Genomic DNA, 57,671 nt, shown 5'->3' with positions numbered 1-57,671 from the left:
AGGTAATGTAAGGTTTGGCATAGCTGTTAAAATTTGTTTAGCCAATTGCCAAGGCAAATGCTGATAATGATTACTCAGTTGGTAGCAGAAGTTCATTCTAAAATATTGACATAATTCATTAATATACAAATCTGTCCCGGCTGCTTTTTTTAATACTATGGCCGCATATTCACCGCTTGCTTTGTCTTGTTTGAATCCTAACTTTGCTGTTTGATAGCCATTTCTTTGCCAAAACTTGAGTAATCTAGATGTTGCTCCAAAGCTACTACCAAAATAGTCAACCGATTGGCCAAGTTGTTGGTGAGCATGGTCAAGTAGTGCTGTACCTAATCCTTGAGTATGTAACTGAGGTGCTATGGCAATACGCACTATGCGAGCGATTTTTGTGGCTAAGAAATGGCGGTTACCTTGAATCGAAAATAGTTGTTGTGGTAGTAAATGTCCTTGAGGGCGGCGAGTACCTGTGGCTATCTCACTGTGTAAGTCCTCGCTGATTTGTCCTTCTATATTCACCAAACATAGGCCTAAAACCTGCTCAGTGTTGCGCACAATAAAAATCACTTGTGATGGGCTATCTAATAGTTGCCGCAAGTCATTCACGGTTGTTTGATAGTGAGCGAGTACTAAAAGAGAAAATGCTTGATGCAGCAGCTGTTCATTTTGTACTAGATCATGGCTTTTAAGTTGCTCAAAGGTGATATTGCTACTGCCACGTGCTATAGGGTATTGGCAATCTAAAGCAAATAAATGATTTATTTGCTTTTCAAGAGGGTCATTTTGTTGATAGCGAATAGGTTGTTGTAAGTGCTCGCAGATAAAGTCAGGTTGATTATCAGATAAGTACTGTTTAAAGCGAAGTGTATAACCTCGTCCATTACCCTCGTATCCGATTATGGTACTGGAAAATACGCAGCGTTTGGTTTTTTCAGCAATTGCAATTAATACTGGTACTGGAATGGCGGCTGCCTCATCGATAAGCAATACCTGATTTTCTATCTGTAATTTTAACAGTTGGTCAGGCGGCATAAAGTGCAGGTTTGCCAACTGCTTTTCATGACCTTTGTACTCTAAGCCAAGTTGTTGCGCTAAATGTTTAAAGCTATTTTTAACAGCACGGTATTGTAGCGCGCAAATAATGAAACTGTGCCCACTGAGGTGTGCTGCAAGCAATCCAAGAGAGGCGGATTTTCCTCTCCCTCGATCTGCACTTAATAAAGTTGGTTGTGGCTTTTTACACGTTAAGTTATTGGCAATTTTTTCGGTGATACTTTTTTGTTCATTATAATTTGCTTGAGACTGCTGTTTTATGCCATGAAGTGACAAAAATAAGCCATCACATTGCGATAGGTATGACACATTGAGTTGTCTTAGTAGTTTTTGCCAGCGTTGTAAAAAAGGGCTTTGACTGACACTAAAGCCATGAGAGCACCAAGTAGCCGCACTCGGGTCGAGCCAATTTGATAGTTGACTAAGCTCTGGCAAAATAAGTATCAGTAGCCCACCGGCTTTAACAGTACCGCTCAGAGCGGCCAGTTTATTAGGTTCAATGCCACTGTAGCCATCATAAATTGCCAGATCAAACTCTTGGCCAAGAATTTGGTGTAAATGCTCAGGCCAGCATGCATGCTCAAGTGCTGGATGTTTCGATAGCAACAAGCTGTCACTATCTGGTAAGTCAAATAATTCATTGAGCTGCTTGATGGCCCATTCATGCTCGCCGCACAATAATAATAGTTGGCGGTGCCGATTGCGGGCCAATTCAGTGAGTAATGGTGCTAATTTAGAGGCTTTGTAAACGGGCATATGCTGTTACCAACCACTTGCTGCCTACATCATCAAAGTTCACTTGGATCCGAGATTGTGCGCCACTGCCTTCATAGTTTAATACAGTACCTGCACCAAACTTGGCGTGCAAAACGCGTTCTCCAAGGTTGTAGCCACTGTCTTCAAAGGCTGCATGGGTTACCGAAGCACTAAATCGGCCACTGTTAACAGGTCGAGACACTTGGGTTTTGATGCGAATTTCTTCAATGCACTCTTCTGGTAATTCACGTAAAAATCGAGAAGGACTGTGGTGTTTTTCTTGCCCGTATAAGCGGCGACTTTCAGCGTGACTAATGTACAATTTATCCATAGCGCGTGTCATGCCGACGTAACATAAGCGACGCTCTTCTTCTAAGCGACCTGATTCTTCATGGCTTTGTTGCGAAGGGAACATGCCTTCTTCTACGCCAACCATGAAGACTAGCGGAAACTCCAAGCCTTTAGCTGAATGCAGCGTCATCATTTGTACAGCATCTTCATGCTCGTCAGCTTGCCCTTCACCAGATTCCAAAGAGGTGTAAGCTAAAAAGCCTTGTAAAGGAGAACTAAAATCTTCATCGATCGGAAGCTCATATTGACCACAGGCGCTGATTAACTCTTCTAAGTTTTCTACACGAGCACGGCCTTTTTCACCTTTTTCGGCTTGATACATGGCCATAAGCCCAGAGCCTTCGATGGTAGTTTTAGCTTGCTCTGAAAGCTCTAGTTCAGTAATTTTATCATCCAGCTGTTCAACCAATTCTATAAATCGTGCAATGGCGGTAGCGGCTCTCCCAGCAAGGTGTTTTTGCTCTAATACCGCTTTAGCCGCATACCACAATGGCATCGACTCATTTCGCGCACAATCACGAATGTGGCTGAGCGTTTTATCACCAATACCTCTGGCTGGGGTGTTGATCACGCGCTCAAATGCGGCATCATCTTGGCGATTGCTTATCAAGCGTAAATAAGCGAGGGCGTCTTTAATTTCTTGGCGTTCAAAGAAGCGCATCCCGCCATAGATGCGGTATTTTAAACCTTCTTGCAATAACGCTTCTTCTAAAACACGAGACTGTGCATTATTGCGATATAAAATGGCGCTATCTTGCAAAGCATTACCAGCATTAAGCCATGAGCGAATTTTACTCATGACAAAGCGTGATTCATCTAGCTCATTAAAGGCGGCATAAATCGAAATCGGCTCTCCTTGGTCGCCGTCCGTCCAAAGGCTTTTTCCCATGCGTTCAGCATTATTTTGAATAAGTGCATTGGATGCTTTTAAAATAATGGCTGTGGAGCGATAGTTTTGTTCTAGGCGAATAGTTTGTGCCGAAAAATCGTCTAAAAAGCATTTGATGTTTTCTACTTTTGCACCACGCCAACCATAAATACTTTGATCATCGTCGCCAACAATCATCATGTTATTTTCAGTGCCAGCTAATAGCTTTAGCCATTGGTATTGAATGCTATTGGTATCTTGAAACTCGTCGACCAACATATGTCTAAAGCGTTGTTGGTAGTGCCTGAGCAGAGTGGGTTGTTGGCATAGCAATTCATAACAACGTAATAGTATTTCAGCAAAGTCTACTAACCCTGCGCGATCACAGGCGTCTTGATAAGCGGTATAAACACGCAATAACAACTGTTCGTTTACATCGTATGCTTGAATATCTTTTGGTCTTTGTCCTTCATCCTTGCGGGCACTGATATACCAGGCAATTTGTTTGGCTGGCCATTTTTTTTCATCAATGTTCATTGCTTTTAATAAGCGGCGGATCATACGAACTTGGTCGTCACTGTCTAAAATTTGAAACGCTTCAGGTAGCTTAGCTTCACGGTGATGAGCGCGTAAAATGCGATGAGATAAACCATGGAATGTACCAATCCACATACCACCAACGGGTGAGCGCAGTGTTTCTTCTACCCGTGTACGCATTTCTTTAGCTGCTTTATTGGTAAAGGTAACAGCAAAAATACTATAAGCTGAGGCGTGTTCAACCTGCATTAACCAAGCTATGCGGTGTACAAGTACACGAGTTTTACCTGAACCGGCACCGGCAAGGACCAACATATTACTCAGTGGCGCTGCCACTGCTTCACGTTGTTTTTCGTTCAAGCCATCGATTAATTCAGAAACGTCCATTGCCGCGCCTATATATGTTAATTGAGCGCAAAGTATACCTGTGTTAGGGGGGGGTTGCCCAGTTCAGCACATGAAAAACTATTGTGGTAATCACTATCTTTTTGAATTTTAAATAAAAAACTTACCTTTGATGCTGTATGAATAACCAGTTATTCTTTATCTAATACAGATTTGAGTCTATTTTGCATTTCTTGTACTAACAGATCCGGTTGGAATTTTGATAAAAAGGCATCACAGCCCACTTTTTTTACCATGGCTTGGTTAAAGCTACCACTGAGGGATGTATTTAAAATAACGTATAAGTTTTTTAAACGACTATCGTTACGAATTTCGTAGGTGAGCCGGTAACCATCCATTGCGGGCATTTCGGCATCTGTGATCACAGCCAGTAGCTCTTTATTAACATCAATACCTTCATCGGCCCAGTGTTTTAATACGTTCAAGGCTTCTTGACCATCGGTGGCAGGAATAATTTCAATGCCTAACTGTGCCAGCGTGTCTGACACTTGACGGCGTGCAGTTGGCGAGTCATCGGCATGGAGAATTTTACGACCTTGGAACTCATTAATAATCTCCTTATCTAAAATTCCTTCAGGTATGATGACATCATAAGACACTATTTCGGCTAATACTTTTTCAACATCAATGATCTCCACAATGTGTTCAACCCCATCACGTTTAATTTTTGTTAGGGCTGTTAGATAGTGGTTTTTCCCCACCGAACTGGGCGTGGGCATAATGTCTTGCCATGTGGTGTTTACGATTTGATCTACTTTACCAACAAGAAATGCTTGTATTGTACGGTTATATTCGGTGATCACTAAGTTGCTATCAGTATCTTGACCACAATCAGGCATACAAATCGCTTTACGAAGGTCAATGACAGGGATGGACTCTCCACGAATGGTTGTTACACCACATACTTTAGGGTGAGCATTGGGCATTATATTAAGATGCGGCAGTTTAACGACTTCTTTTACTTTAAAGACGTTGAGTGCAAAGAAATGGCGACTATGCAGATGAAACAGCAAAAGCTCTAGACGGTTTTCACCTACCAGTTGCGTTCTTTGATCTACAGATGCTAATAAGCCAGCCATACCACATCCAATTTTTTCTTTAATATAGATAAGACTATATCAAAGAAATTAACCATGCGCATAGTCAAGTACAATAGAATTCGTAGCTTGGATCTTAAGAAAGCTTGCAGGTGATCTATCAAAATGAGAACTTATGTGTTCAAATTTTAGCGAGAATACTTCTTTAGATGTCAATAGAAGTTGGCGCTATCATATGGGATAAGTTATTGACATATCACAGTGCAAAATCGTACTTAGGTAATAATTATAGGGATCTTAGGCAGTTGCCATACTTAGAGAGTACTCATTCTTTTCTGGATGGACTTTAGTTTGCCTATTTCCTTTGTAAATTAAACATTTATAATTCTTATTTAGAGGAACTCTAGGGCGTGTTTATTTTTGCTGTGTGTTTTGCCATAGTGAGTTTACGGTTTAGGTAAGATAGTGCTGTAATCAGGAATACGGAGACTTTAGTGCATATATTCAAGCGGTTGGTAGTCATTTTTCGCGCACATGTAGATCAAGCTAGCTGGCAGCTTTTAAGTACAGTGACTGTGTGCCATTTAATACTGGTTTGGGTGTTACTTTTTTGCGCTGGGGAATTAGCGCTTATAGAACCAAACACATTTATCTATTACTATATAGTCACCACATCAACGGTAGGGTATGGTGATTTTAGTGCAACCACAGATTTTGGCCGCTGGGTTGTCGCGCTAGTACAAATTCCATTTGGGCTTGCGTTGTTTGGTGTACTATTAGGTAAAGCAGGCCAATTTATGACATTTTGGATAAGAAGATCAATGACTGGCGATAAAGATTTTTACCACCTTCGTAACCATATAATTATTTTTGGTTGGCACCCCACAAGAACAAAGAAGATGATTGACTACATTTTAGCCGATGCTAAAAGGCAAGATAGACGCATTGTGTTGGCTGTGGTTGATGAAATTGAACATCCATTATTGAGCTACTCACAAGTTGATTTTGCGAAGTTAGCAAGCTTTACGGATGATGATGAATTAGCACGCATCAGTACAAGCTATGCAGATAAAATCATTATTGATGGGCAAGATGATAACCAAACATTCACGGCCGCTTTAAAGCTCAGCCCTATGGTAAAGAAAAATGCACATATCAGTGCTCAATTTGTAGATGAGAGCAAAGTCAATTTGCTGCGAGCACATTGTCAAAACGTTGAATGCTCTTCGAGTAAATCAGCGGAGATTCTGGTCAGAGCGATGCAAGACCCCGGTTCAAGCCGAGTACAAGAAGAGCTGTTATCGACTTTATATGGTGACACGCAATTTAGTTTGCAGCTTCCGGCGAACCTTAAAACATGTCAATTTGGTGCCTTGTTTCATTACTTTAAAGAAAAGCATGATGCTATCTTACTGGGTATCGCCCATGATTTAAGCGCACAAAATATGGACTTGAACCCGCCATTAGATTATCCAGTTAATGCAGGAGATATTTTACATTATATTGCTGCTGAGCGTGTGTTGCCTGACGAAGTAGCTTGGCAAAAGTTAATATGAGCGAGCTGATCTTATTATGTTTTGCTGTCTGTGCGTATTTGATACCGGTAGGGGTTATTGTTGGTAGTAAGCGTACGAAAGGGCATGAGAAAAACGGCTGGTTAATCGCCTCTTTGGTGTTTTCATGGCTCACATTGTTATTGTACTTTTCTATTGTACCAAAAGAAGGAATACAGTCAGAAAAGTCTAAAAAGGGTAAGGCACACACAGATCGTTAACTTGGGTTGAGTAATCGCCATTCATTTTCGGTGACGGGCATAATAGATAATCTACTCGCTTTTTTTAAAGCCAGCTCTGTAATACGAGGGTCTGCTTTAATGTTGGCTAATGAAATGGGCCGCAAGTGCTGTACATACTCTAATGTGACGCCATACCACCTTGGATTCTGAATACTTGCTTTGCTGTCGAAATAATCACTTTTATTATTGAATTGATAGGGATCCGGTTGTGCGGCCGTAATTACTTTGCCGATACCAACAATAGCAGGTACTTTACAGCTTGAATGGTATATAAATACGAGATCATTGAGCTTAACGTTGTCACGTAAAAAATTACGCGCTTGATAGTTTCTTATACCTTCCCAGAATGTTCCCTGTTTTCCAGCCACTTTTAAATCATCGATAGAAAATGTATCGGGCTCTGTTTTGAATAACCAATATGCCATATGCTGTCCGTTCTGTTCATTTTGTGTTGATAATATAAAAATAATCATTTAGCTCAGCAACCTAGATTATTTTCTCAGTCGGTTAAGTTAGGGTGACTCACTTTACTGACTATTATACTATGATTATTGAATTAAACTGATGAAATAAGGGGTCCCGATGAGTCAGGTTCTTACCGATCTATTATCGCTTTTAAAACTTGAAGAAATAGAGCAGGGTATTTACAGAGGGCAAAGCCAAGATTTAGGATTTCCACAAGTCTTTGGTGGGCAGGTAATGGGACAGGCACTTTCTGCTGCAAAATATACCTTACCAGAAGGTCGCTATGTGAACTCACTACACTCATATTTTTTACGTCCAGGTGATGCTAAAAAGCCGATTGTCTATGATGTGGAAGTGATCCGAGATGGCCGCAGTTTTAGTACTCGTCGTGTACGCGCTATTCAGTATGGTAAACCCATTTTTTATATGACAGCCTCGTTTCAAGGAGATGAACCAGGGTTGTCACATCAAAGTACCATGCCGAATGTTCCAGGGCCGGAGGAATTAAAGTCTTCGATTGATTTTTATCGAGAAAACAAGGCTTTGATCCCCGAAACATTACGTAATAAATTTACCTGCGATATGCCGCTTGAGACACGCCCCGTCGAATTTCAAAACCCATTCCAGCCCGATATCACAGAGCCTCAACGCCATGTGTGGTTTAAAACCAACGGCCCTTTACCAGATGATCGGCGTATTCATAACTACTTGCTGGCTTATGCATCTGACTTTGAGTTTTTACCCACTGCATTACAACCACATGGCTTATCATTTATGCATCCGAGCATGCAGGTGGCGACTATAGATCATGCCATGTGGTTTCATCGACCGTTTAGAATGGATGAGTGGATTTTATATAGTGTAGATAGCCCAAGTGCTTCAAATGGTAGAGGTTTGGTGCGAGGACAGTTTTTCAATCGCGATGGCGAATTGGTCGCTTCAACGATTCAAGAAGGGGTAATGCGTCAGCGCAGTTAATCAAGTTAGTTAACCTCAGATTTGGATAAGGGTTTTGGAATAGAAAATATTTTGTAAACAAACTTACGTACAATCCAATGATGATATTTTGTTCAATATCAAGGCGCTTTCATTTGTAATAGCGGGCTATTACAAATGAAAGCAACGCCGAGAGTGAGAAAAGTAGCTTTATTGGGCAAATTCGCTTATCCAGAGCTGAGGTTAGTTAGCCGCCCAATTCAATGAGGCGGCCACTATTGTAAGGCTCTCTAAAACTACATCGTATCCTGTATCGATTGAGAAATACTTGCAGGTAATAATTCATTGAGATGATATTGTAGGCCTTCTAGCTTCTTTTGTGCTTGAATGCACTGCTGCTCATCTATTTCAATAAAGCCCTGTTCTTTTAAGCTGCTGATAAAGGCCACCAATACTTTTTTATCAAAAAATTCAGGGCTTTTGATACCATGTAATGTACCGAGTCGGTTTGCTATCACATCTGTTTCAGACTCTAGTGCTTTTCTGGTAATACCTTGCTTTCTAAAAATTAAACTTGAAGTGATCGCATAACGCTCTAGGGTTAACTGGCTAACTTTACCTAGCATCTCTAGTTGTGCTAATGCGTTATTGTCTTTGATCACATGGGCTATTTGGCCATCGAATTCAATGAGCCCTTGCTGAGCAAAGCACGTCAGAATTTGTGATATGTAATTGTTGTGCATTGGCGTAAGGAACCACTCCTTTGCAAAAAGTGGGTAGAGTATTTCAAAGAGTTTATAACACTCCTCTACTGATACGCTAAAACGATTAAATAGTTGTTGTGCAATAACGCTCGGTACAGCAAATAGATGCACGATGTTATTGCGATAGTAATTAAAGAGTGTGCGCTCTTTGTCTTTTATGGCGATGATTTCACCTAACTCATCTGCCAGTACATCTAGCTTATTGAGCTTTAATGCATGGCTGAGCAATTGTTCAGCTGTCTCTTCTGGCACAGTGATTTGTTCATTATATTTGGCGTCGCGTTGTAGTGTTAAATAAAAAGATAATTGTTCTAATAACTTACGTTTACTGAGTGCAAATTGACTATTGCTCAACAAAATAGTAGCAAGTAAGTTAATTGCATTAAGTGCGGCAGTGCTATTGATGTTAGTCATTACCTTATCAGCTAGTTTTGCAACTTGGGTATTAAGCCATTGAGGTTTTTGAATATCGGTGGGGTGAATGGCGTCTCGCCAATTGCTTTGATGCTCGTTTAGATATTGATTTACATGGATAGGTTCACCAAAATTTAAGTAACCTCGACCATAGTTTTTCAAGTTTTTTATCGCTTTGAACACAGCAAAGATGGATTCGTTCTTTTTATGATTGCCTGCAAGCTCTTTTAAGTAAGTATTGATCTCCATAACATGTTCATAACCAATATATACAGGCACTATTGAAATGGGGCGGTCAATACCACGCAACATTGATTGTAGTGTCATTGCTAACATACCCGTTTTAGGGGGAAGCAATCTACCTGTTCTGCTGCGTCCACCTTCGGTATAAAATTTAACGGAATAGCCTTTGATAAATAATTGACTTAAATATTCTTTAAAAACAGCGGAGTAAAGCTTGTTACCAGCAAATGAACGACGAATGAAAAATGCACCTGAGCGACGAAAAATACCGCCTGCAGGGAAAAAGTTAAGGTTAACGCCCGCTGCGATATGTGGAGGAACGAGCCCTTGGTGATAAATTACATACGTAAGTAGTAAGTAATCCATATGACTTCGGTGGCAAGGTACGTAAATTATCTCGTGTCCTTTATCAGCTAGTTGGTGCACGCGCTGAGCGTATTTTACTTCGATACCATTATAGAGTTTCGTCCATAACCAAGTGAGCACGCGATCTGCAACACGGACCATCGCATCAGAGTAGTTTGCAGCTATTTCGTCAAGTAAATCTTGTGCGTTGAGCCGTGCTTCTTCATAAGTTAAACCTTTACTTTTTGCTTCATCTGCAATGGCTTTTTTAATTGCAGGCGCGGCGAGTAAGGAGCTAAATAATTGCTCTCGAGAAGGTAGTTTTGGACCAGTAGCTGCCAGTTTTTGACGGCGAAAATGTACTCGCGCAACTCTTACTAGCTTATGTGGTAACTCAGTGACATCCGATTTGTCATTGATCAACTGATTAAGTTCAATAGGTTGACTAAAGCGCACTAAGTTATCTCGGCCAGATAGCAGCACTACAAAAAACTTACGTAACCAGCTTGGAGTGAGAGAGTGGGAGAATAATGTGCCAATACCGGGTTTTTCTTTTCCGGGGTTTCGGCCCCATAATATAGTAACTGGGATGATCTGAGCTTGCGTATTAGGTTCACTATTTAGGGCTGTAAAAATAGCTTTGCCTGTTGTGAGCGCATTACTTGGCTTGGCGACTTTTGCAAATAAAGGTGTTGGATTTTGTAAACCGATAAAACGATCAATATCATTCCCAGCTAAATTTTGTGGTTTAGTTGCTCTGGGCAAACCAAGCTTTTTACATATCGCATCTAATGCAGCAAGGTCTGCTCGTGAGTTTAGTCGTGCGACATAAAAAGTGGGTAACTCTGGATTAAGATTAAACTGCGCGATTGGGTTGTCTGGCAGTAATTTTGTTTTTACTAATAATAGATTTGCCCATTGGGCGAGTAGATTTAAGACTCGAGAAATTATTCTCATGACAACACCACATTTAAAATTTTGCAATAGCATACCAAGCTTTAATTGGACTGACCATTTATAGGCGCTTTAGCTAAGTATCATGGGTTAAAAAGCAATCAAGGTGTAATTATACAGCGCATTAAAATAACTTAGCATTAGTTGTTGCATTTATCACCAATATCATTATAATGTGCGGACTTTCTTGTTACATAGTAGTAAGAAAGATAAATATAGGGTTTGGATTTCAAGCCCACAAACAGGAATTCCGATTTGGAATTCAATGGTAGAAATAAGAAAGCAACCAGCGATTTAATATTTTATTTCGTTCTGGCGGTTTTTTTATGCTCTTTTTAAATGCTCTTTTAATTGAGGTTTAAGAATGTCAAATCAACGCATTCGTATTCGCCTAAAAGCTTTTGACCACCGTTTGATTGACCAATCAACGGCGGAAATCGTGGAAACTGCGAAACGCACTGGCGCACAAGTACGTGGTCCAATTCCACTACCTACACGCTTTGAACGTTTTACTGTACTTACATCACCGCACGTAAATAAAGACGCGCGTGATCAGTACGAAATCCGCACCCACAAACGTCTGATCGACATCGTAGAACCAACAGATAAGACTGTAGACGCTCTAATGCGCCTAGACCTTGCTGCTGGTGTTGATGTTCAAATCAGCCTGGGTTAATCGGAAGATTAGAGAGGTTTTAGGAAAATGGCATTAGGTCTAGTCGGTCGTAAAGTGGGTATGACACGTATCTTCACTGAAGATGGTGTATCTATCCCTGTGACAGTTATCGAAGCGACGCCAAACCGTGTTACTCAGATTAAATCTGACGCAACAGACGGTTATGAAGCGCTTCAAGTTACTGCAGGCGAGAAAAAAGCAAGCCGTGTAAACAAAGCAGCAGCGGGTCACTTCGCTAAAGCTGGTGTTGAAGCGGGTCGTGGCCTGTGGGAATTCCGCCTAAATGGTGGTGAAGGCGATTTTGAAGTAGGTACTGAGCTTACAGTTGAATTATTCAACGACGTAAACAAAGTAGACGTTACAGGTACTTCAAAAGGTAAAGGTTTCCAAGGTGGTGTTAAGCGCTGGAACTTCAGCATGCAAGACGCAACACACGGTAACTCTTTGTCTCACCGTGCTCCTGGTTCAATCGGTCAAAACCAATCACCTGGTAAGGTGTTTAAAGGTAAGAAAATGGCTGGTCAAATGGGTAATGTGCAAACAACTACTCAGAACCTAGAATTAGTACGTGTTGACGCTGAGCGTAACCTGCTTTTAGTTAAGGGTGCAGTACCTGGAGCTATCGGCGGTGACGTGGTCGTTAAACCAGCTGTTAAAGCATAAGTCCTGGAGATTTAGTGATGGAATTAGCAATTAAAGGCGCTGGCGCGCTTGAAGTTTCCGAAGCTACTTTTGGACGTGAGTTTAACGAAGCATTAGTACATCAAGTAGTTGTTGCTTATGCAGCAGGTGCTCGTCAAGGTACTCGTGCTCAGAAGACACGTTCTGAAGTAAGAGGCGGTGGTAAAAAACCATTCGCTCAAAAAGGTACTGGCCGTGCTCGTGCTGGTACAATCCGCAGCCCAATATGGCGCAGCGGTGGTGTGACTTTTGCAGCTAAGCCGCAAGATCACAGCCAAAAAGTTAACCGTAAGATGTATCGCGGTGCGATTAAGAGCATCTTGTCTGAGCTTGTTCGTCAAGAGCGTTTAGTAGTTGTTGAAAACTTCGGTTTAGAAGCACCTAAAACTAAAGAGCTTGTTGGTAAACTTAAAGAGCTTGAGCTTAAAGACGTGTTAATCGTGACTGAAGAAGTAGATGAGAATCTATTCCTTTCTGCACGTAACCTTTATAAGGTTGACACTCGTGATGTAGCTGGCATTGACCCAGTAAGCCTAATCGCTTTCGATAAGGTACTTATTACTGCAGGTGCTGTTAAGCAACTTGAGGAGGCGCTAGCATGATCCGTGAAGAACGTCTTTTAAAAGTAATTCTTGCTCCACACATCTCTGAAAAAAGTACTATTGCTGCTGAAGATAACAACACGATTGTTTTCAAAGTAGCAAAAGATGCAACTAAAGCTGAAGTTAAAGCGGCAGTTGAGAAGCTTTTTGAAGTAGAAGTAACTGGTGTTCGCACTCTAAATGTTAAGGGTAAAACAAAACGTACTGGCATGCGTTTCGGTCGTCGTTCAGACTGGAAAAAAGCCTACGTTACTCTTAAAGAAGGTAGCGAGCTAGACTTTGTCGGCGGCGCCGAGTAATAAGGGGAGTTAGAATTATGGCACTTCAAAAGTGTAAACCAACTTCTGCGGGTCGTCGTCACGTCGTTAAAGTGGTTAACCCTGATCTACATAAGGGTAAGCCATACGCTCCGCTTTTAGAGAAAAACTCTAAGTCAGGTGGTCGTAACAACAACGGTCGTATCACGGTTCGTCATATCGGTGGTGGTCATAAGCAACACTACCGTTTAATTGACTTTAAACGTACTAAAGATGGCATTCCAGCCACTGTTGAGCGTTTAGAGTACGATCCAAACCGTAGCGCAAACATCGCTCTTGTATTATATGCAGACGGTGAGCGTCGTTACATCATTGCACCTAAAGGCCTTAAAGCCGGTGATCAAATCCAGTCTGGTGTTGATGCACCAATTAAAGCTGGTAACACATTGCCGATGCGTAACATGCCTGTAGGTTCGACTGTACACAACGTTGAATTAAAACCAGGTAAAGGTGCTCAAATCGCACGTTCTGCTGGTGCATACGTTCAAATCCTAGCACGTGAAGGTCAATATGTGACTCTACGTCTTCGTTCAGGCGAAGTTCGTAAAGTTGAATCTGACTGTCGCGCTACCTTAGGTGAAGTAGGCAATGCTGAGCATATGCTTCGTTCACTAGGTAAAGCTGGTGCTACTCGCTGGCGTGGTATTCGTCCGACTGTTCGTGGTGTTGCCATGAACCCGGTTGATCACCCACACGGTGGTGGTGAAGGTCGTACTTCTGGTGGTCGTCACCCTGTGTCTCCATGGGGCAAGCCTACCAAAGGTGCTAAAACGCGCAAGAACAAGCGTACAGATAAATTAATTGTACGTCGTCGTACTAAGTAATAGTTGAGGAATTGCCATGCCACGTTCTCTCAAGAAGGGTCCATTCATAGACCTACACTTGCTGAAGAAGGTAGAGAAGGCGTTGGAAAGCGGTGACAAGAAGCCTATAAAGACTTGGAGCCGTCGTTCAATGATCATCCCTAATATGATCGGATTGACCATCGCAGTCCATAATGGTCGTCAGCACGTCCCTGTATTTGTTTCGGACGAAATGATCGGTCACAAACTAGGTGAATTTGCACCTACACGTACTTACCGCGGCCACGCTGCGGATAAGAAAGCTAAAAAGCGTTAATCGGAGGGTATGATGGAAGCATTAGCTAAACACAAATTCGCCTCTGGTTCGGCGCAAAAAGCACGTCTAGTAGCTGATCAGATCCGCGGACTACCGGTAGATCGCGCACTAGAAATCCTGGCGTACAGCCCAAAGAAAGCGGCTGTATTAGTTAAAAAAGTACTTGAGTCTGCTATTGCTAACGCAGAGCATAACGAAGGTGCTGACATTGATGAGCTACGTGTAGCTACGGTTTTTGTGGACGATGGTCCTACAATGAAACGTATCATGCCACGTGCTAAAGGACGCGCAGACCGCATCCTTAAGCGTACAAGCCACATCACTGTTGTGGTTTCAGATAGCTAGGAGATATAAGTAATGGGACAAAAAGTTCATCCTACTGGTATTCGCCTAGGTATCTCTAAACCTTGGGTTTCTACCTGGTACGCGAGTACAAAAGATTTCTCTGCACAGCTTTTTGGCGATCACAAAGTGCGTCAATTCCTTACTAAGGAATTGAAAGCAGCTTCTGTGTCTAAAATCGTTATCGAGCGTCCAGCTAAATCAATCCGTGTAACAATTCACACAGCTCGTCCTGGTGTTGTTATCGGTAAAAAAGGCGAAGACGTAGAAAAGCTTCGTCAAGCTGTAACAAAGATTGCGGGTGTACCTGCTCAGATCAACATTTCTGAAGTACGTAAACCAGAGCTTGATGCACAATTAGTTGCAGACGGCATCGCATCTCAGCTTGAGCGTCGTGTTATGTTCCGTCGCGCTATGAAGCGTTCGGTACAAAATGCAATGCGCATTGGTGCTAAAGGTATCAAAGTTGAAGTAAGCGGTCGTCTTGGCGGCGCTGAAATCGCACGTTCTGAATGGTATCGTGAAGGTCGTGTACCTCTACATACTTTACGTGCAGATATCGATTATGCAACTTCTGAAGCGTTAACCACTTACGGTATCATTGGTGTTAAAGTTTGGATCTTCAAAGGCGAAGTAATTGGTGGTTTACCACTAGTTCAAGAGCAAGAGAAGCCATCTAAGCGTGCGCCGAAGAAAGCCAAAAAAAGTGCTAAGTAAGAGGTAGCGATAATGTTACAGCCAAAACGTACAAAATTCCGTAAAGTGCATAAAGGCCGCAACCGTGGTCTTGCTAACAACGGTAACAAAGTAAGCTTCGGTTCTTTCGGCTTGAAAGCTACAGGTCGTGGCCGTATGACTGCTCGTCAAATCGAAGCAGCTCGTCGTGCTATGACACGTCACGTAAAGCGTCAAGGTAAAATCTGGATCCGTGTATTCCCAGATAAGCCAATCACTGAAAAGCCGCTTGAAGTTCGTATGGGTAAAGGTAAAGGCTCTGTTGAGTACTGGGTTGCTGAAATCCAGCCAGGCAAAGTACTTTATGAGATGGAAGGTGTTTCTGAAGAGCTTGCTCGTGAAGCATTCAACCTTGCTGCTCGTAAATTACCTTTCAAAACAACATTTGTAACTCGGACGGTAATGTGATGAAAGCTAGCGAACTGAAAGACAAAAGCGTAGAAGAGCTAAATGCTGAACTTCTTGAGCTACTACGTGAGCAGTTCAACCTGCGCATGCAAGTAAGCACAGGTCAGCTAGCTCAAACTCACGAGCTGAAAAAAGTACGTCGCAGTATTGCGCGTGTTAAAACGGTTATCAACCAGAAGGCAGGTGCATAATGAGCGATAAGATCCGTACTCTTCAAGGTCGTGTACTAAGCGACAAGATGGACAAATCTATCGTTGTTGCTATCGAACGTCAGGTTAAACACCCGATCTACGGTAAATTCATCAAGCGTACAACTAAGTTGCACGCTCATGATGAAAGCAACACAGCTAAAGCAGGCGATACAGTTACTATTAGTGAATGTGCGCCAATTTCTAAGAATAAATCTTGGACTTTAGTTGATGTGATTTCACGTCCTAAGCAAGCTTAATTTTAGTTTTATACTAATTTAAACTTTGTTTTAAAAAAGCCCTGACCTTTGGTTGGGGCTTTTTGTGTTTGGGACGTTTATCTTATCAGTATAAACACATATGCACTTGCACCATGGTTACAGCAGATGATTTTATAAACCATTGATTTGTCATCAGGTGCTGTATCTACCTAGTAATACTATTACATTAATTGTATCAATCAAATTGACCAATTTTATCTAGTCTCTCAAACATAAGTTCTTTACCTTCTAACTTTCAGTGATGAATGTATTCCAGGTTATTCTATATGAGTAATTTTTAACGCAGTTAATGGGTCATTTAGCTCGCTAGAATGATCAATGTGTTAATAAATTAGTATAAACATCCTGTTGGATAAAAAAACAACAGCAAGCCGTTTTAGATTTTACGAGAAATCGAAGTAACGGATTGAGTTATAATAGGAACTCAGCTATGGTTGAACCATCAAAAAATAAATTTATAGTGAGTTAATCCTCAGGTTCATTAGCTATTTTCATTAAAGCAGCAGCAATCTAGTACTTATTTCAAAACAGTCACAGAAGGAATATAACCATGAAGGATATGGTAGTAAAATCGACAGTCGCAACAATTCAAAGCGGTGCGGCTAAAGCCGATGGTAAATTTTGGATAACTGAAAATGATATTAACTTTGAACCTTTCAATAAAGGTTTTGGACTAGGACCTTATAAATTTGATAGGAGTGCGCTGTCTAAGGTTGATAAATGTGTTGGCAAAGGGGCGGGGCTTCTTCCTATAACAACCGATGCAATTGAAATTTCATTAAATGATGGTAACACTTATCAATTTATTATCTCTAATTCTGATGAATGGGTAACTTTACTGAGTTAATAATTAGCTAATCGGATAGCTGGAGGTCGTTAACCTCCAGCCCCACGCCACCGAACATGCGCTTTTTAATAGCTGGAAGTGCAATGGGCTTTGAGTTTTTACCAACTAGAGTCTAGCAATCGCAGAGAGTCCATATACGGTATTATTTAAACTTATAGTGCCTATAAAATCAAATACGCTTATCAGGCACCAAAAGCCATTTTTATGCTTTAGGTTGATACAGCTGCCTTTTTTTGTCAAAGCGAAGAGCTAAAAGTATTCTTAGAAGAGTCAATAATATTGTAGGCTCTAGTAGTCAGTACTAAAGCCTTATTAATAGAAGAGTTACTCTTCGTCAATAATGGGCACTTCTAAGCCCATACCTTCCATAATTTTACGTACTTCTTCAGGCACTTTTTCTGGGTTATCTTTGCGTAAGTCTTCATCACTCGGCAGTGGTTGGCCAGTAAATGCATGCAAAAAAGCCTCACATAATAGCTCACTATTGGTTGCGTGTCGTAAGTTATTAACTTGGCGGCGCGTACGTTCATCAGTGAGTACTTTTAGCACGTTTAGCGGGATAGAAACGGTAATTTTTTTTACTTGTTCAGATTTTTTACCATGTTCAGCATAAGGGTGAATATACTCACCATTCCATTTAGCCATAATGTTTTTGTTGCCTCAGTGTTGGGAATGCTAATAAGACTGAATTCGTAAACTTAACATGTGAACTCCATGATATAAACTAACCTTGATAAGTGTACCGATGATAGTTTATTCAAAAATGCAGTTTTATTAGCAATACAATTAAATTAAGTGGCGAAATTTTATCGGTTTAAAAAAGATAGTCAAATACTAGTTGATTAGCCATATAGAAGTATAAATGCTTTGACTTCTACTTTTTAATCATCTAACCTTTTAGACGTCTAAACATCCAATTATCTAGGTGATGATATGAGCCAAAGTAAAAAGTCGACCATAGCAGTACGTTACGGTATTGAAGCCGATAAGCATCATGGTGCAGTTGTACCGCCTCTTTATTTATCAACAACGTATTCGTTTGCTGATTTTGATACTAAGCGTGCATATGATTATGGTCGCAGTGGCAATCCAAACCGCGATACGTTAGCTCAAACTCTTGCACAACTAGAAGGAGGTGCTAGGGGTATTATCACTGCAACAGGTATGTCAGCAGTGCATTTGGTAACACAATTACTAAATTATGACGACACTTTAGTCATACCGCATGATTGTTATGGTGGAAGCTATCGTTTATTCACGTCTTTGCAAAAGCGAGGGCTATTAAAGTTAGTTGTGTTGGATCTCACACAAAAACAAAGTTATGAGAAAATTCTAACAATAAAGCCTAAGTTAGTTTGGATAGAAACCCCAAGTAACCCTATTTTAAGATTGACTGATATCGCTGCTGTTGCAAATGCAGCAAAAGAAGTCGGGGCCTTGGTTGCCGCTGACAATACATTTTTATCACCTGCGCTGCAAAACCCCATTAAGTTTGGTGTAGATATTGTTGTGCATTCTACTACCAAATATATTAATGGTCATTCTGATGTTGTCGGTGGAGCTGTGATAGCTAATACAGCCGAGCTTGGTGAAGAGTTAGCATGGTGGGCAAATAATATAGGTATTACAGGCGCGCCATTTGATAGCTACTTAACCCTGCGAGGCTTACGAACATTAAATGTGCGTTTGAAGCAGCATCAAGAGAATGCGCTAATAGTTGCTCAATATCTTGAACAGTCGCCTTATGTGAGCCAAGTTTATTATCCCGGTTTAGAGTCTCATCCACAGCATGCGCTTGCTAAGCAACAGCAAGAAGGTTTTGGCGGTATGGTAAGCTTTGATATCAAAGGTGGCTTAAAAGACTCAGCAGCGTTTCTGACGAACCTTAAGCAGTTTTCATTGGCTGAATCGTTAGGCGGGGTGGAGAGTTTAATTTGCCATCCAGCAACAATGACCCATGCTGGGATGGAACCCCAAGCCCGCCTTGATGCGGGCGTAGGCGATACTTTGATACGCATTTCTGTTGGTATTGAAGATGTGCAAGACTTATTAGATGATTTGGAGCAATCATTTAAAAAAGTGCAACAGGGTAATGCAAATGCCTCAGATGATGCAAAATCTTTTAAATTAACGCCGGCTCATACGGCTTTGTGGTAAAACAATGGCAAAAGTAGTACATAAATTTGGTGGTTCAAGTTTAAGCAGTGCTGAGCGTTATCAAGCAGTGGCACAAATTGTATTGAGTCATTGTCGAGCAGGTGATTGTGTAGTGGTATCGGCTGCGGGTAAAACGACGAATACTTTGGTAAAGTTATGGCAAAGCTATCAGCAAGATGACAACCAAGGCTTTAGTGATATTCTTTTACAATTAGAAAATCATCAAGCTGAGCTTATTAAAGCGTTGTTTCAAGCGCAGCCGCAGCGTGAATTATTATCGCAATTAGATACTGAGCTACAAGTAATTACATTACATGCAAAGCAAAAAACCTTACATGAAGCGACTTTGCTCGCACATGGAGAATTGTGGTCAGCACGCATTTTAGGTTGTTACCTGACTCAATTAGGGTTGGCTGCAAGGCATGTAGATGCAAGGTGTTTGTTTACTTTGCATCAAGGCCAACTTTTACACCAACAAAATAAACGCTCGTGTGCCGAGCAATTATCTGAGCGTGTTTTATATGTGGTTACTGGTTTTATTGCTAGTGATGTAGCAAACAGTACCGTTACATTGGGGCGCAATGGCAGTGATTATAGTGCTACTTTGTTGGCAAATTATATAGATGCCAGCGCTGTGTCTATTTGGACTGATACTCAAGGTGTTTTTAGTACCGACCCTCGTAAAGTCGCAAGTGCTATCAAATACCCAAAAATATGTAGAGCACAAGCTCATTTACTTGCACGTTTAGGTAACCCAGTTCTTCATGCAAAAACGTTATCACCACTTAAAAATACTAACATTAAGCTCCAAGTTCGTAGTAGTTTTGACGTGGAAGCAAATCCGACTGAAATAGTTAAAGAAGGGTATAGTAAAGCAAAGCGTTTCATTACCACGTTTGATGATTTAGATTTAATTCGTGTTGACGCATTGGTGCAAGGCGAAGTTAGTGAGTTAAATCAATTAATTCAGCACAGTATTCATCATTTTGTTGCACAAGGTGAGGCTTACCTTTTGATCCCCGCACAAAGTACGCATCGCGTGCTAAAAGTTTTATCTGGACGCGCAAATATCGTTGAAAGCGCTCTTCAAGGATTTGCCATTGTTGCTTCATCTGCAGACATTGCTCAGCTGCAAACACAGGCCGCACAGCTGCTCAATGAGCAAAATGTGGTGGTACGCTTTAATCATCAAGATAAAGAATATGCGCTGTTTTTAACTGATCAGGCGATTGATAGCGATGTATTGGCTATTTTGCATGATCAGTTAGTCAGTAAAGATCGAGAACTGGCGGTAGTCATTGCTGGTTTAGGCAATGTTGGTGAAGTGTTTGTACAGCAGTGTCAGCATCAGGTAGCACGCTTGCAGCAACAATTTGATGTTAAAGTAGTTGCTTTAGTACGGTCTAAAAAAATGTTGTTTTCTGCTAACGGTATTGCTTTAAATACATGGCAGCAACAGTGGGAAAATGAGTCGAATACGTACAGTAATGAAGAGTTAATAGAGCGGATCGGTGAACTTGATTATGAGCATAAAGTCGTAATAGACATTACTGCAAGCGAAGCATTCAGTGATTTATATCCTCAGCTTATAAACCAAGATTGCCACTTGATAAGTGCAAATAAGTACGCAGGTACGGCGCAAAGTGCATGGTATCAACAGCTGTGCGAGCAATTATCCGAGCGAAACTTATATTGGCGCTATAACACCAGTGTTGGCGCAGGTTTACCAATCAATTTTGCATTGGCTGATTTACAATATAGTGGTGATAGAATTACGCATATTGATGGGGTGTTTTCTGGTACGCTATCATGGCTGTGTAGTAGCTTTGATGGAAGTCAAACGTTCTCAAGTTTGGTGTTAGAAGCTCAGAAAATGGGTTATACGGAACCAGATCCCAGAGAAGACTTGTCTGGACGAGATATGCAGCGTAAATTGTTGATTTTAGCCCGTGACATCGGACTGACATTAGACTTGGCAGATATTGAACTAGAGCCTTTAATGCCACAAGAGCTAGCACAGGGGAGTTGGGGTGAGTTCCTTACTCGTCGTGAAGAACTTGATGTATTTTATGAGCAGCAGTACCAAAGTGCATTGGCACAAGAAAAGGTGCTACGTTATACAGGCTCATTACATGTTTTAGAGTCAGGTAAGGTAAAAGCCAAAGTAGGTATTGCCTTTGTTGATAAATCATCCGCGATAGCAAATTTAACCCCTGGCGATAACATTTTTGTGATTAAAAGTGTGTGGTATGAGCTTAACCCATTAGTGTTGCAAGGCCCTGGTGCAGGTAAAGAAGTTACGGCTGCAGGGATACATTCTGACTTATATTGGTTAGTGCAAACGCTTAAATAACAGAGCTTATAGTAAGCCGTTTTTCAATAGTTTGAGGACGATATTATATATCGTCCTTTTTGTATTTAAGCATTAAAAAAGCTCTTCTTGTTGTGGTTCATCATCAAATGGTGTGCTGTTATTCTCATCAAGCGCATATTTAGTTGGGGCAGTGCCTGAGATAAAGTACTCGAAGCGGCTTGTGTGATCGTTTTTATCGCTTAGCAATCCTGTTTTTAGGTCTATACGGGTAGATATTAGCCCAGGAGGTGGTTCAATTGGTGCAATAGGCTTACCTTTAAGCGCAGCTCTCATAAATTCTACCCACGCAGGTTGTGCGGTTGTTGCACCTGACTCAGCGCCAACAATTTGATTTTTACCTAAATTGGTGTTGTATGCTGCCCTGCCAAGAGGTTTGCCGGCATCATCAAAGCCTACCCAAATAGTCGTTAATACATTGCGATTAAAGCCGCTGAACCAAGTATCGACAGAGTCATTGGTTGTGCCCGTTTTTCCTACTAAATCTCGACGCTTCAGTGTTTGTGCTCGCCAGCCTGTACCAGTCCAGCCAGTTTTATGTCGCCAACTACCGCCGCCCCAGATAGCACTGTGCATCGCACTGGCGACTAAAAAGGCGTTTTGTTCAGAGATCACACGAGGAGCACAGCGTTCAGAGTGAGTTTCTAGTTGTTGCTCATCACAAGCAATTAAAGGCTCTGCTTGACCTAATGTGTTACCAAAGGCGTCTTGTAATTCATGAATAAAATACGGTTCAATGAGGTGGCCACCATTGGCAAAAGTGCTCATACCGCGTGCCATTTCTAAAGGGGTGATAGCGGCGCTACCAAGAGCTAGGGATTCACTGCGGTTGATATCCGCATCAGCAAAACCAAATTTTAATAAATGATCAGCACTGCGCTGTAGACCAACACCTTTAAGTAGTCTGACAGATACGACATTTTTCGATTGTGCTAATGCGCGACGAATACGAATGGGGCCGTTGTAGACTTCTGGACTATTTTTAGGACGCCATGCAACACCAACGCTTTTATCCCACTGGTTTATGGGCGCATCATTAATGATTGTTGCAAGTGTATAATCATTTTCAAAGGCGGCTGAGTATATAAAGGGTTTAATATTTGAGCCTACTTGACGTTTTGCTTGCGTAGCTCGGTTGTACTGGCTTTGAGCAAAGCTATAGCCACCAACAAGGGCTTTGATGCGACCGTTTTGTGGGTCCATAGAGACTAAAGCACTAGCAGGTCGTGGGTACTGGCTTAGTTGCCAATATTGAGGTTGTTGGCGCACCCAAATCTGCATGCCTGGAGAGAGTATTTCTGACGCTGTTTTAGGGGGCATAGCTTGGCGAGTATCAGAAATATAGGCACGGGCCCATTTTAATCCATCCCACGCCAAGGTGATATAGTCACCAGATTTTAAAAGCGCAGTGGCACTTTGCTCTGCCACATCAATGACAACGGCGGCTTTGAGTGAACCAAGTTCTTTTACGTTACTTAGCTTTTCTAATATTTCCTGGCTGTCTAAAGTCGGTTGTTCACTATTCCATAGAGTGCGTTCTGGGCCTCGAAAGCCATGGCGCATATCATAGCTATGTAAATTGTTAATAAGTGCTGCTTGTGCTGCTGCCTGAGTGCTAGATTCTACCGTGGTAAACACTTTAAAGCCGCTATTGTAGGCTTTGTCTTCACCGTATGTTTCAACCATGTAGCTACGCACCATTTCAGCGATATAAGGGGCGTAGAGCTCTATCTCAGCACCATGAAACTGTGCGGTTATGGGGGCACTTCGTGCTTGTTCATATTGTTTTTGTGAAATATATTTTTCTTTGAGCATACGCCCCAGTACGACATTTCTGCGTAATTTTGCACGGGTTGGGTTTCGAATCGGATTCAGTGCAGATGGCGCCTTGGGCAAACCTGCAATCATCGCCATTTGAGCTAGCGTGAGTTCGTTTAGGTTTTTACCATAGTAAACTTGTGCAGCAGCACCTATGCCAAATGCTCTATTACCTAGCTCAATTTTATTCAAGTACAGAGCTAGGATTTCATCTTTACTTAATAGTCGTTCAATATGCAGTGCAATGAAAATCTCTTTTACTTTGCGAATATATGCTTTTTCTCTGGTTAAAAAGAAGTTACGCGCCAACTGCATGGTAATGGTACTGGCCCCTTGTTTCTTTTGCCCAGTACTAATTAACACAATAGCTGAGCGAACAATACCTATCGGGTCAACGCCAAAGTGTTCATAAAAACGATTGTCTTCTGTTGCGAGAAATGCTTTTAATAATGGTTCGGGAACATGCTCAATTTTGACAGGAATACGGCGTTTTTCGCCAAATTGATTAATTAATTTCCCATCCTGGGTAAAAACTTGCATGGGGGTCTGTAATTGTACATCTTGCAATACTTCTACGCTCGGTATGTCTGATTTGACATAATAATAAAGGCTGAGTAACGTAAGTAGGCCTAAAATGCTCAAAACGACGAAAAATTGTATTGCTCTTCTTAATAAAGTCACGGAATATTCCCTAGTTAGACTCCCAATTATAGGTAGACACTGCTAGTATATCTTGAATAAAAAACGATTAATATTTTTTGTGGTTATAATTATAACTCGTTAAAAGTTAAAACAAAGGATAAAGACCAAGCGCATGCTCAGCAACCTCTTTCAAAAGCAAGCTCCGATGATGATTGGCATCGATGTTGGTTCACATTGTGTCAAGGCTGTATTACTGTCGCAATCTTCCGCCGGTTACCGAGTTGAAGCTTTGGCTATTGAGCCAGTACCGAAAGGGGCAATTACTGAGCGTGCAATTCAAGATATTGAAGCCATCGGTCGAGTAATAAGTAAAATAAAAAAGCGCATTCCTAGGCTCACTCAATTTGGTGCTGTTGCAGTATCAGGCCAAACCGTGATCACGAAAGTGATTTTTATGGATGTATCATTAACCGATGCTGAATTAGAGTCGCAAATTGCGATTGAAGCCGATAGTTTGATTCCTTACTCTTTGGATGAAGTCAGTATTGACTTTGAAAAAATATCTGTGAATGAAGCGGACCCATCTAAAGTGAATGTGCTGTTATCTGCTGCACGTACTGAAAGCGTTGAAGCACGTGTCGGTGCGCTAGAAGAAGCAGGTTATCAAGCTAAAGTGGTTGACGTAGAAAACTACGCATTAAGTCGTTCATTAAACATAATGTATGGCCAACTTCCAGCAGACGCTTTTGATAAAATGGTTGCTGTTATTGATATTGGGGCCGTGATTAGTTTGGTAAGTGTTGTGCTTTCAGGTAAAACAATTTATACGCGTGACCAAGTATTTGGTGGTGAACAATATACAAATAGTATTGTTGCTTATTACAACAAGTCATTTGATGAAGCCGAAATAGCTAAAACAACGGGTGACTTGCCGCCAAACTATATATTCGAGGTATTAGCGCCATTTCAAACTGCATTGTTACAGCAGATAAGGCGTGCTGTACAAATGTTCATTACAAGCAGTGGCAGGGAGCAAGTCGATTATATCGTACTTACTGGAGGAACTGCGTTAGTTGAAGGATTAGATAGACTGCTTATAGAAGAGCTTGGTATTCATACTATTGTTGCTGACCCATTTGCCGATATGGAAATAGGTCCTAAAGTCGACCGTAATGTGTTAGAGCGCCATAAACCACAATTTGCAATTGCAGCAGGTTTGGCATTAAGGAGTTTTTCATCATGCCACATATAAACCTGCTGCCATGGAGAGAGCAAAGGCGACAAGCTTCTCAGAGGAAGTTTCTTTCTATTGTGGTAGCCAATATTATTGTGGTGCTATTTATTTTGTACTTAATAGGTTCTTTTTATGATGGTTTAATGGCAGGTCAACAGATAAAAAATAACTATCTAAATCAGGAGGTTGGTCAATTAGATAGCCGTATCGTTGAGATTAATAACTTGAGCCAGCAAAAAGAAAGCTTACAAAGACGTATAAACTTAATTGAAGAACTGCAAAGTAACCGAAATTTAGGTACGCAAATTATTGATGAAGTTGTGAGAATTGTGCCTGCAGGGGTGTATCTTACAAGCTTGGAGCGAAAAGAAGATCTAATTAAAGTTATAGGGCGCAGCGAATCTAATAACCGTTTGTCGCAAATGTTACGTTCAGTTGAAAGTTCATATTTACTTGAGCGGCCCACAATACAGGGCATTGTAACAGGCGAGCAAAGTTCACGTTTATTAAGTGATTTTACTATGCACTTTTATGTAAAGCCATATCGTGAAATTAAGGTAGCTGAACGTGATAATTAAATCGGCATTAATGAGATAAAAACGTGAATTTTGACTTAAAAGCTTTACAGAATATTGATTGGAATGAGATTGAACTCGATAATATTGGTGAGTGGCCGGTTGCGGTCAAAGCTTTATGTTGTGTGTTGGTTGTGATTATTACATTTGTTGTAGGTTACAGCTTACTTGTATCAAATTCGATAGAGCGTTATGAGCATGTGGTTCAGCAAGAGGTACAGTTGCGCAATAGTTATAGAATCAAATATGCACGAGCAAATAATTTAGACTTATATCGTCAGCAAATGAAGGATATGGAAGCGCAATTTGCTCAGCTTTTACGTCAGTTACCTTCTTCGAACGAAACACCTGGTTTATTGGACGATTTGACATATGTTGGCACATCGAGTGGTTTAACTTTTTTGAAAATAGGCTGGTTGCCTGAAAATAAAAAAGAGTTTTATACAGAGTTACCAATCAAACTTGAGGTTATAGGCACCTACCACGAATTTGGAGAGTTTGTTAGTAAAGTTGCTCAATTGCCTCGTATCGTAAGTTTGCATGATTTTCGTATAGAAAATGCAGGCAGTAGTACCTTGGTATTTAGCGTGGTGGCTAAGACCTATCGCTATGGGCAGGGTGAAGAGTCATGACGAAAAGGAACAGCTATTTGATGCTAAGCTTAGCTGTATTGTTTGGTTGTAACGATGATACTGCTGAGCAAAAGGAGTTTATTGATCAAATTCAAGCAAGTGCGATGCCTCAGGTTGAGCCTGTTCCTCAAATGCGTGATTTTACTCATTTTGCATATACCGCGCATAACCTGAGAAGCCCATTTGTTGCTCCTGAACCTGAAGTGATAGAGAGCAAAATGGTTCAGGTACAAAACTGTTTACATCCCGAACCTGACAGAGCGAGAGACCCTCTTGAAAAATATCCAATTGATACACTATCAATGAAGGGGACTATAGCAACTAAAGAAATCACGTGGGCATTAATTAAAGCATCCGATCAAGGTTTTTATAAAATAAAAAGTGGTCAGTATATGGGCCTGTATCACGGTGAGGTTATTAATGTTCAGCCAGGATTTATAGAATTATTAGAACTTATCCCTGATGGCAGTGGCTGTTGGAAAGAGCGCTTATCTAGGGTAGAGATCCGAGAAGCACAAGAGAGCAGTGTGAGTGAATAACAACAAAGGTAGTGAAAGTATGACCCATATCGGGAATAGTTTGAGCGTAAAAGGTATTATTTACGGCTTATTATTGGTCGCGTCAAGCTGGGTTAACGCATTGCCTATGCTATATGATGTGCGTTATAACCCAGTCCCTGACGGAGAGACGCAGTTGGAACTGGTGTTTGATGAACAGCTTGAAAGTGAACCTCAAGTACGAGTGTTGACGGAACCTGCGCGTTTTGAGCTGTTTTTCTCAGCCGTTGAATTTGAAGAAAGTCTTAAATCATTGGATGTGAATAAGGCTGGGATCACGACGATTGCAAGTAAGCTAACTGATGACGGTATTATCGTGACCGTGTATATGGAACAGTTAAAGCTTTACAAAACATACGTTAAAAACAATATTGCCTACCTCCAAGTTTCAGATAATCCGATCCCTTCAGAAGCAAGTAGTGATACAAGTTTACAAAAGAATCAAATTCAATCAATCGACTTTCGCCGTGGTGATAAAGGTGAGGCAAAAGTTCTAGCATTTTTAAATAGTCCCCAAGCTGCGATTGATGTACAAGAACGTGGCGGTAAAATTTATGCTGATTTTCATAATATAGCTATTCCTGATGACTTGTTATATGAATTAGATGTGCTTGACTTTGGTACTATAGTAAGTCGTATAGAAACATTTCGAGAAAGTGCCAAAAGTAGGCTGGTGATTGAGCCAAATGGCGCGTTTAAATATACTTATCAACAGCTAGATAATATCTTCACTTTAACGGTTGAAAAAAATGATGAAGAGCGCAGTTTTGGCGTGAGTAAGAGTTATCAAGGTCAGCCTATCACATTAAATTTTCAAGATATTCCGGTAAGATCGGTATTACAAATTATTGCTGATACTAATAACTTTAACTTAGTCACAAGTGATACGGTATCAGGTAATATCACTTTACGTTTAGATGGCGTTCCATGGGATCAAGCTTTAGATGTCGTTTTAAGAATCAAAGGGCTTGATAAACGTATGGATGGATCAATATTAATGGTTGCGCCTTCTGAAGAGTTAGCAGCCAGAGAAGCTAAAGAATTACAGGCCCGTAAACAGGTTGAGGAGTTAGAGCCGCTTTACAGTGAATATATTCAGCTGAATTATGCCAAAGCAGAAGAGTTTGCCGACTTACTCAAAACGGACATTAACAGTATTGTTAGTGATAGAGGGAGTGTATCGGTTGATAAGCGGACTAACACGCTATTAATTAAAGATAGCGCTCGAAGTATTGAAAGTATTCGACGTATGGTTGAAACACTGGATGTGCCAGTAAAACAAGTCAGAATTGAGTCACGGATGGTAACGGTCAAAGATAACGTACAAGAAGATTTAGGTGTACGTTGGGGCTTTGGCGATCAGCAAGGCACAGATGCTATTTCTGGGAACTTAACAGGTGCTCAGGAGCTGTCTAATGGCATAACACCGGATCTTGCCAATCGTTTAAATGTTAATTTGCCCGTTACAGGCGTCTCGGCTGGTACAATTGGTATGCATATCGCGAAACTTGCTGATGGTACTTTAATTGATTTAGAGCTATCTGCTTTGGAGCAAGAAAATAAAGGTGAGATAATCGCAACACCGAGTATTACAACCGCTAACCAAAAGAAAGCACGCATAGAGCAAGGTACTGAAATTCCTTATTCTGAATCTGCAGGTGCAAGTGGTGCAACCTCGGTGAGCTTTAAAAAAGCGGTGCTAAGCATGGAAGTAACACCACAAATCACACCAGATAATAAAATTATACTAGACTTGGTTATTACTCAGGACACACGAGGTGACAATGTGCAAACGTCATCAGGTCCTGCAGTGGCAATTAATACACAAAAGATTCAAACCCAGGTGTTGGTCGATAATGGCCAAACGGTTGTATTGGGTGGAATTTATCAGCAGGAAATTACCAGCGCGGTAAGTAAAATTCCACTGTTAGGTGATATTCCGTACCTAGGCGCGATGTTTAGAAACACTCGAGAAATAAACGAGAAAAAAGAATTACTGATTTTTGTGACCCCAAAGATCATGATTGATGGTCAGTAATGAGCATATAGTTGGACGAATTTAACTACTGTAGTTGCTTTTTATACTATTTAACTTGAAATCGTTCATGGATTACTGAGATAATCCCTTCCTTAATTTTGGGGCCAGGTCGTTAGGCGGGGTTTTATTTCAAATTTTAGAGTTCGTTAGTACTAAAAAGATATGGCTGAGAAACGTAATATATTTCTAGTAGGCCCTATGGGGGCTGGTAAGAGCACAATTGGTCGTCACCTAGCTGATCAATTACACCTTGAATTTTTCGACTCGGATCAAGAAATTGAACGCCGTACAGGCGCAGATATTGCTTGGGTGTTTGATCTTGAGGGTGAGGAAGGTTTTCGAGTACGTGAAGAAGGCGTAATTTCGGACCTCACAGAAATGCAAGGTATAGTTTTAGCAACGGGTGGTGGTTCTGTCGTGAGCAAAGAAGTGCGCAATAAGTTATCTGCGCGCGGTATCGTTGTTTACTTGGAAACGCCAATTGAAAAGCAAGTTGCTCGCACACAACGTGACAAGCGTCGTCCTCTGTTACAAACAGAAGAAGCGCCACGCGATGTGCTAGAACGTTTAGCAGAGGAACGAGAGCCTCTGTACAAAGATGTTGCAGACTTTGTGGTACGCACAGATGAGCAAAGCGCAAAGGTTGTAGCAAATCAAATCATAGAAAAGCTAGATTTTTAATTTTGACTACCTAGGAGGGATAGATGCTTGAGTTGAAGGTAGATTTAAACGAGCGAAGCTATCCTATCTACATAGGTCAAAATTTATTAGCAGATGTTGGGCGACTGACCAAGCACATCGGTCAGTGTCGTCCAGTCATCATTACAAATCACACTGTAGCGCCATTATATCTAAATAGCCTACTTGGTGCGCTCAATGACTATGAGCCACTTCATTTCATTTTACCTGATGGTGAACAATACAAAACACTGACTTCATTTGAGCAGGTTAATGCTTTCTTGTTGCAAAATAATTGCGCAAGAGACACATGCCTAATTGCTTTAGGTGGAGGTGTTATTGGTGACTTGACTGGCTTTGTAGCGGCTTGTTATCAGCGCGGTGTTCCTTTTATCCAAATTCCTACTACGCTGTTATCCCAAGTCGATTCGTCTGTTGGCGGTAAAACAGCTGTAAATCACCCTTTAGGTAAAAACATGATAGGAGCTTTTTATCAGCCTAAAGCAGTTTTTATTGATACTGACAGTTTATCTACTTTACCAGCAAGAGAGTTTGCAGCGGGAATGGCTGAGGTCATCAAGTACGGCCTTATCCATGATGAGCAATTTTTAACGTGCCTAGAAGATAACCACGACGCATTATCAACATTACAGCAAGATGTGTTGATGCATGTGATCCATCGTTGTTGCCAAATAAAAGCTGAAATAGTGGCACAAGATGAAACTGAAGCAGGAATTCGAGCACTATTAAATTTGGGCCATACATTTGGACATGCTATTGAAGCGCAAATGGGTTATGGCAACTGGCTTCATGGTGAAGCTGTGGCTGTGGGTATGGTGCTTGCTGTAAGGTTGGCTGCATTACGTGATGCGTTAACCGGGGCTGAGGTTGCTCGCGTTGAAGCCTTAATACAGAGCTATCAGTTGCCTACGGTGATACCTAAGGAAATGAGTTCTGAGCAGTTTTTGTTTCATATGCGCAAAGATAAGAAGAACAAGCAAGGGCGTATTCGCTTCATTGTACCTACTTCTCTTGGGGCATGTGCATTGGTTGATGATGTGTCTGATGACACGGTGAGTTTACTAATAGGCCGCTAATGCAGTCGAAAATTTTACCGAGTAGAGCTGCGCTAGTTGATAGAATAGCGTTACAGTTTGAGTATGGACAAAGTCTGATCTGTTTAGTGGGTTCTTCTGGTCTAGGTAAAAGCTATATTGCTGAATCTTTCATTACTGATAAATACTCCGAATTTAATAAAGCCTTTATACAATTATCTGCAACAACTAAAGATAGTGAACTTATGATGCAATTATTGCAGCATAGTTTTCGAGCTCCTTTGGTAGATCATAATCAGTCTCTTAGCCAAAACTTTTATGCGCTGTATCAGCAAAACCCACCGGGGCCCTGTTTATGGGTATTAGATGGATCACGTCACCTGTCTGACGAAATGATCGTTCAGTTACAGACTCTTGCAAAAAAATGCCCAGAAACGCTTTATATATTGGTAACAGCTCAGTCTCCAAATATGTTGCCACAGGCGCTTGAAATTCATTTAGAGCGACTTTCGATGGATGAATCTCGTCGTCTTATGGAAATGTTTTTTAAACAACTACCTTCGCAGGAAGACCCTATATTTAATGCTTTTTTAAGTGGTTGCGAAGGGAATCCAGCTGTTTTATTGCAGTGGCAAACTGAGCAACAAGTTGACTTAAGAGCTGGGACTAAGCAAGTATCAAAATTGTCATGGCACTTGGTACTATTGACTGTCATATTGGCTATTTTAATGGTGGCCTTAATATATCAAAAAGAGCTTATAGCATTGCTCCCAACATCAGAGCAAAGTGAAGAATTGAATACTGTACTACCTGTGTCAAAAGTGCTCAATAATGATTCAGAACAGCTGGTGGATACTTTAATAACAGAGCAAGCTATAGAAAAAAATAATCTAGTTCAGCCCACTAATACAGATAATTATGGACAAGTGAATAGATCATCAAACAGCAGCTCAGCGCAAAATGTTGCTGCAATCGTTTCGGCTTTAGTAAATGAAAACCCCGTTACGGATAGTATACAAATTCCTAATTATCAAATGGATAGCGAAAAACCTACGACTAATCTAAAGGCTATTACAGAGCAACAAGCCGCTGAGCCTAGCCGTAATGAATTATTAGGCAATGACGTTCAACCACAAAGCACAACTAAAGATATTATCGAAAAACCTTTGAGTAACAGTGCACAGGCACTTAAACGAAATGATAGCGAGTGGTTGCTAACACGCAACGATAATGAGTGGGCGATACAATTGTTAGCAGTAAAGGATGAAGCAGTTGCGCAAGAATTTGTTGATCTTCATCAGTTAACCAATGTTAAAGTGTATAAGGCAAGCCGTAGTAATGACAGCTGGTGGATTGTTATTCTGGGTCCGTTTGAAAGCTTAGAGCAGGCAAAGGTAGCAAAATCGTCACTGCCAGAACAAATATTAAGTGGGCAGCCATTTTTTAAGAAAGTTGATAAAATAAAACAGGAAATTGACCAGCCTACTCGGTAATTACCTACTTTTAGTGTAAAATCGGCCCACGCTTTTTATAAATAGAATCAGTATGCAACAAAAGACTCGCGCCTTCCTGAAGTGGGCAGGTGGAAAATACAGTTTGGTTGAAGATATTGCTCGACGTTTGAAAGTAGCAAATCAAGATGCCGATACGTTAGTCGAGCCATTTGTAGGTGCAGGATCAGTATTTTTAAACACCAATTTTAAAAATTACTACTTGAATGACATCAATGCTGACCTGATTAATTTATACAATGAGCTTAAACGCCAACCAGATGAATTTGTAAGTGATGCTAGAAAGTTGTTTGTGGAGCTTAATAACCATCCTGATGCTTATTACGCTTATCGCTTGCAGTTTAATGCAAGTGTTGACATATATGAGCGTGCAATCTTATTTTTGTATATGAATCGTCATGGTTACAATGGATTGTGTCGTTATAATTTGAAAGGCATTTTTAACGTCCCGTTTGGTAAATATAAGCGCCCCTACTTTCCAGAGAAAGAGTTGTATGCGTTTGCTTGCAAAGCACAAAAAGCAACGTTTACTTGCCAAAGTTATGCTGATGCTTTTCGTAAGTTACCTGAAAATGCCGTTGTATATTGCGATCCGCCCTATGTACCTTTAAGTAAGACTGCTTCTTTTACTTCCTATGCAAAAGGTGGCTTTGACTTAGATGATCAAGCTAATTTGGCGAATTTAGCTGAACAAACTGCGTTTTTGCATCGAACACCAGTATTAATTTCAAATCATGATACGGTGTGGACGCGTAAGATATATAGCCAAGCAAACTTAGATGTTATTCAGGTTAAACGCACTATTAGTCCTAAGGGAAATGGGCGCAATAAAGTCAACGAGCTAATGGCTATGTATGATAAGCGCGAATGTTATGGTACAAGGTAGTTTACAAAAGCTGCTAACACGACGACAAATGTAATAACTAAAATGATACCTACAATAAGGTAGGGTGCAACGGCAGGCTTACTAAAGTCGTCTTTATATTTTTTTTCACTTTGAACTCCTATCATTGCCGCCAACACACTTTGGAGTATTCTAAGGGAAAACATTGGGTTATATCCCTGACCTTTGCGTTATACTACTATCGTTTTGCCTACCAGAACCAAGAAGCAGCTCTAGCAGATCAAGGTAATGAAATTGAGCGCTCCCACTTTCACCCATCAACCAAGAATACCAGTTAATATCTGTTTGTGTTTTACAGTACTGTGATGTATTACTAGAAGATTTGCATGTGCAATTGTCATGTTTGGTAAGTGCTAACGTAGCGCTGCCATCTTGAGAAACAAAACTCACTGACATAACCACTACCGCACTAAGCACAAGCATCCGTGTTCTAAGCCGACCTAACATAATATTACTCCACCTAACGGTTATCATTAGATAGTACACAATAATCGCTCATTAAACAAACTGAATTTGGGTTCTTACTTGACATAACGCGCCCTAATATATCTGAGTTAACACCTTATATAATCTTATTACTGTGTCGAAATTCTAAAATAAGGTAAAGTATTGTCGACAAATCGAGGAACAGAGGCTTTTTATTGTGCAAAAAAATACCAGTTACTTAATCGCACCATCTATTTTGTCTGCAGATTTAGCCCGTTTAGGTGAAGATGTAGAGCGAGTGATCCAAGCCGGTGCTGATGTAGTTCATTTTGATGTTATGGATAATCATTATGTTCCCAACTTGACGTTTGGGCCCATGGTTTGTAAAGCGCTGCGTGAGTACGGCATTACAGCTCCGATTGATGTTCACTTAATGGTTAAGCCCGTTGACTCTTTAATACCAGACTTTGCTAAAGCTGGCGCGAATATTATTACTTTTCACCCAGAAGCCAGCGAGCATATTGACCGTACAATTAGCTTAATAAAGGACCATGGCTGTCAAGCTGGTTTAGTATTTAATCCTGCAACGCCCTTGCATTATTTAGATCATGTGATGGATAAACTTGATGTAATATTATTGATGTCTGTGAATCCTGGGTTTGGTGGCCAGAGTTTTATCCCTCACACGTTAGATAAGCTACGCCAAGTCAGAAAGTTAATCGATAATAATGGTAAAGATATTCGTTTGGAAGTAGATGGCGGTGTTAAAGTTGATAACATTGCACAAATCGCGGCTGCAGGAGCTGATATGTTTGTGGCCGGTTCAGCTATTTTTAACCAGTCAGATTATCAAGAGGTTATTACCCAAATGCGCCAGCAATTATCTAAGGTGTAGTAAGTAATGCGTTATCAAGGTGTTTTATTTGATTTGGATGGTACGTTAATAAACAGTGCACAAGATATGTATATCGCACTGAACCTGACATTGACGGAAGTCGCATTCCCTATTGTTAGCTACGCACAAGTTTCTACTTGGGTCGGTAATGGTATTGATATGCTGGTTAAGCGGGGGTTAAGTGGTGGTATACAAATTAATACTGAGTTGCCACAGGTATTAGTTGATGTAGCCATTGCAACATTTAAAGGGCATTATAAATTGTTGGCTGGACAGTACGTAAACCTTTATCCTAACGTAGTCACTGGATTGGCGGCATTAAGTGGCTTTTCAAAGGCGGTGGTCACCAACAAAGATAGGGTGTTTACTGACCCCCTTTTGGAGCGGTTAAAGTTAACCTCATATTTTGAGGTACTTGTGTGTGGTGATGATGGGCTAAAAAAGCCAGCTGCGCAGCCATTGCTACAAGCTTGTGAGAAAATGGGACTAAAACCCCATGAAGTTATCATGGTAGGCGATTCAAAAAGTGATATTCTAGCTGCACACAATGCAAATATTGATGTAATAGCCTTAACTTATGGATATCATCAAGGGGTAAATTTGCAAGAATTTAATCCACAGTACCTCTGTGACGATTTCTTAGATATAATCCCCATTTTAACTCAGCGATAATATAATATAATATTTTATAAAGGAACATCATGACTAAACCAGTAGTGTTAAGTGGCATTCAGCCAACCGGTGGTATGACGATAGGCAATTATGTAGGCGCTATTAACCAGTGGCTTAACTTACAAGAAGATCATGACAGTTTCTTTATGTTGGTTGATTTGCATGCTATCACTGTACGCCAGGATCCTAAAACCTTGCGAGAGCGAGTATTAGACGGTATTGCGTTATATACTGCATGCGGTATAGACCCACAAAAAGCCGCTTTATTTGTGCAGTCACAAGTGCCAGAGCATGCTCAACTTGCATGGGTGCTTAATTGCTATGCACAAATGGGTGAATTGAATCGCATGACGCAATTTAAAGATAAATCGTCAAAACATGCGAATAACGTCAATGTTGGGCTGTTTTCTTATCCTGTATTACAAGCTGCTGATATCTTATTGTACCAAGCAGATCAAGTACCTGTTGGTGAAGATCAGAAGCAACATTTAGAATTAACAAGAGATATTGCGACGCGTTTTAATAATCTTTATGGTGACGTGTTTAAGATTCCGCAGCCATATATTCCAGAGCTGGGTGCTCGCGTTATGAGCTTGCAAGATCCCTTGAAAAAGATGTCGAAGTCAGACGACAACCCCAATGCGTTCATAATGCTGTTAGATGAGCCTAAAAAGATTGAGAAAAAACTTAAAAAAGCGGTGACTGACTCAGACGAACAAGCACGTATATATTTTGACAGAGATGAAAAACCAGGCGTATCTAACTTGCTTACGTTACTATCAGTTGCAACAAAACGTCCTATTGAGCTATTAGTCCCTGAATATGAAGATAAGATGTATGGACACCTAAAAAAAGATACTGCTGAAGCCGTTGTTGCGATGATTGAACCGATTCAAGAGCGCTTTAAAGTAATAAGGGAAGATCAAGCGTTGCTTGATAATATCATGCGCCAAGGTGCAGAAAAGGCAAGTATTAGAGCAGATAAAACCTTAAAAGCTGTTTATGATGCAGTTGGTTTTATTCCTCGTCCTTAAATTTACATACTGTAGTTAGCCAGGCTATCGCCTGGCTTTTTTGTGGAAATTTCTATGTTGTTAATGATCGATAACTATGACTCATTTACCTATAACTTAGTGCAGTATTTCCAACGTTTGGATCAAGATGTATTAGTCAAGCGTAATGATGCGCTCAGTTTGGCAGATATTAAAGCTCTGAATCCAGAGCATATTGTCATCTCACCGGGGCCGTGCTCGCCAAATGAAGCTGGTATTTCGCTATCGGTAATTGAAAAATTTAAAGGGCAGATTCCTATTATGGGAATATGTCTAGGGCATCAAGTTATTGCACAAGCTTTAGGCGCTAAGATTGTACGAGCGAATAGTGTTATGCATGGCAAAACGTCTCCTATTGAACATACAGGAAAAGGTGTTTTTAAAGGGCTGCCGAACCCACTTACGGTATGCAGATATCACTCTCTTGTGGTTGAAAAATCCACGCTACCAGCGTGTTTAGATGTAACGGCTTGGACAGTCTCTGGTACACAGCAAGTGGATGAGATAATGGCTATGTGCCATACTAATTTAGCCCTTGAAGGGGTTCAGTTTCATCCCGAGGCAATTTTAACTGAACATGGCCTCAGATTACTTGATAACTTTATTCAGCGCTTCTAGCCTTTGAGTAAAGCAGTTTTTGCATGAAGAGAATATATGACTGAACAAAATGCACATTTAAGGATGGCACAAGCACTTTGTGAGCGTGCCCATGACTTGCTTGTCAGTCATAGTTTTGCGCAGCAGCAACTCGGATATATAAATACTTTAGAAATGAACCTTGGGGAAAAAGTACCTCAGCGAACTTTATTAGAAGTTGAAATAGCCGCGTCTGCGAAGCGCAAAGAAATAAGTACTAGCCATCATAAATATATTGCTAAAGCCAGTGTTCATATTCACCAAGCAATAGAAGAGAGTATTACAAAGCAGGTGAATGATATAGATTGCTTATACTACGAGGTAATGGGTATTGAAGATGGTGTACCCGCCATATTTGACTTACTCGCAGTAAAATCTGCTTCTGTTGGGCGTCTTGAGCCTTTAGTTAATGACCTATCTTGGTTAGGTCGAGAGTTAGTGTCTTTAGTGAATTTACCTCAGTATCGTAAAAAAAGCTCCTCTAGTATAACGGTAAAGGTGGATACGCCTGCGTTGTCACTGCGTTATTTAGGGTTAGAAAACTTACAGTGGGTGATCCCTACTTATGCAATGCGTCATTGGTTGCCACATTCAACCGACCCATTTTCATTAATGAAAAGAAAGCTGCGTGAATTAAGTATGACAACTGCTTTAGCTGCAAAGCAATTGGCAGCATTACATGGTGTGAAAGAGCAACAAGCATATACATTAGGTATGATGCTGGATATTGGTAAAGCGGCACTGACACGCTTGTATTTAAGAACCTATGAAAAGGTATGGCAAGACAGAGTACTTAAAGCAAGAAACAAAGGCCATAAAGATTTACATACCGCATTATTGGAGCTAGGCCCCGACCCGCTTTTTTTACGTAATCTTTTACTTGAGCACTCAGCGACAGTAACGCAGCAGCTGATTGAAAAAATGGCTTTTCGCTACTTACCATTCAATGCGGCTATGGAAGAATTTTCGATTAGTTATTTACCAAACTCGAATAAAAAATTAACTGACCCATTACCACTGACTGAAATACTTAAAAAAGCTCATGGTTATGCATTATACATTTTGTTAAAAGACAACCATTTCATTGAAGACGATGAAACTGAAGTTTGGTTTTCATATTTGGCGCTTACAAAAGCAGAGCAAAAAGCACTCTCTACATGCTCTTTCCATGGTATGCAGTTAACTATTTCATAGTATTTATACAATTTTTTTACGACTAACCATTCAATCATTAAATTATAGAATTAGGCTATGGACCCAGCGTGTATGCTATGTTGTTTGTTTCTTTGCAAATAGTTATTCACAGGTCATGAAATATTATCTCAATCCCTTGAAAACCAAGACCTCTGTAAAAGTTTTCTATGAGACTTTCATCATTTTTTCTGAAATAATAAGTGAATGAATTTTGCACCAAATGACATGAATTGTTGCGTAAAGCGCAGTGAGTGAAAGCCAGATTAGCGCTTTTTCTATGGTGCCCTACTCAACTTAATGAGGAGTTTAAATGACTATTAATCGTGAATTGTTTGATCAAGTAATGGTGCCTAACTATGCACCTTCGGCCGTTATTCCAGTAAAAGGTGAAGGGTCGCGCGTGTGGGATCAAGATGGACGTGAGTATATTGACTTTGCTGGCGGTATCGCAGTTAACTGTTTAGGTCATTGTCATCCTGCATTAGTATCTGCTTTAAAAGAGCAAGGTGAGAAAATATGGCACCTATCAAATGTGATGACCAACGAGCCTGCATTACGCTTGGCTAAAAAACTGGTTGATGCGACCTTTGCTGATAAAGTGTACTTTGCTAACTCTGGTGCTGAAGCGAATGAAGCCGCTCTTAAGCTGGCACGTCGTTTTGCGCTTGATAATTTTGGTGAACAGAAATCTCAAATCATCTCGTTCAACAAGGGCTTTCATGGCCGTACTTTCTTTACTGTCACTGTCGGTGGACAAACAGCCTATTCAGATGGCTTTGGTCCTAAGCCAGGTGATGTGGTGCATTGTGATTATAACGATTTAGCCGCATTTGAAGCGCTAATCTCAGATAATACCTGCGCGGTTATGATGGAGCCATTGCAAGGCGAAGGCGGTATTATTTCTCCAGAAGCCGAATTTGTTCAAGGTGTACGTGAGTTATGCACCAAGCACAACGCACTGTTAATTTTTGATGAAGTGCAAACAGGCGTGGGCCGCACCGGCGAATTATACGCCTATCAAGGTTTAGGTGTTACTCCTGATATTTTGACTACTGCTAAGGCGCTTGGTGGTGGTTTTCCAATTGGTGCTATGATCACCACTGCAGATATTGCTAAGCATTTAAAAGTCGGTACACATGGCTCTACCTATGGTGGTAACCCGCTGGCATGCGCTGTTGCTGAAGCTGCTCTTGATACAGTAAATACCACGGAAGTATTAGACGGTGTGAAAGCCAAAGAAGCGCTAATTCGTGAGTTGTTAACGGCTATCAACGACAAATATAAGGTATTTAGCGAAGTGCGTGGTAAAGGCCTACTATTAGGTGGTGTTATGGCTGAGCAATACAAAGGACGAGCTAAAGAGTTTTTAGTTGAGGGTATCAAAGAGGGTGTTATGTCTCTAGTTGCAGGCGCCGATGTTGTGCGTTTTACACCGTCTTTAGTGATCCCAGACGCAGACATTCGCGAAGGCATGGCGCGTTTTGAAAAAGCCGTGGCGACTGTGGTAGCAAACAACGCCTAACCTTGGAAGGGCTAGCACAAGCTGGCCCTAATTTACCGTTTAGAGTTATAATTTGAGGAGTAAGCGGGCTCATGATGATCCTTCGCCCAATCCAAAAAAGCGATTATCCAGCGCTTTTAAATATTGCCCATGAATCGGGACATGGCTTTACGTCGTTGCCTGTAAATGAAGAGTTGTTACAAAATAAAATTGCACGCTCTGAGTCTTCGTTCCTAAAAGAAGCTGATATTCCTTTTGATGAAGGCTATCTATTTGTGCTTGAAGATAGCGAAACCGGTGAAGTTGTTGGCACCAGTGCCATTGAAGCTGCTGTTGGTTTGGATGATGCATTTTATCACTATCACTTAAGCAAAGTTATTCATTCATCACGCACTCTAGATGTGTACAAAGCCGTGGATATCTTAACGCTTTGTAATGATTACACTGGGGCAACTGAGCTGTGTACTTTATTTTTAAAAAATGGGTATCGCAAAGGTCTAAACGGAAAATTGCTATCTAAATCGCGTTTTATGTTTATTAAGCAACATCAGCACCGTTTTGCAGAAACTGTTATTGCAGAGATGCGTGGCGTGTCAGATGAAAAAGGGCAAAGCCCATTCTGGCAGTGGCTTGAAGAGCATTTCTTTTCTATGGATTTTCCAACTGCAGATTACCTAACAGGTATTGGCCAGAAGGTATTTATTGCTGAATTAATGCCTAAATACCCTATCTATGTCAACTTGTTAAGTGAAGAAGCCCAAGCTGTTATTGGCCAAGTACACAACAATACTAGGCCGGCCATTGAGCTATTAAAGAGTGAAGGTTTTACCTTCAATGGTTATGTGGATATCTTTGATGCAGGGCCGACGGTAGAAGCTAAAGTAAGTAATATTCGTACGGTGCAATCGGTACAAACCAAACGCGTCCGTTTGGGTCAACCGCAAAGCGGTTCCCCTGTGATGGTCGCAAATGATAAACTAGCTGGATATCGAGCTACGATTGCTGAACTTCACGTTGATGCAGCGAGCGATGAAATCATTGTTTCAGCTGATTTAGCAAACGCATTGAACATTGTTGATGGTGATTCAGTCTCCATTGCAACACTCTAAATTTGTAGGTATTAATTATGACAACACATCCTGCTCAACTGATAAATGGTGAATGGGCTGCTGGTCTTGGCAGCGAATTTAAATCAGTTAACCCAGCAAACAATGAGGTGATCTGGCGTGCAAATTCTGCAACGGCAGAGCAAGTTGACGCTGCAGTTAAAGCCGCACGACAAGCTTTTTATACTTGGAGTGATTTAGACCTTGAAAAGCGTTTAGAGATTGTAAAACGCTTTGCTGAAGTTTTAAAAGAACACTCAGAAGAATTAGCCATTGCTATCGCAAAAGAAACGGGTAAACCATTGTGGGAAACTCGCACTGAAGCGGGTGCAATGGTAGGTAAAATTGCTATTTCAGAAAAAGCCTACCATGAAAGAACGGGGACAGTTGAAAACCCTATGCCTGTAGGACGTGCTGTAATTCGTCATAAAGCGCATGGTGTTGTCGCAGTCTTTGGCCCGTATAATTTCCCAGGTCACTTACCAAATGGCCATATTGTACCTGCACTTTTAGCGGGCAATACCGTTATTTTTAAACCGTCAGAACTGACACCTTTCGTTGCAGAATTGACATTAAAACTTTGGTTAAAAGCAGGTCTTCCAGCGGGTGTAATTAACTTAGTTCAGGGTGAGGTTGACACTGGTAAAGCGCTTGCTTCTCATAAAGGTATTGATGGTTTATTCTTTACCGGCTCTTCGCGCACGGGCCATTTCTTACATGAGCAGTATGCCGGTCAACCAGGTAAAATTTTGGCGTTAGAAATGGGTGGCAATAATCCGCTTATCGTTAAAGATGCTTCAGACACAAAAGCTGTTGTACATGACATTATTCAGTCAGCATTTATTTCAAGTGGTCAACGTTGTACCTGTGCTCGCAAGCTATTTTTGCCAGCCGGTGAGCAAGGTGACATGATCCTTGCGCACCTGATTCGCGCAACGAAAGCGATTAGAGTTGGCGACTTTGATGATGAACAGCAACCGTTTATGGGTGCTATGATCTCACAAGCTGCCGCTGCAGGTATGGTTAATGCCCAGGCTCAGTTGCAAGCACTTGGTGGCGAGTCATTGGTTGAGCTAACCCATACAGCTAATACGGGCTTTGTAACACCGGGTATTATTGAGTGTACGAATATTGCACAGTTCCCTGATGAAGAGCATTTTGGTCCATTGTTAAAGGTATTCCGTTACACGGATTTTGACGCAGCGATTGAACTTGCAAATGATACGAGTTTTGGTTTATCAGCGGGTTTGCTCGGTGATAATGAAGCTGATTATGATCATTTCTTACGTCGTATTCGTGCGGGAATTGTAAACTGGAATCGCCCTATTACAGGTGCGTCAAGTGCAGCACCATTTGGAGGCATTGGCGCATCGGGTAATCATAGAGCAAGTGCTTACTATGCTGCTGATTACTGTGCTTACCCAGTTGCATCAGTAGAGCTTGAAAAGGTGACTTTACCAGGTACGTTGAGCCCGGGTCTAAATATTGACTAGTCAATTATTTACAAAAGATTAGCTTACACGTTATTGAAAAATAAAAGCTAATACTTTGGTTCTAAAAAGCAGCATTAGCTGCTTTTTTTATGCTCAGATAAACGACAAAAGTAGCATTAGCGGAGAGTTTCTGCTTAAATCAATATCAGGTGAGTGTAAAATCGTAGGTGGATAAAAGATGGTTTTAGATAAACAAGGTTATGACGAATTGGTCATGTATCTAACACAAAACTTAGCCTTGTTTGAAAAGCCCGGCGAGGTAAAGCCCGGTGCGCCAACTGTAATGGAACTCATAGAAGATGTAATTGCAGAAAATGTGATACGTATTTGTGAACAGCACAGTGAACTCAATACAGAGCAGCGTAGCTTAATTGTACGTGAGGTTGATGGCATTGTTTACGACTTGCAAGAAGTACTTTCAAGTGTCACTGAGCAACGTGTTACGGTAGAACAGCATGAGTTTATAGAAGAATTTGCAGGCTTAGTTAAAAATATGTTTGATTCGGCCGTTTAAAAAGTACAGTTCAAAACAACAAATGTATACAATAACACCGCCTTTAGGCGGTGTTATTGTTTTATTAAAGAGGTAACTATGCAAGCAAATGTAAAATGGGTAGACGGAGATACCTTCATTGGTCGTTCTGAGTCAGGTCATAATATCGTATTTGATGCGGGCTCAAATAGCGCCGCCCCAAGCCCGATGGAAATGGTGCTAATGTCGGCAGGGTGTTGCTCATCCGTTGATGTCGTTAGTATACTGAAAAAGTCAAAGCAAGATTTTGATAATGTTGAAGTAAAGCTCACTAGTGAACGCGCTCAAAACGCCCCTAGAGTATTTACCAAAATGAACCTACACTTTGTAGTTACGGGTCGAAATGTGTCTCAAAAGCACCTTGCTAGAGCGGTTCAATTATCTGCTGAAAAATATTGTTCAGTTGCCTTAATGCTTGATAAAACCGTGGAAATTACTCATAGCCATGAGGTTATTGAAAGCGAGGTAAAATAACTCTTTTTCATAGCGTGTTTTTCGTATAAAATCCGCGAACTTTTGGTTCTGCTCAGCAGATTTACAGTATGAAGGTTGGTCTATCGTGAATAAGCCCTTTGATAAAATTAAACTCCATGGCTTTAACAACTTAACTAAGAGTTTAAGCTTTAGCATTTACGATATTTGTTATGCCAAAACAGAACAACAGCGTAAAGAGTATTTAGAATACATTGATGAGCAGTACAGTGCCGATCGTCTCACTGACATTCTAAAAGATGTGGTTGATATTATTGGCGCTAATGTTTTGAATATTGCGCGACAAGATTACGAGCCGCAAGGGGCAAGTGTGACTATTTTGGTTTCAGAAGAGCCTGTTGAGCAACAGACTTTTGACAGTAATGAAACGCCAGGGCCACTACCTGAGTCTGTGGTTGCACACTTAGATAAAAGCCATATTTGTGTACACACTTATCCAGAAGCACACCCAAATGATGGTATTTGTACATTTAGAGCCGATATTGAAGTGTCGACATGTGGCATAATTTCTCCCTTGAAGGCGTTGAACTTTTTGATTCACTCGTTGGAGTCTGATGTAGTGACTATCGATTACCGTGTACGAGGTTTTACTCGTGATGTAACGGGTGTGAAGCATTATATTGACCATGCAATTCACTCAATTCAGAACTACATGACAGAAGACACGAAAGAAGCATATCAAATGCTCGATGTGAATGTGTATCAAGAAAACCTATTTCACACCAAGATGATGCTAAAAGAAACAGATCTAAATACCTATTTGTTTGGTATTACCACCGATGATTTGAGCAATGATGAAGAGTCAGAGATCAGAGCGCGATTAAACCGTGAAATCCAAGAGGTATTTTATGGTCGTAACTTGCCAGAAGTGGATTAAATAAAGGTTAAGATAAAAAAGCGCTCTATTGAGTAATGCTGATCAGTTAAGAAATATTTAACGATCCATTGACCGGTTTTTTGAATGCTTCAAAATCCGATATCAATAACTGATTTTTTATGCGCTTTGAAACAGAATTAGCTACAACTTTTGATGCTTTTTATACTTTTGAAAAGTTTGCAGAAATACTATCGCCTCAATTACTTGAACAATTAAGTTACTTTAAATTGCCACCAAAACGAGAAGATAGGCGTTATCGTAGATGGGTTAAGTCAAAGGCGGTAGTGTTTAGAAATCTGTGTCATTTCAGTATTATTAAGAAAACAGGAATGACACATGACTCAATCTTTCGACTTCAACAAAGCATTAGCTGAACTTCAATCGGGTAAAGGTTTAACAGGCGAAGATGGTGTTTTAACACCACTCATTAAGCAGTTAACTGAAGCAGCTCTAAAAGCAGAACTAGAACAACACCTAAAATCAGACCCACAACCTAACCGCAAGAACGGTACAAGCAAGAAAACGGTTAAATCATCCGTAGGTCAGTTTGAGCTTGAAACGCCAAGAGATCGTATAGGCTCGTTTGAACCTCAGCTCGTCAAGAAAAACCAAACCAAGCTAACCGCTGAAATTGACCAGAAAATCCTATCCATGTTTGCGTTGGGCATGAGCTATCGTGATATTCGAGGCCACGTTCAGGAAATGTACGGCATTGAAATATCAGAAGCCACCATTACAGGCGTAACTGACCAACTAGTACCAGAGCTTAAAGCATGGCAATCTCGCGGCCTTGATACGCTGTATCCGTTCATCTGGCTTGATGCTATCCATTATAAAATTAAGGAAAGTGGTCGTTATGTTAGTAAAGCCGTTTATACCGTACTTGGTATTAATATCGAAGGTCGCAAAGAGCTACTTGGCCTGTATGTATCGGAAAGTGAAGGCGCTAACTATTGGCTCTCAGTGCTAACCGATTTACACAACCGTGGCGTATCCGATATTTTAATCGCCTGTGTTGATGGGCTTAAAGGGGTTCCCCGAAGCCATTGGCACTATTTACCCTGAAACAGAGGTTCAGCAATGCGTAATTCATCAAATTCGAAACTCGATGAAGTACGTTGCTTCGAAGCACCAAAAAGCGTTTATGGCCGATTTAAAGCCTGTTTATCGTGCTACAACCAAAGAGGCTGCTGAAGTTGTGTTAGACGAGCTAGAGGATAAATGGGGAAAGTTATACCCCATAGTTATCGATTCTTGGCGTCGTAAATGGGTTAACTTGTCAGTTTACTTCAAATACCCTGATTACGTACGCAAGGCAATTTATACTACCAACGCAATTGAAGCCGTACACCGCCAGTTTAGAAAACTCACCAAAACTAAAGGTGCTTTCCCTAACGAAAATAGCTTGATGAAATTATTGTATGCGGGCATATTGAATGCTTCGAAGAAATGGACAATGCCAATCCACAGTTGGAACCTGACATTGTCACAATTAGCCATCCACTTCGAAGGTAGGTTAGATGGCGTGCTAGATATTTAGCAACTTAGGCTGACACAGAATTCTGAACGCCCTCTCAAAGGCTTCTATATATCCGACTAATAAAAATGCCAATCAGCTTAACTGACTGGCATTACTCTAATGAGCGCTTTTTTACTTTATTTATATATCGTATTTGAAGGTTATGCCGACTAAACGCGGTTCAGCATACTGAACATAGGTTTCGGTTGTGTAGTCATTAAGCGGATTATTTGGGAATCTAAAGCCTCTAACAGCAACGTCTCTGTCTGCTAAATTTCTACCCCAAGCAGTTAATGACCATTGTTCGGCGTAATAGCTTACACTTGCATTGATTAGGTTACTGTTACCCGCTTTTTCACTGTGACTGACGGAATGAAAGTAATCATCTTTACCTTCAAATGATAACGTACCAACAAGTTGCTCTGTGATTAAATAGCTCAGTGCTAAAGAATATTGATATTTTGGAGCTTGTGCTTGCTCTCGACCATCTAAGTTAAGCTGAGCAAACTGCCCTTCAACTTTGGTATTTAAATAACCAGCACTGTAAGCTAAGTTTAAGCGCTCGGTGTATTGGTAGTTACCTTCCACTTCTATACCGTAATTTCTGCCCTTTGAAGCGTTATCGATAAACTCTAAAAACTTCCTTTGAATCTCCACAGAGCGTTTTAGCTGCATATCTTCTCTGTGCATGTAAAAAGCACTCACACGCACGGTATGACGGTTATCTTCAGAGCTACCTTTTACACCAAATTCCGCATTCCAAAGGTATTCTGGCGCAAAATTGTATTGTGCAGCTTGAACAGTTAGGTTGTCATCTTTTGCGTTGGCTAATGCTTCTCCATTAATGCCGCCAATTTTATAACCACGAGATAGGCTGGTATAAATCATGGTGCTAGGAACTACAAAATGCTCTAAGGCCAGTTTACCGCCCCACATCCAATCATCGGTCTTACCATTGATATCATTATTATCAAAGTAATCTGTATTGTAGTACTCAGCACGTAAACCAGTTATAAGTTCTGTTTTGTCTGATAGGTGCGTTATTTTTTGGCCAAACAGTGCAATATGGCTCACGTCATAGTGAGAATTAAAGTCTTGTGTTTGCCAAGTATAAGCACGAGTAAGTTCGACTTGTTTACGTTTCGCTGAAAGCCCAGTTACCCAATTTTGTTTTTTATCAGAGAAAGTAAGCTCTAGTGTGCCTCTGTCATGGTAGCGTAGGTAACTGTCTGTTGAGCTGTAACCAGACGGGTGTAGTCCTGCGGCGCAAACTGCTGGTTGCGCATTGTCATTGCAGGTCCAGTCTTCATCATAGCTGTATAATGTGTCACCACTGAGTTGACTAACCAGCACCGACATATCAAAGTGTTTCGCGCCGCTATAGTCAGTGGTGAGGGCAAAAGCATTTGTTTGCTGATCGTCCTGTCCAGGTTCATCGGCACTGCTTTGGCGGTTGTTATACAGTGTGAATGCATCATAACCATTATCAATATTAATATGGTGTGCAACTAACTCTGTTCTGAGTGTATTATTCCATTGGGTATTAAGTTTGAATCGGGCAACTTGCTCATTGAGTTTTTGTGATGCTGTTTGTAAATAAACATTATCGGTGTAGCCATCAGATTGCTGCAGATAATAACTTCCTCTAAAAGCGGTACTATCAGTCACCGAGCCACCCGCTGCTATGCCAGCCTCTTTACTTTGGTAGTTACCAATACCGAGCTTAACGTTTAAAGAGGGTGCCATGGTTGCAGTACGCGTATGTACATCAACCATGCCAGCCATTGCATCGGCACCAAAGCGGGTTCCTTGCGGACCACGATAGATTGCTATGTGTTCAGCATCAAACAATAGTGCACTACCGCCAAGGCCAGAATAATCGATATTATCGACTAACATACCAACACTTGGATGAATTGGGTCTACAAATTGCGAACGCAACCCAACGCCACGGATCTGTACAAATCGGCCACGAGATGCTCCCGCAGTAAAGTTAACATTAGCTGCACTGTTGAGCACCTGATCTAGGTAGTTAGCACCGCGCGCTGTAATATTGCTTTGATCCATGATTGTGGCACTGGCACTTAAAGCTTGTAGGCTTTCACTTTTAAAGTCGCCAGTGACCTCTATCGTTTCGATAGGATTATCGTTAGCCACGGTATTACTTGAAAGCAACGCTAAGATAGTCGCGCTCAGTAGAGAGTATTTTGAAGTCATAATCTGGTAGTTGTCATTTGAGTTGTGCACATTTTAGCAAATGGCAGCGAGGTTAAAACTAAAATAATGCTTAAATATGTTATAACTTAGTCGTTTATCGAGTTGATAGTGATTTGAGAGGGGCAAACGTGGTATTTAGCGTAAATTTTAAAGTACGAGATTATGAGTGTGATTTACAAGGGATTGTTAACAACGGCGTCTATTTTAATTATTTAGAGCATGCTCGGCATGAATTTTTGCTCAATAAAGGTGTGGACTTTGCGGCTTTAGCTCAGCAAAAAATTAATCTAGTGGTGATCCGCTGTGAAATGAACTTTAAAGGCTCTTTAAAACCAGGTGATGAGTTTTATGTTCAAGTTGAAGTGCAACAACAAAGTAAGCTGAAGTTTATTTTTCTACAGAAAGTGGTTCGGATATCCGACGACAAAGTGATGTTAGATGCTGTTGTAACGGGCACATCGGTTAATGAAAAGGGTCGTCCGTTCCTATGTCAGGAAATTGAGTGCTTATTCATATAGTTATGAAGCTAATAATTTAATAATTTTGGTGTGAAATAGCTATTTATTGCCTTCAATTGCGTTTAGAAGTGTATAATTAACTTAATTTAGTTTGTATTGGTTTGTCATGAAAGCCTTCATATTATCATGCGCTGTTAGCGTACTATTACTTGGCTGTACATTAACAGGGAAGGTAAGTACTAAGCAGTTAAAACACACGCAGTGGCAACTTAGCCATATTGCAGGTAAATCAGTAATAGATAGCGCTATTTCTATCGAGTTTATTGAGGCCTTACAGGTAGCTGGAAACGGTGGTTGTAATCGTTTTTTTGGTGAAGGCGTGCTCAATGATAGTTTATTACGTGTTAATCATATCGGAATGACACGTAAACTATGTGATGAGGATACTAATAAGCATGAGCAAATGCTAATCGATATGCTTAGTGCTGGAGTACCTGTTTTAATAATTGAAAACATACTAATTCTGAAAGGGCAACCAGAACTGCGTTTTCGAGTTGCAGGTTAGGTGCTTCTTCAGTACACTCGTTGTTAATTCGTTACTTGTCGGAGTGCCCTTTGGGCTGAGATCGCATTTTTGCGGGATCCGTGAACCTGATCAGGTTAAAACCTGCGTAGGGAACAAGCTGCCTGTATTACGAACGACTGTTTGTAGGCTGCCCAAGTTTTATGTTATGCATAAAACTCGATCATCTGAGGATAACCTCATCTCGCTCCTTTTGGAGATCTGACAAGACCCCTTAAATAATAATGAGGCAAGTCATGTCAAACAATAGTAGCAAACCATCTCGTCGCGAAACTCGTGCCGCGGCATCTGAATTTATTTATAACCTTACCGGCCAACCTTATCCTAACTCCCAAAAAGTCTATGTTGAGGGCGAGCAAATTGGTGTGCGTGTTGGTATGAGAGAGATTGCACAGTCAGATAGCTTTATTGGGGGAACAGAAGAGGAACCTGTCTACGAAAAAAATGACCCTATTAGAGTGTATGATACATCAGGTCCATATACTGACAGCAATTTTGAACTTAATGTACGTGAGGGGTTACCCAAACTTCGTCAAGACTGGATTGATGCGCGTGGCGATACTCAGTGGCTTGATTCAGTAACTTCTAAGTTTTCACAACAACGTATGGCTGATGAAGGGCTTGACCATATCCGTTTTGAACAATTGCCTAAAATTCGCCGTGCAAATGCGGGGAAAAATGTTACTCAGATGCATTATGCTCGCCAAGGCATTGTTACACCTGAAATGGAATATGTGGCAATTCGCGAGAATATGGGGCGTGCTAAATTACAAGAAGAAATACTTGCTCAACAGCACAAAGGCCAATCTTTTGGTGCATCAATTCCTGAATTTATCACACCAGAATTTGTACGTGACGAAATAGCCCGTGGTCGCGCTATTTTACCTAATAATATCAATCACCCAGAATCAGAACCGATGATCGTGGGTCGCAACTTCTTAGTAAAAGTAAACGCAAATATTGGTAATTCTTCGGTCACCTCTTCTATTGAAGAAGAGGTTGAAAAATTGGTGTGGTCTACACGGTGGGGCGCTGATACGGTGATGGATTTGTCGACAGGTCGATACATTCATGAAACCCGTGAATGGGTCGTGCGTAATTCTCCAGTACCAATCGGTACGGTGCCAATTTATCAAGCACTTGAAAAAGTAAATGGTGTAGCAGAAGACCTGACTTGGGAAATATTTCGCGATACCTTGATTGAACAGGCTGAGCAAGGGGTGGATTACTTTACGATTCACGCTGGCGTGTTATTGCGTTATGTGCCAATGACCGCAAAGCGTGTTACCGGTATTGTATCTCGTGGCGGTTCAATCATGGCAAAATGGTGTTTAGCGCACCACAAAGAAAACTTTTTATATACCCACTTTGAAGATATTTGCGAAATTATGAAGCAATATGATGTGTGTTTTTCATTAGGGGATGGCCTGCGCCCAGGTTCTATTGCTGATGCTAATGATGAAGCACAATTTTCAGAATTACGTACGCTTGGTGAATTGACAAAACTGGCTTGGAAGCATGATGTGCAAGTGTTTATCGAGGGTCCTGGCCACGTACCAATGCATATGATTGAGCAAAATATGAAAGAACAGCTAGAACACTGTCATGAAGCGCCATTTTATACATTAGGTCCGCTTACAACAGATATAGCTCCGGGTTATGATCACTTTACTTCAGGAATTGGCGCGGCACAAATCGCGTGGTATGGCTGCGCTATGCTGTGTTATGTAACACCAAAAGAGCACTTGGGTTTACCGAATAAAGAAGACGTAAAAGAAGGTTTGATCACCTATAAAATTGCGGCTCATGCAGCTGATTTAGCTAAAGGGCATCCAGGCGCGCAGGTTCGAGATAATGCTTTGTCAAAAGCACGCTTTGAGTTCCGTTGGCATGATCAGTTTAACCTTGGCTTGGACCCAGAACGAGCGCGTGCATATCATGACGAAACGCTACCGCAAGAATCGGGTAAAGTTGCGCATTTTTGCTCTATGTGTGGGCCTAAATTCTGCTCCATGAAGATCACCCAAGAAGTACGAGATTACGCCAAAGATTTAGAAGCAAGAGGCATTGACCCAAATAATATGGGTGAGGCCATAGAAGTGAAAATGCTGGATGTCGAAGCCGAGATGCAGGCAAAGTCTCAAGAGTTTAAACAATCAGGCTCTGAGATTTACCATAAAGCGTTATAGCATTGGAGTAGCAGTAAGTAAGTGCTTGCTGTTTTTTATGTTGCGGCATATTGGCTTATGGAAAATGTGCTGCAATGGCTTTTATAATCTCAATCTGGGGCAACACCATGAAAAAACCACGCATAGCGATATTAGGGTTTGGCCTAGTGGGTCGTGTTGCTGCTTTAATGCTGCATAAACACTATCAACTGAGTGTTTATGAGGCCGCAGAGAGTGCCAGTCATAATGGTGCAGGAGCTTTAGCTGCAGCGATGTTGGCACCGATGGCTGAATCGGTTAGCTGTGAAACTGATATTGCAGAGCTTGGGCTCAAAGCAATGGGGATATGGGCGGAATTATTAAACCAATTACCCGGTGATGTAATGTTCCAGCAAGCGGGCACCTTGGTTGTTGCGCATACTCAAGATATGGGTGACTTGCAAAGTTTTATACAACGTATAAAACCGCTTGAAGGTCATAGTGCTCAACGAGTGTCCGGGCAGGATATTGCCAATTTGGAGCCTGACTTAGCGGGGCGTTTTCACCAAGGTGTTTACCTGCCAAGTGAAGGTCAATTAGACAATGTTGCATTTTATCGGGAAAGTTATCAGCTGTTACAGCAAGTAGGGGTGCAATTTCACTTTTCTCAAGCTGTGCAGCTAGAGCAAAGAAATAGCGCTCCGGTTGAGGTTAATGGTCAAATATTTGATTGGATAATCGATTGCCGTGGTATCGGTGCTAAAACTCAAAATAAAGGGCTAAGAGGTGTGCGCGGGGAAGTAGCGCGCGTATTTGCCCCAGAAGTGACACTGAATCGACCTGTGCGATTGATGCACCCCCGTTACCCAATTTATATCGCACCAAAACCTAATCATGAATTTGTTATAGGTGCAACGGAGATAGAATCACAAGATAGTGGGCCTATTACAGTACGCTCTGCGTTAGAGTTGCTATCAGCTGCTTACACGATTCACAGTGGTTTTGCTGAAGGTCGAGTCATGGCAATTGAAGCAGGCTTGCGGCCCGCCTTTGATGATAACAGGCCCCGCATCTCCTCAAAAGGGAATGTGATCAGCATTAATGGCTTATACCGCCATGGCTATTTACTTGCGCCTGTGATTGTGCGCCAAGCGCTTGCTAAGGAATTATTATGAAAATAACATTTAATGGTCAATTAACCGATAGCGCTGCTGATAACTTGCAGTCATTGGTGATTGCGATGGGAGCAAAAGAGCCTTTTGCTGTCGCACTCAATGGTCAATTTATACCTCGAAGTCAGTGCCAAACAACTTTATTATCAGATGGTGATAGTGTAGAGCTATTATCTCCAATTCAAGGAGGTTGATCATGCAAGATAAACCATTGACGATTTATGGGCAGGCTTTTGAAAGCCGCTTGCTGATTGGCTCTGCACTTTATCCATCTCCAATGGTTATGCAACAGGCAATTAGTGAGTCAGGCGCAGATATTGTAACGGTATCATTGCGTCGGCAAAACTCAGTGGCCGCAGGGGAAGACTTTTGGCAGTTAATTAGAAATACAGGTCTGACTGTACTACCTAATACAGCGGGGTGTAATAGCACTAAAGAAGCGGTGACATTGGCACATATGTGCCGTGAAGTATTCGCAACTGATTGGATAAAACTTGAGTTGATAGGCGATGAATATAATTTGCAGCCTGACCCTATTGCGCTATTAGAGGCGACGGAAATATTATTACAAGAAGGCTTTAAAGTACTTCCGTATTGCACGGATGATTTGGTGTTATGCCAACGTTTGGCTGCGCTAGGTTGTGAGGTGTTGATGCCTTGGGGATCGCCAATAGGAACCGGCAAAGGGCTACTTAACCCATATAATCTGAAAACTATTAGAGAGCGGTTACCAGAGCTAACTTTAATAGTAGATGCGGGATTGGGGCTACCTTCACATGCCTGTCAGGCACTAGAATTAGGGTATGATGGCGTATTATTAAATTCTGCGATAGCAGGTGCAGGCTGCCCTGTGACTATGGCGGGTGCTTTTAATCATGCTGTGCAGGCTGGCAGACATGCTTATATTGCACAAGCGATGCCACAAAAAGAGGTGGCGGCACCTTCGACCCCAACAATGGGTATGCCTTTTTGGCATCAGAACTAACAGAAGAATTAAACAGGAGCCTGACGTGGCAGAAGTAGTATGGAGTATTGCAGGATCTGATTCGGGTGGTGGGGCTGGTATTCAAGCTGATATTAAAGCAATGCAAAGCTTTGGTGTGCATGCGTGTACGGCAATTACTGCATTAACCGCCCAAAATAGTTTGGGTGTAGAAGCAATAAATTCGATAGCAACTAATGTGATTGAGTCTCAACTACAGGCGCTCGCAACAGATATGCCTGCAAAGGTCATTAAAATAGGTATGTTGGCGAATGTGCAGCAAATTCAACTTGTGGCTGAACACATAGGTCATTACAAGCAAAAGTGGGCTAAACCGCCAGTGATAGTTTATGACCCAGTCGCCATTGCTACCAGTGGTGATAAGCTCACAGAAGAAGACACGGTTGACGCATTAAAAACGCATTTATTGCCGCTGGTTGATGTGATAACGCCAAATACCCATGAAACACAGTTGTTGACGGGAGTATATTTAATCGGACCAAGTGCAGTGCGTGAAGCGGCTAAAAAGTTACATGAAATGGGCGTGGCCTCAGTCGTGATCAAAGGGGGGCATTGGGATTATCCTAAAGGTTACTGCGTTGATTATTGTGCAACACAAGAGCACGAATATTGGCTTGGCAATGAATCAATAAAAACCCCTCACACACATGGTACTGGGTGCAGTTTATCTTCGGCGATAGCAGCTTGCTTGGCTAAAGGCTACCCGCTAAAAGATGCATTTATTTTAGGTAAAGCTTATATAAATCAGGGGCTTCATGTTGCTCAGCGTTTTGGTGAAGGGATAGGGCCGGTAGCACAAACGAGCTTTCCTGAGGACTTAACTTATTACCCACAAGTTATTGAACCCGGCAGCTGGCTTGCAGATGAACTCGATTTTGAACCGCCGAGTGAATTTAACTTTGCCGCGGGCTTTGCTGATACTGGTGGAGAGCTTGGGTTATACGCAGTTGTTGATAGTGTTGACTGGGTAGAGAAGTGTTTAGCCGCCGGTGTGCCCACAGTTCAATTGCGGGTAAAAGAACCGGACGACAATTTAGAAGCTGACATTCAAACAGCGATAACGCTGGGCACCAAGTATCAAGCGCGGGTATTTATTAATGATCACTGGCAACTTGCAATAAAGCATGGTGCTTATGGCGTGCATTTAGGCCAAGAAGACCTTAGTGATGCCGACTTACAGGCCATTCAGCAAGCAGGGCTGCGTCTTGGTGTATCAACCCATGGTTTTTATGAAATGCTCAGAGCACACAATTATCGACCCAGTTACTTGGCACTTGGTGCTATTTTTGAGACTACAACCAAAGATATGAGCGGACAAATTCAAGGCTTAGAAAAATTGTCACACTTTGTACCTTTGATGCGGCATCATTACCCAACGGTTGCCATTGGTGGTATTGACTTATCAACTATTTCTGACGTCGTTGCCACTGGTGTAGGCAGTGTTGCGGTGGTCAGAGCCATCACGCAATCACAATCACATCAAGCGGCTATTACGCAGTTACAAGCACAGCTTGGTTCATAGCTAGCCATGGTATTAGATGATAAAGAAAGGCTCAGATATAGTCGTCACATTTTGCTTAAAGAAGTCGGCGAAAAAGGGCAACTAAAGCTGAAAAAAGCCCATATAGCCGTGATTGGCTGTGGTGGATTGGGTAGCTCTGCATTGTTTTATTTGGCAGCCAGTGGGGTGGGAGAGTTGACTCTGGTAGATAATGATGCGGTTGATCTTTCAAACTTACAGCGACAAATTCTCTACAAAGTTAATCACATAGGGCAGCAAAAAGTAAACGCGGCTGGTAAGGTACTAGCTAGTTTAAATAATCAAATAGCACTTAATCCAATTTGTGTTGAGCTTAAAGGCGATAATATTGACACAGTGTTAAGTGCGGCGGATATTGTACTTGATTGCAGTGATAACTTTGCGACTCGTTATCTGCTTAATCAATATTGTTTGATGCATAAAAAAGTACTGATCTCTGGTGCCGCTATTGCGACAACCGGACAGGTAATGTGCTTTGACTTTCGCTATGAGTCACCATGTTACGCCTGTGTATTTCCGCCAACTCAACACAGCGATAAAGGTAACTGCGATACCTTTGGTGTGATTAGCCCTTTATTGGGTGTTGTTGGTGCACAGCAGGCTTTATTAGCAGTCAATATAAGTCTGGGGCATCACAGTGGTTGCTACTTTGCGAGTATCGATGCGTTGACTTTGAAGCAGTCAACGTGGCGGTTGGTTAAAGACTCTAGCTGCGTGGTATGCGCAGAGTAACAACAGGAGGCAAGAAGCAAATGAGGGGTCATTTGCTTCTTAACAAGTTACGCGTTTTGTGATGGTTTTATGGTAGCAAATGGAGCACCCATGCGCGTTACAGTTTCTGGTTGCTCACTATCTAAAAATTCAGCTTGGTTTGCACCCCATGCCAAAATCACCGTTGAACCAAGTTTGAAACGACCCATTTCCTCACCTTTTTTCAAAGTAACTGCATTACTGCCAGTGGCAGGGTAATCCCAGCTAAAAATATCGCTACCAGCTGGTGGTGTTACGGTTCCCGACCAAATGGTTTCTATGCTGGCTACAATTGTTGCGCCCACTAGCACCATGGCAAGAGGCCCTAGTTCAGTGTCAAAAATTGCTACTACCCGCTCATTACGAGCAAACAAGTTAGGTACGTTTTGTGCTGTCAGAGGGTTAACTGAGAATAAATCTCCTGGTACGTAAATCATGCGCTTTAAAGTACCATCGATTGGCATATGGATACGATGGTAGTCTTTTGGGGCAAGATAAATAGTCGCAAATTTACCACCGGAAAAGGGTAGGAAGTCTTCTTCTTTGCCACCGAGTAAAGCTTGTAAACTGTAATCATGGCCTTTAGCTTGAATGATTTGCCCATCAACAACATCACCAAGTTGGCTAATGGCGCCATCAACAGGGTGAGCAATGATATTGCTATCTTCTGCTAATGGGCGAATACCGGGTTTTAGTGGTCGGGTAAAAAATTCATTGAACGTTTTATAGTGCGTTGGGTTCTCATGCAGCGCCTCGCTCATATCGATTTTATATTGTTTGATAAATAGTTTAATGAGCTGTGTAGTAAGGCTACCAGCTTCGGCGGCTGCAAGTTTGCCTATTAGGCGTGAAAGCGCATGTTTAGGTAGCGCATACTGCATAGCAATTTTGAATTTATCCAAGTTCACGTTACTTTTTCCTAAAAAATTTTGCTGATATTAGCATAGATTTAAACACGCGGTGCGCGCGCACCAGCTCGACCATCAGCCATTGACTCTAATATACGGTGGTAACTGTCAAAGCGTAATTCACTGATATTACCGTCATTTACCGCCTCAATTAACATACAGCCCGGGTCGTTAAGGTGCTTACAGTCTCTAAAGCGGCACCCACCAATGAACTCTCTAAACTCTTTAAAGCACCATGTTACCCGCTCTACGTCTAAGTGCCATAAGCCGAACTCTCGTATGCCGGGAGAGTCAATTAAATTTCCGCCACTTGGCAAGTGATGCAGGCGAGATACCGTGGTGGTGTGCTGCCCTAAACCACTATTTTCGGAGACTTCTTTGGTTAGAATTTCAGCATTCGGGAGTACTGTATTTACGAGTGTAGACTTACCGACCCCCGACTGACCTACAAAAATATTGTTTTTGCCGATGAGCTGATGTTTTAGCGCTTCAATACCTTCGCCTGTTTTATTGCTCACAGACAACACTTGATAGTCGAGCTTGCGATAAATATTTAATATTTCATCGATATATCGTCTACTTTGCTCATCCAGTAAATCGACCTTATTCAACAATAAAATAGGCTCAATTCCCATATCTTCACAGGCAACTAAGTAGCGGTCAATGATATGCGGTGTAAATTCAGGTAATACCGCAGAGACCATTAATATTTGATCAATATTAGCCGCTACAACTTTAACGCCATCATAAAAATCTGGGCGAGTTAATTGTGAGCGACGTTCTTCGGTGGTTTCAATTACGCCTGCTAAGTCACCTTCGCTGACTTTAGCTCGGCGGAAAAAGACTTCATCACCGCACACGAGGCTTTTAACCGTGCGTCTGATGTTGCACCGTAAAATTTCACCTTGTTCCGTTTCAATATCGGCATGCTGGCCAAAGCGACTGATCACCACGGCATATTCACTTGGCCCTAAATTATCGGATTGCCAAGTGATATCTTTGCTGTCTGCTTTTTGCTGCTTAGCTTTGTGCAAACGTTTTTGGTGGTTGGCACTGATCCGTCTGGATTGGCCCTTACTAAGTTTCTTTTGTTTTGCCATATTATTTCGATCTGTCGCCTAGAAATAAGATAATTTGTTTAAATTTGCCTATTCCTGTACTGTTTGTTTTGTGAGCTGCATGTAATTGGTCTATAACTCAATTAAATGCCCCG

57 protein-coding genes, 1 pseudogene and 1 riboswitch (1 of these 59 running past the window's edge) are annotated in these 57,671 nt (G+C 41.4%); of the genes and pseudogenes, 46 read left to right on the top strand and 12 right to left on the bottom strand.

Going from position 1 to position 57,671, the window contains the following annotated elements:
• From SANK73390_RS17840 to SANK73390_RS17830, 3 genes are all read right to left on the bottom strand, one after another.
• Positions 1 to 1,803: the 5' portion of a tRNA(Met) cytidine acetyltransferase TmcA domain-containing protein gene (locus tag SANK73390_RS17840; RefSeq protein WP_462767766.1), read on the bottom strand. It extends 273 nt beyond the left edge of the window; only the first 1,803 of its 2,076 coding nucleotides appear in the window; it begins with the start codon at positions 1,801 to 1,803; its stop codon lies off the left edge, out of view.
• Positions 1,781 to 3,946 carry a DNA helicase II gene (uvrD, locus tag SANK73390_RS17835; protein WP_462767765.1) on the bottom strand — a complete coding sequence of 722 codons (2,166 nt, stop codon included), beginning with the start codon at positions 3,944 to 3,946 and terminating at the stop codon, positions 1,781 to 1,783. Before uvrD ends, SANK73390_RS17840 begins: the two co-directional genes overlap by 23 nt.
• 149 nt (positions 3,947 to 4,095) lie before the next feature.
• Entirely contained in the window at positions 4,096 to 5,043 is a 948-nt protein-coding gene (locus tag SANK73390_RS17830; protein ID WP_462767764.1) for a chemotaxis protein CheV, read from the bottom strand.
• 452 nt (positions 5,044 to 5,495) lie between these two features.
• Between SANK73390_RS17830 and SANK73390_RS17825 the strand changes: the two genes are divergently transcribed.
• Entirely contained in the window at positions 5,496 to 6,557 is a 1,062-nt protein-coding gene (locus SANK73390_RS17825) for a potassium channel family protein (RefSeq protein ID WP_261594065.1), read from the top strand.
• Positions 6,554 to 6,775, top strand: a complete 222-nt coding sequence (locus tag SANK73390_RS17820; RefSeq protein ID WP_462767763.1) for a hypothetical protein — start codon at positions 6,554 to 6,556, stop codon at positions 6,773 to 6,775. The genes SANK73390_RS17825 and SANK73390_RS17820 overlap by 4 nt, the downstream gene beginning before the upstream one ends.
• On the opposite strand, the gene SANK73390_RS17815 is transcribed toward SANK73390_RS17820, so the two are convergent.
• Entirely contained in the window at positions 6,772 to 7,221 is a 450-nt protein-coding gene (locus SANK73390_RS17815) for an EVE domain-containing protein (protein ID WP_462767814.1), read from the bottom strand. The genes SANK73390_RS17820 and SANK73390_RS17815 overlap by 4 nt on opposite strands.
• A gap of 157 nt (positions 7,222 to 7,378) precedes the next feature.
• Between SANK73390_RS17815 and tesB the strand changes: the two genes are divergently transcribed.
• The gene (gene tesB, locus SANK73390_RS17810; RefSeq protein WP_261594063.1) at positions 7,379 to 8,239 is read left to right on the top strand and encodes an acyl-CoA thioesterase II; all 861 of its coding nucleotides are present in this window, start codon (positions 7,379 to 7,381) and stop codon (positions 8,237 to 8,239) included.
• Between the two features lie 254 nt (positions 8,240 to 8,493).
• Here the strand turns inward: tesB and plsB are convergent, their stop codons facing one another.
• On the bottom strand, positions 8,494 to 10,920 hold the full coding sequence (plsB, locus tag SANK73390_RS17805; protein ID WP_462767762.1) for a glycerol-3-phosphate 1-O-acyltransferase PlsB: 2,427 nt from the start codon (positions 10,918 to 10,920) through the stop codon (positions 8,494 to 8,496).
• Positions 10,921 to 11,281: 361 nt separating this feature from the next.
• On the opposite strand from plsB, the gene rpsJ reads away from it, so the two are divergent.
• From rpsJ to SANK73390_RS17745, 12 genes are all read left to right on the top strand, one after another.
• Positions 11,282 to 11,593, top strand: a complete 312-nt coding sequence (rpsJ, locus tag SANK73390_RS17800) for a 30S ribosomal protein S10 (protein WP_002957900.1) — start codon at positions 11,282 to 11,284, stop codon at positions 11,591 to 11,593.
• Between the two features lie 27 nt (positions 11,594 to 11,620).
• The gene (gene rplC / locus SANK73390_RS17795; RefSeq protein ID WP_261594061.1) at positions 11,621 to 12,256 is read left to right on the top strand and encodes a 50S ribosomal protein L3; all 636 of its coding nucleotides are present in this window, start codon (positions 11,621 to 11,623) and stop codon (positions 12,254 to 12,256) included.
• 17 nt (positions 12,257 to 12,273) lie between these two features.
• Complete coding sequence (gene rplD / locus SANK73390_RS17790) at positions 12,274 to 12,876, top strand: 50S ribosomal protein L4 (protein ID WP_261594060.1); 603 nt, start codon at positions 12,274 to 12,276, stop codon at positions 12,874 to 12,876.
• Complete coding sequence (gene rplW, locus SANK73390_RS17785) at positions 12,873 to 13,175, top strand: 50S ribosomal protein L23 (protein ID WP_261594059.1); 303 nt, start codon at positions 12,873 to 12,875, stop codon at positions 13,173 to 13,175. Before rplD ends, rplW begins: the two co-directional genes overlap by 4 nt.
• Positions 13,176 to 13,192: 17 nt before the next feature.
• Positions 13,193 to 14,017, top strand: a complete 825-nt coding sequence (rplB, locus tag SANK73390_RS17780; protein WP_261594058.1) for a 50S ribosomal protein L2 — start codon at positions 13,193 to 13,195, stop codon at positions 14,015 to 14,017.
• 16 nt (positions 14,018 to 14,033) lie between these two features.
• The gene (rpsS, locus tag SANK73390_RS17775) at positions 14,034 to 14,312 is read left to right on the top strand and encodes a 30S ribosomal protein S19 (protein ID WP_010561269.1); all 279 of its coding nucleotides are present in this window, start codon (positions 14,034 to 14,036) and stop codon (positions 14,310 to 14,312) included.
• A 12-nt stretch (positions 14,313 to 14,324) separates the two neighbouring features.
• Entirely contained in the window at positions 14,325 to 14,657 is a 333-nt protein-coding gene (rplV, locus tag SANK73390_RS17770; protein ID WP_192508981.1) for a 50S ribosomal protein L22, read from the top strand.
• Positions 14,658 to 14,669: 12 nt separating this feature from the next.
• Positions 14,670 to 15,371, top strand: a complete 702-nt coding sequence (gene rpsC, locus SANK73390_RS17765; protein WP_261594057.1) for a 30S ribosomal protein S3 — start codon at positions 14,670 to 14,672, stop codon at positions 15,369 to 15,371.
• A 12-nt stretch (positions 15,372 to 15,383) separates the two neighbouring features.
• A complete protein-coding gene (rplP, locus tag SANK73390_RS17760; RefSeq protein WP_261594056.1) occupies positions 15,384 to 15,797 on the top strand; it encodes a 50S ribosomal protein L16 in 414 nt (137 codons plus the stop codon).
• Entirely contained in the window at positions 15,797 to 15,988 is a 192-nt protein-coding gene (gene rpmC, locus SANK73390_RS17755; protein WP_261594130.1) for a 50S ribosomal protein L29, read from the top strand. Before rplP ends, rpmC begins: the two co-directional genes overlap by 1 nt.
• Entirely contained in the window at positions 15,988 to 16,245 is a 258-nt protein-coding gene (rpsQ, locus tag SANK73390_RS17750; protein WP_261594055.1) for a 30S ribosomal protein S17, read from the top strand. Before rpmC ends, rpsQ begins: the two co-directional genes overlap by 1 nt.
• A gap of 571 nt (positions 16,246 to 16,816) precedes the next feature.
• On the top strand, positions 16,817 to 17,113 hold the full coding sequence (locus SANK73390_RS17745; protein ID WP_462767761.1) for a hypothetical protein: 297 nt from the start codon (positions 16,817 to 16,819) through the stop codon (positions 17,111 to 17,113).
• 324 nt (positions 17,114 to 17,437) lie between these two features.
• Here SANK73390_RS17745 and metJ read toward each other — a convergent pair whose 3' ends face one another.
• Complete coding sequence (gene metJ / locus SANK73390_RS17740) at positions 17,438 to 17,758, bottom strand: met regulon transcriptional regulator MetJ (RefSeq protein ID WP_462767760.1); 321 nt, start codon at positions 17,756 to 17,758, stop codon at positions 17,438 to 17,440.
• 288 nt (positions 17,759 to 18,046) lie between these two features.
• On the opposite strand from metJ, the gene metB reads away from it, so the two are divergent.
• Together metB and metL are read left to right on the top strand one after the other, a co-directional pair.
• Positions 18,047 to 19,270: a cystathionine gamma-synthase gene (gene metB / locus SANK73390_RS17735; RefSeq protein ID WP_462767759.1), complete on the top strand. Its 1,224-nt coding sequence runs from the start codon at positions 18,047 to 18,049 to the stop codon at positions 19,268 to 19,270.
• Positions 19,271 to 19,274: 4 nt separating this feature from the next.
• Entirely contained in the window at positions 19,275 to 21,623 is a 2,349-nt protein-coding gene (gene metL / locus SANK73390_RS17730) for a bifunctional aspartate kinase/homoserine dehydrogenase II (RefSeq protein ID WP_462767758.1), read from the top strand.
• Between the two features lie 72 nt (positions 21,624 to 21,695).
• Here metL and SANK73390_RS17725 read toward each other — a convergent pair whose 3' ends face one another.
• On the bottom strand, positions 21,696 to 24,140 hold the full coding sequence (locus SANK73390_RS17725) for a penicillin-binding protein 1A (RefSeq protein WP_462767757.1): 2,445 nt from the start codon (positions 24,138 to 24,140) through the stop codon (positions 21,696 to 21,698).
• Between the two features lie 133 nt (positions 24,141 to 24,273).
• On the opposite strand from SANK73390_RS17725, the gene SANK73390_RS17720 reads away from it, so the two are divergent.
• From SANK73390_RS17720 to SANK73390_RS17680, 9 genes are all read left to right on the top strand, one after another.
• Positions 24,274 to 25,353 carry a pilus assembly protein PilM gene (locus tag SANK73390_RS17720; RefSeq protein ID WP_462767756.1) on the top strand — a complete coding sequence of 360 codons (1,080 nt, stop codon included), beginning with the start codon at positions 24,274 to 24,276 and terminating at the stop codon, positions 25,351 to 25,353.
• Positions 25,341 to 25,913 (top strand): PilN domain-containing protein, encoded by a 573-nt coding sequence (locus SANK73390_RS17715; protein WP_462767755.1) that lies wholly within the window; start codon positions 25,341 to 25,343, stop codon positions 25,911 to 25,913. Before SANK73390_RS17720 ends, SANK73390_RS17715 begins: the two co-directional genes overlap by 13 nt.
• Before the next feature lie 23 nt (positions 25,914 to 25,936).
• Positions 25,937 to 26,542, top strand: a complete 606-nt coding sequence (locus tag SANK73390_RS17710; RefSeq protein ID WP_462767754.1) for a type IV pilus inner membrane component PilO — start codon at positions 25,937 to 25,939, stop codon at positions 26,540 to 26,542.
• Positions 26,539 to 27,081, top strand: coding sequence for a pilus assembly protein PilP (locus SANK73390_RS17705; protein WP_462767753.1), 543 nt, complete (start codon positions 26,539 to 26,541; stop codon positions 27,079 to 27,081). The genes SANK73390_RS17710 and SANK73390_RS17705 overlap by 4 nt, the downstream gene beginning before the upstream one ends.
• Positions 27,082 to 27,100: 19 nt before the next feature.
• Positions 27,101 to 29,137 carry a type IV pilus secretin PilQ gene (locus tag SANK73390_RS17700; protein WP_462767813.1) on the top strand — a complete coding sequence of 679 codons (2,037 nt, stop codon included), beginning with the start codon at positions 27,101 to 27,103 and terminating at the stop codon, positions 29,135 to 29,137.
• Between the two features lie 162 nt (positions 29,138 to 29,299).
• Positions 29,300 to 29,818, top strand: coding sequence for a shikimate kinase AroK (aroK, locus tag SANK73390_RS17695; RefSeq protein WP_261594044.1), 519 nt, complete (start codon positions 29,300 to 29,302; stop codon positions 29,816 to 29,818).
• A gap of 23 nt (positions 29,819 to 29,841) precedes the next feature.
• A complete protein-coding gene (aroB, locus tag SANK73390_RS17690; protein ID WP_462767752.1) occupies positions 29,842 to 30,912 on the top strand; it encodes a 3-dehydroquinate synthase in 1,071 nt (356 codons plus the stop codon).
• Positions 30,912 to 32,363, top strand: a complete 1,452-nt coding sequence (locus SANK73390_RS17685) for an SPOR domain-containing protein (RefSeq protein ID WP_462767751.1) — start codon at positions 30,912 to 30,914, stop codon at positions 32,361 to 32,363. The genes aroB and SANK73390_RS17685 overlap by 1 nt, the downstream gene beginning before the upstream one ends.
• Positions 32,364 to 32,415: 52 nt before the next feature.
• Positions 32,416 to 33,267: a Dam family site-specific DNA-(adenine-N6)-methyltransferase gene (locus SANK73390_RS17680; protein WP_462767750.1), complete on the top strand. Its 852-nt coding sequence runs from the start codon at positions 32,416 to 32,418 to the stop codon at positions 33,265 to 33,267.
• On the opposite strand, the gene SANK73390_RS17675 is transcribed toward SANK73390_RS17680, so the two are convergent.
• Together SANK73390_RS17675 and SANK73390_RS17670 are read right to left on the bottom strand one after the other, a co-directional pair.
• Positions 33,252 to 33,392: a DUF2970 domain-containing protein gene (locus SANK73390_RS17675; RefSeq protein ID WP_462767749.1), complete on the bottom strand. Its 141-nt coding sequence runs from the start codon at positions 33,390 to 33,392 to the stop codon at positions 33,252 to 33,254. The two genes, SANK73390_RS17680 and SANK73390_RS17675, sit on opposite strands and share 16 nt — an antisense overlap.
• Positions 33,393 to 33,435: 43 nt before the next feature.
• A complete protein-coding gene (locus tag SANK73390_RS17670) occupies positions 33,436 to 33,732 on the bottom strand; it encodes a hypothetical protein (RefSeq protein ID WP_462767748.1) in 297 nt (98 codons plus the stop codon).
• A gap of 196 nt (positions 33,733 to 33,928) precedes the next feature.
• On the opposite strand from SANK73390_RS17670, the gene rpe reads away from it, so the two are divergent.
• From rpe to SANK73390_RS17610, 12 genes and pseudogenes are all read left to right on the top strand, one after another.
• On the top strand, positions 33,929 to 34,606 hold the full coding sequence (gene rpe, locus SANK73390_RS17665) for a ribulose-phosphate 3-epimerase (RefSeq protein WP_462767747.1): 678 nt from the start codon (positions 33,929 to 33,931) through the stop codon (positions 34,604 to 34,606).
• 6 nt (positions 34,607 to 34,612) lie between these two features.
• Positions 34,613 to 35,278, top strand: a complete 666-nt coding sequence (locus SANK73390_RS17660; RefSeq protein ID WP_462767746.1) for an HAD family hydrolase — start codon at positions 34,613 to 34,615, stop codon at positions 35,276 to 35,278.
• 29 nt (positions 35,279 to 35,307) lie between these two features.
• Positions 35,308 to 36,312 (top strand): tryptophan--tRNA ligase, encoded by a 1,005-nt coding sequence (gene trpS / locus SANK73390_RS17655; RefSeq protein WP_462767745.1) that lies wholly within the window; start codon positions 35,308 to 35,310, stop codon positions 36,310 to 36,312.
• Between the two features lie 54 nt (positions 36,313 to 36,366).
• On the top strand, positions 36,367 to 36,948 hold the full coding sequence (locus SANK73390_RS17650) for an anthranilate synthase component II (protein ID WP_462767744.1): 582 nt from the start codon (positions 36,367 to 36,369) through the stop codon (positions 36,946 to 36,948).
• 36 nt (positions 36,949 to 36,984) lie between these two features.
• A complete protein-coding gene (locus SANK73390_RS17645; RefSeq protein WP_462767743.1) occupies positions 36,985 to 38,160 on the top strand; it encodes an HDOD domain-containing protein in 1,176 nt (391 codons plus the stop codon).
• Positions 38,161 to 38,470: 310 nt separating this feature from the next.
• Positions 38,471 to 39,682, top strand: a complete 1,212-nt coding sequence (locus SANK73390_RS17640) for an aspartate aminotransferase family protein (RefSeq protein WP_462767742.1) — start codon at positions 38,471 to 38,473, stop codon at positions 39,680 to 39,682.
• 71 nt (positions 39,683 to 39,753) lie between these two features.
• The gene (gene astA, locus SANK73390_RS17635) at positions 39,754 to 40,770 is read left to right on the top strand and encodes an arginine N-succinyltransferase (protein WP_462767741.1); all 1,017 of its coding nucleotides are present in this window, start codon (positions 39,754 to 39,756) and stop codon (positions 40,768 to 40,770) included.
• Between the two features lie 17 nt (positions 40,771 to 40,787).
• On the top strand, positions 40,788 to 42,260 hold the full coding sequence (gene astD, locus SANK73390_RS17630) for a succinylglutamate-semialdehyde dehydrogenase (protein WP_462767740.1): 1,473 nt from the start codon (positions 40,788 to 40,790) through the stop codon (positions 42,258 to 42,260).
• Between the two features lie 178 nt (positions 42,261 to 42,438).
• Positions 42,439 to 42,774: a DUF3802 family protein gene (locus SANK73390_RS17625; protein ID WP_261594030.1), complete on the top strand. Its 336-nt coding sequence runs from the start codon at positions 42,439 to 42,441 to the stop codon at positions 42,772 to 42,774.
• Between the two features lie 78 nt (positions 42,775 to 42,852).
• Entirely contained in the window at positions 42,853 to 43,266 is a 414-nt protein-coding gene (locus tag SANK73390_RS17620; RefSeq protein WP_462767739.1) for an OsmC family protein, read from the top strand.
• Between the two features lie 85 nt (positions 43,267 to 43,351).
• The gene (gene speD, locus SANK73390_RS17615; RefSeq protein WP_261594028.1) at positions 43,352 to 44,161 is read left to right on the top strand and encodes an adenosylmethionine decarboxylase; all 810 of its coding nucleotides are present in this window, start codon (positions 43,352 to 43,354) and stop codon (positions 44,159 to 44,161) included.
• A 336-nt stretch (positions 44,162 to 44,497) separates the two neighbouring features.
• A pseudogene (locus SANK73390_RS17610) lies at positions 44,498 to 45,701 on the top strand (IS256 family transposase).
• A 120-nt stretch (positions 45,702 to 45,821) separates the two neighbouring features.
• Here the strand turns inward: SANK73390_RS17610 and SANK73390_RS17605 are convergent.
• Positions 45,822 to 47,897, bottom strand: coding sequence for a TonB-dependent receptor (locus SANK73390_RS17605; protein WP_462767738.1), 2,076 nt, complete (start codon positions 47,895 to 47,897; stop codon positions 45,822 to 45,824).
• Between the two features lie 128 nt (positions 47,898 to 48,025).
• Between SANK73390_RS17605 and SANK73390_RS17600 the strand changes: the two genes are divergently transcribed.
• From SANK73390_RS17600 to SANK73390_RS17565, 8 genes are all read left to right on the top strand, one after another.
• The gene (locus SANK73390_RS17600) at positions 48,026 to 48,415 is read left to right on the top strand and encodes an acyl-CoA thioesterase (RefSeq protein ID WP_462767737.1); all 390 of its coding nucleotides are present in this window, start codon (positions 48,026 to 48,028) and stop codon (positions 48,413 to 48,415) included.
• A 106-nt stretch (positions 48,416 to 48,521) separates the two neighbouring features.
• On the top strand, positions 48,522 to 48,920 hold the full coding sequence (locus tag SANK73390_RS17595) for an META domain-containing protein (RefSeq protein WP_462767736.1): 399 nt from the start codon (positions 48,522 to 48,524) through the stop codon (positions 48,918 to 48,920).
• 29 nt (positions 48,921 to 48,949) lie between these two features.
• A riboswitch (TPP riboswitch) is annotated at positions 48,950 to 49,050 on the top strand.
• A gap of 124 nt (positions 49,051 to 49,174) precedes the next feature.
• Positions 49,175 to 51,127 (top strand): phosphomethylpyrimidine synthase ThiC, encoded by a 1,953-nt coding sequence (gene thiC, locus SANK73390_RS17590; protein ID WP_462767735.1) that lies wholly within the window; start codon positions 49,175 to 49,177, stop codon positions 51,125 to 51,127.
• Between the two features lie 107 nt (positions 51,128 to 51,234).
• A complete protein-coding gene (locus SANK73390_RS17585) occupies positions 51,235 to 52,260 on the top strand; it encodes an FAD-dependent oxidoreductase (RefSeq protein ID WP_462767734.1) in 1,026 nt (341 codons plus the stop codon).
• A complete protein-coding gene (gene thiS, locus SANK73390_RS17580) occupies positions 52,257 to 52,451 on the top strand; it encodes a sulfur carrier protein ThiS (protein WP_261594021.1) in 195 nt (64 codons plus the stop codon). The genes SANK73390_RS17585 and thiS overlap by 4 nt, the downstream gene beginning before the upstream one ends.
• A 2-nt stretch (positions 52,452 to 52,453) precedes the next feature.
• Positions 52,454 to 53,242: a thiazole synthase gene (locus SANK73390_RS17575; RefSeq protein WP_462767733.1), complete on the top strand. Its 789-nt coding sequence runs from the start codon at positions 52,454 to 52,456 to the stop codon at positions 53,240 to 53,242.
• 25 nt (positions 53,243 to 53,267) lie between these two features.
• The gene (gene thiD / locus SANK73390_RS17570) at positions 53,268 to 54,782 is read left to right on the top strand and encodes a bifunctional hydroxymethylpyrimidine kinase/phosphomethylpyrimidine kinase (RefSeq protein WP_462767732.1); all 1,515 of its coding nucleotides are present in this window, start codon (positions 53,268 to 53,270) and stop codon (positions 54,780 to 54,782) included.
• A gap of 6 nt (positions 54,783 to 54,788) precedes the next feature.
• The gene (locus SANK73390_RS17565) at positions 54,789 to 55,532 is read left to right on the top strand and encodes a HesA/MoeB/ThiF family protein (RefSeq protein ID WP_462767731.1); all 744 of its coding nucleotides are present in this window, start codon (positions 54,789 to 54,791) and stop codon (positions 55,530 to 55,532) included.
• 47 nt (positions 55,533 to 55,579) lie between these two features.
• Here SANK73390_RS17565 and asd read toward each other — a convergent pair whose 3' ends face one another.
• On the bottom strand, positions 55,580 to 56,458 hold the full coding sequence (asd, locus tag SANK73390_RS17560) for an archaetidylserine decarboxylase (protein WP_462767730.1): 879 nt from the start codon (positions 56,456 to 56,458) through the stop codon (positions 55,580 to 55,582).
• Between the two features lie 41 nt (positions 56,459 to 56,499).
• Positions 56,500 to 57,558, bottom strand: coding sequence for a small ribosomal subunit biogenesis GTPase RsgA (gene rsgA, locus SANK73390_RS17555; protein WP_462767729.1), 1,059 nt, complete (start codon positions 57,556 to 57,558; stop codon positions 56,500 to 56,502).
• Positions 57,559 to 57,671: the final 113 nt, after the last annotated feature.

The sequence above is a fragment of the Pseudoalteromonas sp. SANK 73390 genome (assembly GCF_054966645.1).
The sequence above is the reverse complement of the archived record's forward strand: the minus strand, read 5'-3'. Positions and strand labels throughout refer to the sequence as shown.

Coding starts and splice junctions, on each gene's coding strand:
- SANK73390_RS17680 (WP_462767750.1), top strand. CDS start 32,416: ATGCAACAAAAGACTCGCGCCTTCCTGAAGTGGGCAGGTGGAAAATAC.
- SANK73390_RS17575 (WP_462767733.1), top strand. CDS start 52,454: ATGCAAGATAAACCATTGACGATTTATGGGCAGGCTTTTGAAAGCCGC.
- tesB (WP_261594063.1), top strand. CDS start 7,379: ATGAGTCAGGTTCTTACCGATCTATTATCGCTTTTAAAACTTGAAGAA.
- SANK73390_RS17585 (WP_462767734.1), top strand. CDS start 51,235: ATGAAAAAACCACGCATAGCGATATTAGGGTTTGGCCTAGTGGGTCGT.
- aroK (WP_261594044.1), top strand. CDS start 29,300: ATGGCTGAGAAACGTAATATATTTCTAGTAGGCCCTATGGGGGCTGGT.
- SANK73390_RS17815 (WP_462767814.1), bottom strand. CDS start 7,221: ATGGCATATTGGTTATTCAAAACAGAGCCCGATACATTTTCTATCGAT.
- metL (WP_462767758.1), top strand. CDS start 19,275: ATGGCAAAAGTAGTACATAAATTTGGTGGTTCAAGTTTAAGCAGTGCT.
- metJ (WP_462767760.1), bottom strand. CDS start 17,758: ATGGCTAAATGGAATGGTGAGTATATTCACCCTTATGCTGAACATGGT.
- SANK73390_RS17660 (WP_462767746.1), top strand. CDS start 34,613: ATGCGTTATCAAGGTGTTTTATTTGATTTGGATGGTACGTTAATAAAC.
- SANK73390_RS17670 (WP_462767748.1), bottom strand. CDS start 33,732: ATGTTAGGTCGGCTTAGAACACGGATGCTTGTGCTTAGTGCGGTAGTG.
- SANK73390_RS17620 (WP_462767739.1), top strand. CDS start 42,853: ATGCAAGCAAATGTAAAATGGGTAGACGGAGATACCTTCATTGGTCGT.
- SANK73390_RS17625 (WP_261594030.1), top strand. CDS start 42,439: ATGGTTTTAGATAAACAAGGTTATGACGAATTGGTCATGTATCTAACA.
- rplV (WP_192508981.1), top strand. CDS start 14,325: ATGGAAGCATTAGCTAAACACAAATTCGCCTCTGGTTCGGCGCAAAAA.
- SANK73390_RS17645 (WP_462767743.1), top strand. CDS start 36,985: ATGACTGAACAAAATGCACATTTAAGGATGGCACAAGCACTTTGTGAG.
- SANK73390_RS17715 (WP_462767755.1), top strand. CDS start 25,341: ATGCCACATATAAACCTGCTGCCATGGAGAGAGCAAAGGCGACAAGCT.
- rpsS (WP_010561269.1), top strand. CDS start 14,034: ATGCCACGTTCTCTCAAGAAGGGTCCATTCATAGACCTACACTTGCTG.
- SANK73390_RS17720 (WP_462767756.1), top strand. CDS start 24,274: ATGCTCAGCAACCTCTTTCAAAAGCAAGCTCCGATGATGATTGGCATC.
- SANK73390_RS17605 (WP_462767738.1), bottom strand. CDS start 47,897: ATGACTTCAAAATACTCTCTACTGAGCGCGACTATCTTAGCGTTGCTT.
- SANK73390_RS17700 (WP_462767813.1), top strand. CDS start 27,101: ATGACCCATATCGGGAATAGTTTGAGCGTAAAAGGTATTATTTACGGC.
- rpmC (WP_261594130.1), top strand. CDS start 15,797: ATGAAAGCTAGCGAACTGAAAGACAAAAGCGTAGAAGAGCTAAATGCT.
- aroB (WP_462767752.1), top strand. CDS start 29,842: ATGCTTGAGTTGAAGGTAGATTTAAACGAGCGAAGCTATCCTATCTAC.
- astD (WP_462767740.1), top strand. CDS start 40,788: ATGACAACACATCCTGCTCAACTGATAAATGGTGAATGGGCTGCTGGT.
- rplP (WP_261594056.1), top strand. CDS start 15,384: ATGTTACAGCCAAAACGTACAAAATTCCGTAAAGTGCATAAAGGCCGC.
- SANK73390_RS17640 (WP_462767742.1), top strand. CDS start 38,471: ATGACTATTAATCGTGAATTGTTTGATCAAGTAATGGTGCCTAACTAT.
- rpsJ (WP_002957900.1), top strand. CDS start 11,282: ATGTCAAATCAACGCATTCGTATTCGCCTAAAAGCTTTTGACCACCGT.
- rplD (WP_261594060.1), top strand. CDS start 12,274: ATGGAATTAGCAATTAAAGGCGCTGGCGCGCTTGAAGTTTCCGAAGCT.
- uvrD (WP_462767765.1), bottom strand. CDS start 3,946: ATGGACGTTTCTGAATTAATCGATGGCTTGAACGAAAAACAACGTGAA.
- thiC (WP_462767735.1), top strand. CDS start 49,175: ATGTCAAACAATAGTAGCAAACCATCTCGTCGCGAAACTCGTGCCGCG.
- SANK73390_RS17675 (WP_462767749.1), bottom strand. CDS start 33,392: ATGATAGGAGTTCAAAGTGAAAAAAAATATAAAGACGACTTTAGTAAG.
- trpS (WP_462767745.1), top strand. CDS start 35,308: ATGACTAAACCAGTAGTGTTAAGTGGCATTCAGCCAACCGGTGGTATG.
- thiS (WP_261594021.1), top strand. CDS start 52,257: ATGAAAATAACATTTAATGGTCAATTAACCGATAGCGCTGCTGATAAC.
- SANK73390_RS17830 (WP_462767764.1), bottom strand. CDS start 5,043: ATGGCTGGCTTATTAGCATCTGTAGATCAAAGAACGCAACTGGTAGGT.
- SANK73390_RS17745 (WP_462767761.1), top strand. CDS start 16,817: ATGAAGGATATGGTAGTAAAATCGACAGTCGCAACAATTCAAAGCGGT.
- SANK73390_RS17595 (WP_462767736.1), top strand. CDS start 48,522: ATGAAAGCCTTCATATTATCATGCGCTGTTAGCGTACTATTACTTGGC.
- SANK73390_RS17705 (WP_462767753.1), top strand. CDS start 26,539: ATGACGAAAAGGAACAGCTATTTGATGCTAAGCTTAGCTGTATTGTTT.
- rplB (WP_261594058.1), top strand. CDS start 13,193: ATGGCACTTCAAAAGTGTAAACCAACTTCTGCGGGTCGTCGTCACGTC.
- rpsC (WP_261594057.1), top strand. CDS start 14,670: ATGGGACAAAAAGTTCATCCTACTGGTATTCGCCTAGGTATCTCTAAA.
- rpsQ (WP_261594055.1), top strand. CDS start 15,988: ATGAGCGATAAGATCCGTACTCTTCAAGGTCGTGTACTAAGCGACAAG.
- astA (WP_462767741.1), top strand. CDS start 39,754: ATGATGATCCTTCGCCCAATCCAAAAAAGCGATTATCCAGCGCTTTTA.
- SANK73390_RS17565 (WP_462767731.1), top strand. CDS start 54,789: ATGGTATTAGATGATAAAGAAAGGCTCAGATATAGTCGTCACATTTTG.
- SANK73390_RS17650 (WP_462767744.1), top strand. CDS start 36,367: ATGTTGTTAATGATCGATAACTATGACTCATTTACCTATAACTTAGTG.
- rplC (WP_261594061.1), top strand. CDS start 11,621: ATGGCATTAGGTCTAGTCGGTCGTAAAGTGGGTATGACACGTATCTTC.
- metB (WP_462767759.1), top strand. CDS start 18,047: ATGAGCCAAAGTAAAAAGTCGACCATAGCAGTACGTTACGGTATTGAA.
- rplW (WP_261594059.1), top strand. CDS start 12,873: ATGATCCGTGAAGAACGTCTTTTAAAAGTAATTCTTGCTCCACACATC.
- SANK73390_RS17685 (WP_462767751.1), top strand. CDS start 30,912: ATGCAGTCGAAAATTTTACCGAGTAGAGCTGCGCTAGTTGATAGAATA.
- rsgA (WP_462767729.1), bottom strand. CDS start 57,558: ATGGCAAAACAAAAGAAACTTAGTAAGGGCCAATCCAGACGGATCAGT.
- plsB (WP_462767762.1), bottom strand. CDS start 10,920: ATGAGAATAATTTCTCGAGTCTTAAATCTACTCGCCCAATGGGCAAAT.
- SANK73390_RS17820 (WP_462767763.1), top strand. CDS start 6,554: ATGAGCGAGCTGATCTTATTATGTTTTGCTGTCTGTGCGTATTTGATA.